At 66.8% G+C, this 44,040-nt stretch carries 37 protein-coding genes and 1 pseudogene (1 of these 38 running past the window's edge); 15 read left to right on the plus strand and 23 right to left on the minus strand.

The window, feature by feature from the left end:
- Positions 1-756 carry the beginning of a putative Ig domain-containing protein gene (locus ACCQ04_RS20385; protein ID WP_506191519.1) on the minus strand. Its footprint begins 2,601 nt before the window's first position, so only the first 756 of its 3,357 coding nucleotides appear in the window; its start codon is at positions 754-756; its stop codon lies off the left edge, out of view.
- Positions 753-3,627 (minus strand): annotated as a pseudogene (locus ACCQ04_RS20390) (beta strand repeat-containing protein); the annotation flags it as partial. The gene ACCQ04_RS20385 and the pseudogene ACCQ04_RS20390, both read right to left, overlap by 4 nt.
- A gap of 428 nt (positions 3,628-4,055) precedes the next feature.
- On the opposite strand from ACCQ04_RS20390, the gene ACCQ04_RS20395 reads away from it, so the two are divergent.
- The 4 genes from ACCQ04_RS20395 (at position 4,056) to ACCQ04_RS20410 (ending at position 6,359) form a co-directional block, all read left to right on the plus strand.
- Positions 4,056-4,601, plus strand: a complete 546-nt coding sequence (locus ACCQ04_RS20395; RefSeq protein ID WP_046345173.1) for a phage tail protein — start codon at positions 4,056-4,058, stop codon at positions 4,599-4,601.
- 71 nt (positions 4,602-4,672) lie between these two features.
- Positions 4,673-5,200 (plus strand): phage tail protein, encoded by a 528-nt coding sequence (locus ACCQ04_RS20400; protein WP_046345174.1) that lies wholly within the window; start codon positions 4,673-4,675, stop codon positions 5,198-5,200.
- A gap of 60 nt (positions 5,201-5,260) precedes the next feature.
- A complete protein-coding gene (locus tag ACCQ04_RS20405; RefSeq protein WP_054592473.1) occupies positions 5,261-5,797 on the plus strand; it encodes a phage tail protein in 537 nt (178 codons plus the stop codon).
- Between the two features lie 34 nt (positions 5,798-5,831).
- Complete coding sequence (locus ACCQ04_RS20410) at positions 5,832-6,359, plus strand: GNAT family N-acetyltransferase (RefSeq protein ID WP_226427972.1); 528 nt, start codon at positions 5,832-5,834, stop codon at positions 6,357-6,359.
- A 6-nt stretch (positions 6,360-6,365) separates the two neighbouring features.
- On the opposite strand, the gene ACCQ04_RS20415 is transcribed toward ACCQ04_RS20410, so the two are convergent.
- Positions 6,366-6,653 carry a DUF6916 family protein gene (locus ACCQ04_RS20415; protein WP_016902133.1) on the minus strand — a complete coding sequence of 96 codons (288 nt, stop codon included), beginning with the start codon at positions 6,651-6,653 and terminating at the stop codon, positions 6,366-6,368.
- Between the two features lie 235 nt (positions 6,654-6,888).
- Here ACCQ04_RS20415 and ACCQ04_RS20420 point away from each other — a divergent pair, with 235 nt between their 5' ends.
- The 6 genes from ACCQ04_RS20420 to ACCQ04_RS20445 are packed head-to-tail and all read left to right on the plus strand — an operon-like array spanning position 6,889 to position 10,997.
- Positions 6,889-7,683: an ABC transporter ATP-binding protein gene (locus ACCQ04_RS20420; protein WP_102257241.1), complete on the plus strand. Its 795-nt coding sequence runs from the start codon at positions 6,889-6,891 to the stop codon at positions 7,681-7,683.
- Positions 7,683-8,432, plus strand: coding sequence for an MlaE family lipid ABC transporter permease subunit (locus tag ACCQ04_RS20425; RefSeq protein WP_016902129.1), 750 nt, complete (start codon positions 7,683-7,685; stop codon positions 8,430-8,432). Before ACCQ04_RS20420 ends, ACCQ04_RS20425 begins: the two co-directional genes overlap by 1 nt.
- Before the next feature lie 11 nt (positions 8,433-8,443).
- Positions 8,444-8,989 (plus strand): outer membrane lipid asymmetry maintenance protein MlaD, encoded by a 546-nt coding sequence (mlaD, locus tag ACCQ04_RS20430; RefSeq protein ID WP_016902127.1) that lies wholly within the window; start codon positions 8,444-8,446, stop codon positions 8,987-8,989.
- A complete protein-coding gene (locus ACCQ04_RS20435) occupies positions 8,986-9,648 on the plus strand; it encodes an MlaC/ttg2D family ABC transporter substrate-binding protein (RefSeq protein WP_016902124.1) in 663 nt (220 codons plus the stop codon). Before mlaD ends, ACCQ04_RS20435 begins: the two co-directional genes overlap by 4 nt.
- Positions 9,638-9,937 carry an STAS domain-containing protein gene (locus ACCQ04_RS20440; RefSeq protein WP_016902122.1) on the plus strand — a complete coding sequence of 100 codons (300 nt, stop codon included), beginning with the start codon at positions 9,638-9,640 and terminating at the stop codon, positions 9,935-9,937. Before ACCQ04_RS20435 ends, ACCQ04_RS20440 begins: the two co-directional genes overlap by 11 nt.
- Positions 9,938-9,947: 10 nt before the next feature.
- Positions 9,948-10,997, plus strand: coding sequence for an MlaA family lipoprotein (locus tag ACCQ04_RS20445; protein WP_047129784.1), 1,050 nt, complete (start codon positions 9,948-9,950; stop codon positions 10,995-10,997).
- A gap of 247 nt (positions 10,998-11,244) precedes the next feature.
- On the opposite strand, the gene ACCQ04_RS20450 is transcribed toward ACCQ04_RS20445, so the two are convergent.
- The 3 genes from ACCQ04_RS20450 to ACCQ04_RS20460 all read right to left on the minus strand — a co-directional run bounded on the left by ACCQ04_RS20450 (position 11,245) and on the right by ACCQ04_RS20460 (position 14,103).
- On the minus strand, positions 11,245-11,790 hold the full coding sequence (locus tag ACCQ04_RS20450; protein ID WP_024939178.1) for a glutathione peroxidase: 546 nt from the start codon (positions 11,788-11,790) through the stop codon (positions 11,245-11,247).
- Positions 11,791-11,943: 153 nt separating this feature from the next.
- Positions 11,944-12,348 (minus strand): hypothetical protein, encoded by a 405-nt coding sequence (locus ACCQ04_RS20455; RefSeq protein ID WP_209272085.1) that lies wholly within the window; start codon positions 12,346-12,348, stop codon positions 11,944-11,946.
- 171 nt (positions 12,349-12,519) lie between these two features.
- Positions 12,520-14,103 (minus strand): DNA recombination protein RmuC, encoded by a 1,584-nt coding sequence (locus tag ACCQ04_RS20460; RefSeq protein ID WP_226427973.1) that lies wholly within the window; start codon positions 14,101-14,103, stop codon positions 12,520-12,522.
- A gap of 258 nt (positions 14,104-14,361) precedes the next feature.
- On the opposite strand from ACCQ04_RS20460, the gene ACCQ04_RS20465 reads away from it, so the two are divergent.
- Positions 14,362-14,742, plus strand: coding sequence for a hypothetical protein (locus tag ACCQ04_RS20465; protein WP_016902107.1), 381 nt, complete (start codon positions 14,362-14,364; stop codon positions 14,740-14,742).
- 181 nt (positions 14,743-14,923) lie between these two features.
- Positions 14,924-16,339: an amino acid permease gene (locus tag ACCQ04_RS20470; protein WP_039518183.1), complete on the plus strand. Its 1,416-nt coding sequence runs from the start codon at positions 14,924-14,926 to the stop codon at positions 16,337-16,339.
- Between the two features lie 457 nt (positions 16,340-16,796).
- On the opposite strand, the gene ACCQ04_RS20475 is transcribed toward ACCQ04_RS20470, so the two are convergent.
- The 10 genes from ACCQ04_RS20475 to ACCQ04_RS20520 all read right to left on the minus strand — a co-directional run bounded on the left by ACCQ04_RS20475 (position 16,797) and on the right by ACCQ04_RS20520 (position 29,966).
- Positions 16,797-19,274 carry a GH92 family glycosyl hydrolase gene (locus ACCQ04_RS20475; protein WP_226427974.1) on the minus strand — a complete coding sequence of 826 codons (2,478 nt, stop codon included), beginning with the start codon at positions 19,272-19,274 and terminating at the stop codon, positions 16,797-16,799.
- 120 nt (positions 19,275-19,394) lie between these two features.
- Positions 19,395-19,610 (minus strand): hypothetical protein, encoded by a 216-nt coding sequence (locus tag ACCQ04_RS20480; RefSeq protein ID WP_179464146.1) that lies wholly within the window; start codon positions 19,608-19,610, stop codon positions 19,395-19,397.
- Between the two features lie 627 nt (positions 19,611-20,237).
- A complete protein-coding gene (locus ACCQ04_RS20485; RefSeq protein ID WP_016902101.1) occupies positions 20,238-20,630 on the minus strand; it encodes a DUF2628 domain-containing protein in 393 nt (130 codons plus the stop codon).
- A 136-nt stretch (positions 20,631-20,766) separates the two neighbouring features.
- Positions 20,767-22,497 (minus strand): sensor domain-containing diguanylate cyclase, encoded by a 1,731-nt coding sequence (locus ACCQ04_RS20490; protein WP_372358619.1) that lies wholly within the window; start codon positions 22,495-22,497, stop codon positions 20,767-20,769.
- Between the two features lie 142 nt (positions 22,498-22,639).
- Positions 22,640-23,818, minus strand: coding sequence for a sugar diacid recognition domain-containing protein (locus ACCQ04_RS20495; RefSeq protein WP_226427976.1), 1,179 nt, complete (start codon positions 23,816-23,818; stop codon positions 22,640-22,642).
- 160 nt (positions 23,819-23,978) lie between these two features.
- Positions 23,979-25,148 carry a glycerate kinase gene (locus ACCQ04_RS20500; protein WP_226427977.1) on the minus strand — a complete coding sequence of 390 codons (1,170 nt, stop codon included), beginning with the start codon at positions 25,146-25,148 and terminating at the stop codon, positions 23,979-23,981.
- Positions 25,149-25,173: 25 nt separating this feature from the next.
- Positions 25,174-26,484, minus strand: a complete 1,311-nt coding sequence (locus tag ACCQ04_RS20505; RefSeq protein WP_226427978.1) for an MFS transporter — start codon at positions 26,482-26,484, stop codon at positions 25,174-25,176.
- 476 nt (positions 26,485-26,960) lie between these two features.
- Positions 26,961-28,214 (minus strand): dipeptidase, encoded by a 1,254-nt coding sequence (locus ACCQ04_RS20510; RefSeq protein WP_372358620.1) that lies wholly within the window; start codon positions 28,212-28,214, stop codon positions 26,961-26,963.
- Positions 28,215-28,450: 236 nt separating this feature from the next.
- Positions 28,451-28,768 (minus strand): hypothetical protein, encoded by a 318-nt coding sequence (locus tag ACCQ04_RS20515; protein ID WP_039518152.1) that lies wholly within the window; start codon positions 28,766-28,768, stop codon positions 28,451-28,453.
- 31 nt (positions 28,769-28,799) lie between these two features.
- Positions 28,800-29,966, minus strand: a complete 1,167-nt coding sequence (locus tag ACCQ04_RS20520; protein ID WP_226427980.1) for a class I SAM-dependent rRNA methyltransferase — start codon at positions 29,964-29,966, stop codon at positions 28,800-28,802.
- A 261-nt stretch (positions 29,967-30,227) separates the two neighbouring features.
- Between ACCQ04_RS20520 and ACCQ04_RS20525 the strand changes: the two genes are divergently transcribed.
- Both ACCQ04_RS20525 and ACCQ04_RS20530 read left to right on the plus strand, forming a co-directional pair.
- Positions 30,228-31,184 (plus strand): TerC family protein, encoded by a 957-nt coding sequence (locus ACCQ04_RS20525; protein ID WP_016901852.1) that lies wholly within the window; start codon positions 30,228-30,230, stop codon positions 31,182-31,184.
- 356 nt (positions 31,185-31,540) lie between these two features.
- Entirely contained in the window at positions 31,541-32,326 is a 786-nt protein-coding gene (locus ACCQ04_RS20530; protein WP_046346131.1) for a rhomboid family intramembrane serine protease, read from the plus strand.
- Between the two features lie 86 nt (positions 32,327-32,412).
- Here the strand turns inward: ACCQ04_RS20530 and ACCQ04_RS20535 are convergent, their stop codons facing one another.
- On the minus strand, positions 32,413-33,513 hold the full coding sequence (locus tag ACCQ04_RS20535) for a glycerophosphodiester phosphodiesterase (RefSeq protein WP_226427981.1): 1,101 nt from the start codon (positions 33,511-33,513) through the stop codon (positions 32,413-32,415).
- A gap of 247 nt (positions 33,514-33,760) precedes the next feature.
- Positions 33,761-36,061 carry a TonB-dependent receptor gene (locus ACCQ04_RS20540; protein ID WP_226427982.1) on the minus strand — a complete coding sequence of 767 codons (2,301 nt, stop codon included), beginning with the start codon at positions 36,059-36,061 and terminating at the stop codon, positions 33,761-33,763.
- Between the two features lie 195 nt (positions 36,062-36,256).
- Here ACCQ04_RS20540 and ACCQ04_RS20545 point away from each other — a divergent pair, with 195 nt between their 5' ends.
- Positions 36,257-37,117, plus strand: coding sequence for an acid phosphatase (locus tag ACCQ04_RS20545; protein ID WP_226427983.1), 861 nt, complete (start codon positions 36,257-36,259; stop codon positions 37,115-37,117).
- A gap of 161 nt (positions 37,118-37,278) precedes the next feature.
- Here ACCQ04_RS20545 and mnmE read toward each other — a convergent pair whose 3' ends face one another.
- The 5 genes from mnmE to rpmH form a co-directional block, all read right to left on the minus strand.
- Positions 37,279-38,619 carry a tRNA uridine-5-carboxymethylaminomethyl(34) synthesis GTPase MnmE gene (mnmE, locus tag ACCQ04_RS20550; RefSeq protein ID WP_046345192.1) on the minus strand — a complete coding sequence of 447 codons (1,341 nt, stop codon included), beginning with the start codon at positions 38,617-38,619 and terminating at the stop codon, positions 37,279-37,281.
- A 20-nt stretch (positions 38,620-38,639) separates the two neighbouring features.
- Positions 38,640-41,342 carry a polysaccharide deacetylase family protein gene (locus ACCQ04_RS20555; RefSeq protein ID WP_226427984.1) on the minus strand — a complete coding sequence of 901 codons (2,703 nt, stop codon included), beginning with the start codon at positions 41,340-41,342 and terminating at the stop codon, positions 38,640-38,642.
- A 93-nt stretch (positions 41,343-41,435) separates the two neighbouring features.
- Positions 41,436-43,157: a membrane protein insertase YidC gene (gene yidC / locus ACCQ04_RS20560; RefSeq protein WP_226427985.1), complete on the minus strand. Its 1,722-nt coding sequence runs from the start codon at positions 43,155-43,157 to the stop codon at positions 41,436-41,438.
- A gap of 15 nt (positions 43,158-43,172) precedes the next feature.
- Entirely contained in the window at positions 43,173-43,619 is a 447-nt protein-coding gene (gene rnpA, locus ACCQ04_RS20565; RefSeq protein ID WP_226427986.1) for a ribonuclease P protein component, read from the minus strand.
- 38 nt (positions 43,620-43,657) lie between these two features.
- Positions 43,658-43,798: a 50S ribosomal protein L34 gene (gene rpmH / locus ACCQ04_RS20570; RefSeq protein WP_002805908.1), complete on the minus strand. Its 141-nt coding sequence runs from the start codon at positions 43,796-43,798 to the stop codon at positions 43,658-43,660.
- Positions 43,799-44,040: the final 242 nt, after the last annotated feature.

The raw sequence follows: 44,040 nt of genomic DNA on the forward strand, positions 1-44,040 counted from the left end.
GGTCAGGGTGAAGCTGAACGTGCCCGCCACGGTCGGCGTGCCGCTGAGCGCGCCGGTGGCCGCGTCCACCACCACACCCGCCGGCAGAACACCGCCGGTCAATGCATAGCTGTAAGGCGCCGTGCCGCCGGTGGCCGAGGCGATCGTCGCCGCATACGCCTGCCCGGCCGTGCCTGCAGGCAAGGTGCTGGCCGGCAACGCCAGGTTCGGGCCGGCCACGGTCAGTGCATAGGCCTGCGTGGCGGTGAAGGTGTTCGCGTCGGTCGCGGTCACGGTGACGTTGAAGCTGCCTTCCACCGTGGCGGTGCCCGACAGCGTGCCGTTGCTGGCCAGCGTGATGCCGGCCGGCAGGCTGCCCGCGCTGACTGCATAGGTGTACGGCGCGGTGCCGCCGCTGGCGCTCAGGGTCTGGCTGTAGGCGGTACCGCGGGTGGCGGCCGGCAGCGTGGTGGGCGCGATCACGACCACAGGTGCCGCGATGGTCAGCGTGTAGCTGCGGCTGGCCTGCGCCGCCGGGCTGGGCGTGCTGTCGGACACGGTCAGGGTGAAGTTGAACGTGCCCGCCACGGTCGGCGTGCCGCTGAGCGCGCCGGTGGCCGCGTCCACCACCACACCCGCCGGCAGGACACCGCCGGTCAATGCATAGCTGTAAGGCGCCGTGCCGCCGGTGGCCGGGGTGATCGCCGCGGAGTACGCCTGCCCGGCCGTGCCTGCCGGCAGGGTGCTCGCCGGCAAGACCAGATTCGGGCCAGCCACGGTCAGGGTGTAGGCCTGGTTGCCGGTGAAGCTGCCCGCATCGGTCGCGGTCACGGTGAAGTTGAAGCTGCCTTCCACCGTGGCGGTGCCCGACAACGTGCCGTTGCTGGCCAGCGTGATGCCGGCCGGCAGGCTGCCCGCGCTGACTGCATAGGTGTACGGCGCGGTGCCGCCGCTGGCGCTCAGGGTCTGGCTGTAGGCGGTACCGCGGGTGGCGGCCGGCAGCGTGGTGGGCGCGATCACGACCACAGGTGCCGCGATGGTCAGCGTGTAGCTGCGGCTGGCCTGCGCCGCCGGGCTGGGCGTGCTGTCGGACACGGTCAGGGTGAAGTTGAACGTGCCCGCCACGGTCGGCGTGCCGCTGAGCGCGCCGGTGGCCGCGTCCACCACCACACCCGCCGGCAGGACACCGCCGGTCAATGCATAGCTGTAAGGCGCCGTGCCGCCGGTGGCCGGGGTGATCGCCGCGGAGTACGCCTGCCCGGCCGTGCCTGCCGGCAGGGTGCTCGCCGGCAAGACCAGATTCGGGCCAGCCACGGTCAGGGTGTAGGCCTGGTTGCCGGTGAAGCTGCCCGCATCGGTCGCGGTCACGGTGAAGTTGAAGCTGCCTTCCACCGTGGCGGTACCCGACAGCGTGCCGTTGCTGGCCAGGGTGATGCCTGCCGGCAACGTGCCGCTGGCGAGCGCGTAGGTATACGGCGCGGTACCGCCGCTGGCGCTCAGGGTCTGGCTGTAGGCGGTGCCGCGGGTGGCAGCCGGCAGCGTGGACGGCGCGACCACGATCGGCGGCGCGGCGATGGTCAAATTGTAGCCACGTGTGGCCTGCGACGGCGTGCCTGTGGTGCTGTCGGTGGCGGTTACGCTGAAGCTGAAGCTGCCCACGCTGCCGGGGGTGCCGGTCAGGGCGCCGCTGCTGCCGTCGAGCGTGATGCCCGCCGGCAAGGCACCGGCGGTGACGGCGTAGGTGTACGGCGCAACGCCGCCGGTCGCCGGATTGAGCGCACTCGAATAGGCCTGGCCGGCGGTGCCGGCCGGCAGGCTGGTCGCCGGGAAGGTGGTCGTGGCCACGGCCACGGTCAGCGTGTAAGCACGGGCGCCGCTGGTGGGGCTGCCGCCGCTGTCGGTGGCGGTCGCGGTGAAGTTGAAGCCGCCGCTGGCGGTGGGCGTGCCGGACAGCACGCCGCCAGCGCTCAGGCTCAACCCGGCCGGCAACGCACCGGCCGTGATGGCGAAGGTGTACGGCGCGGTGCCGCCGCTGGCGCTCAGGGTCTGGCTATAGGCGCTGCCCGCGGTCGCCGCCGGCAGCGATGCCGGCCCGACCACCACCACCACATCGTCGTTGACGATGGTGCCGGTACCGGTGGCGCGGGCGATGCTCGCGTTGCTGGCGCCGGACAGGCCGACGCTGAAGGTCTCGTTGGGTTCGACCGCGGTGTCGCCATTGACGGTGATCGCCACGCCCTGCGCGGTAACGCCCGGCGCGAAGGTCAGCGTGCCGGAGCGGGCGGCGTAGTCGCTGCCGGCGGTGGCGGTGCCATCGGCGGTGATGTAATTGACCGACACGGTCTGGCCGCTGGCCGCACTCAGGCTCACCGTGAAGGTGGCCGTGGTGGTGCCGCTGTTGCCTTCATTGACGCTGACGTCGTCGATCGACAGTGCAGGCAGCGCATCGTCGTTGACGATGGTGCCCTGGCCCTGGCCATCGCCCACGCTCGCCCCGGTGACGTTGCTGACGTTGACGAAGAAGGTCTCGTTCGGCTCGCTGAGCGTGTCGCCGTTGACCAGCACGGTGAAGGTGGCGCTGCTGCTGCCGGCGGGGATGGTCTGCCCGGTCAGGCTGGAGGCAACGTAGTCCACGCCGGCAGTGGCGGTGCCGTCGGCGGTGGCGATATCAAAGCTGACGCCGCCGGTGCCGGCCGGCTGGCTGAGCGAGACGGTGAAGGTGGCATTGGTGGTGCCGGCATTGCCCTCGTTCACCGACACGTCGTTGATCGACAGCGTCGGCTGGTCGTCGTTGAGGATGGTGCCGGTGGCGCTGTTGGGCGAACCCACGTTGTAGCCGGTGCCGCTGGCAAGGGTCAGCACCACGGTCTCGTCCGGTTCGATGGTGGAATCGGCGGTCGGATTGATGGTGATGGTGCCGGTGGTCTGGCCGGCGTTGATCACCAGCGGCGAACTAACGGCCGCATAGTCGGTGCCCGAGGTTGCCGTGCCGCCAACGCTGAAGGCGACCGACACCGCGTTCGGCGCGGCCTGGTCGAGCGTGACGGTGTAGATCAGGTTGGTCGCACCGTCCTCGGCCACGCTGGACGGAGCCACTGCGATCGATGCGTTCGGAAAGTCGTCGTTGACGATGGTGGCGGTGGCGCTGGATGGACTGCCGATGCCATAGCCGCTACCGCTGGCCACGCTGATCACCACCGTCTCGTCGGCCTCAACGGTGGTATCGGCAACCGGGGTGATGGCGAAGCTGGCCGAGGCGGTATTGGCGGGCACCACGATGCTGGCCACCGCGCCCGTGTAGTCGGTGCCGCTGGTGGCGGTGCCGCTGCGGGTAAGGTTGACCGTGGTGGCCGAGCTGCTGGTCTGGCTCAAGGTCACCGTGTAGGTGAACGATGTGCCGCTGTCTTCGTTGGCGCTGGACGGCGAGACCGCGATGCTGGCGCTGATCGCAGGGTTGATGGTGATGTTGAAGACGACCTGGTTGTTGTCCTCGTCCAACAGATAGAACGAGTCCGAGGTCGCACCATCACCGTTGTTGGTATAGGTCACCGTTTGGGTGCCAGGACCAGACTGACCGCTGAGGACGTAGCTGCCATGCGCAGGCGGCACGCCGTCGTCGGTCATACCGGTATTGGACGGACCGTCGCAGTCGCTGACATCGAATGTCACTGAACCGCCCGCGTTGATGGTGGCGCTTTTCGGGCTTGTGCAATAGGCCGCCAGGGCAACGTGAGAGGTCGCCAACAGCAACAGCGCCAATATCCAGCGCAACAGCGGACGCACGCCACCCACGGCGGTAAAAGTCGTAGACATCATGTTTTCCCCCAAAAACACGCCACCCCAATGGCGTCGGCAACGGTCCTGGTGCCTCGGATCAGCTCAACGCGATGCCTGCGCAGGCATACGGTTGGACTGCGGCGCCATTTAAACAGGAACTGACTGCCAGTTAAAGAATGAAAAATTAATACTTCATCCCAGTTTTGGACGCTGGTGGCTTGTGGTATGCAATCTCGGCAGGTATCAGTACGGCAGTCTCCGACAGTCGGTCGGTGACGTACCTACGTAGGGAGAGCTGCATGAGCGAGTTCTTCATCGGTCAGATCATGCTGACCGGTTTCGCATTTGCGCCGAAGTATTTTGCGCAGTGCAACGGGCAATTGCTGCCGATCAATCAGAACCAGGCCCTGTTCAGTCTGCTCAGCACGCGCTTCGGCGGCGACGGCAAAACCACGTTCGGCTTGCCGGACATGCGTGGGCGCACCCCGATGGGCTATGGGCCGTCGGCGGATCCGAACTGGCAGCCGACCGCCGCTCCCATGGGCCAGGCGGCAGGCGCGGAGACGGTGACGCTGGTGGTGGACAACCTGCCCCCGCACACCCACCTGATGGATTGCAGCAGCGCCAACGGCGACAACCGCACGCCGACCGGCCGCCTGTTCGCGAACAACAGCATGAATGCCGGGACCCCACACGCGTTGTACGGCGCGCCCGGCGCGATGGTGCCGCTGTCGCAGTCCACCGTCGCCAGCAGCGGCGGCAGCCAGGCGCATCCGAATCTGCAGCCGTACACCACGATCAATTTCTGCATCGCGCTGTCCGGCATCTTCCCTTCGCGCAGCTAGGCGCATCCGTATCCGGGGGCGCCGTCGTACGCAGCCTTGCGTACGACGCCCCATCGACCAGGAAGAATTTCATGGGTACTCCCTTCATCGGCGAAATCCGCATGTTCGGCTTCGGCCGCACACCACAGGGTTGGCAGGCGTGCGACGGCTCGCTGTTGCAGATCTCCGACTACGAACCGTTGTATGTCCTGCTCGGCACCGTCTACGGCGGCAATGGCACCAGCACCTTCGCCGTGCCGGATCTGCGCGGCCGCCTGCCGATCCATCAGGGTCAGGGACCGGGCCTGAGCAACTACGTGCTCTCCCAGCGCTCCGGCACCGAGACGGTGACATTGACCGAACCGCAGATGCCGGCGCACACGCACACCGCCCAGGCCACCACCGCGGCAGCGACCGCCACCGCACCAGCCGGTCTGCTGCCAGGCACGGTCAACGGCAGCCTGTTCTACGCAAGCGACACCACCGGCAGCACCACGCTGGCAATGTCCGCGCAGAGCACCTCGTTCGCCGGCGGCAACCAGCCACACGACAACCTCATGCCGACGCTGACGGTGCAGTACTGCATCGCCACCACCGGCATCTTCCCGCAACAGGCCTGATCCCATGCGCCGCGCCGACATGGCTGCGGCACGCATCCGCTGCATCGAAGGAATCCGCTCATGACCGAACCCTATATCGGCGAAATCCAGTTGTTCGGCTTCGACTACAACCCTTACGGCTGGGCCTTCTGCAACGGCGCCACGCTGCCGATCACGCAGAACACCACGCTGTACTCCCTGCTTGGCGTGGCCTATGGCGGCAACGGCAGCAGCACCTTCCAGTTGCCGAACTTTTCCGCACGCGCCGGTTGCCATCAGGGCGCAGGGCCCGGACTGACCCCGCACACGCTGGGCAGCAACTTCGGCTCCGCCTCGGAAAGCCTGCTGAGCACGCAGATCCCGATGCACCAACATGGCATCAACGCGTACTCGCAGTCGGACGCGACCAAGAAGACCGGCACGCCGGCCAACGGTGTGGCGCTGTCGTCGCTGAACGTCAACACAGAGCGTCCATTCCTGGCGGTTGCGCCGGACAAACAATTCTCCCCGACCATGTTGCTGCCCACCGGCACCGGCCAGGCGCACGAGAACCGGCAGCCCTATCTCGCAGTGAACTTCTGCATCGCGCTGCAGGGCAACTATCCGGCGTTCAACTGAGCTGCCGTCACCCGGGCGCGTTGCAGAGGCGGCGATGAAGATGCAGTTGGTAACGAGCGCTACCGCTAGTCGGGGCGCGGTGGATCTTGCGCTGCGCCCCGAGCAGCCAGCCGACATCGCGTGGCTGCAGGCGCTTTATGCCAGTACCCGCAGCGACGAGCTGGCACCGGTACCGTGGCCGGAGGCGAGCAAACGTGCCTTTCTTCAGCAGCAGTTTGCGCTGCAGCGCGCGCACTACCAGCAACATTTTGAAGGCGGCGACTTTCTGATCGTCCAGGCCAATGACCTGCGTATCGGGCGCCTGTATCTGCACCGCGCTGCCACGCAACTTACGCTGGTGGATATCAGCCTGCTGCCGGACTGGCGCGGCCAGGGCATCGGCTCGCAACTGCTCGCCTACGCGCAAGCGATTGCGCGAGAGGCGGGATGCGGACTGTCACTGCATGTGCTGCACTCAAACCCCGCCGCGCAGCGACTGTATGTCCGCCACGGTTTCGTCACGGGCATGAGCAACCAGACGCATCTGCAGATGCACTGGCATTTTCCCAAGCACCGCAGTTGAACGCGCTCAGTTGAAAACGGCCTGATACAGAAACCCGTCGCGCTCGCGCGCCACCGGCACCAGGAAGATGCCGATCTCGCCCAGCCGCGTGTGACGTAACCGATAGGTCTGCTGCGGAAACAGAAATGCCGAGCTGTTGCGGAACAGCAGCGAGAATGGCGCGCGATGCACCGCGTGCGTGGTGGGCAGCGCGCGCGCCTCGACCAGCACGAATGGAACCTCGCCTTCGTTCAATGCAGCCGAGAACGTGTCGTTGACGCTGCCTGCAAAGTGCTCCAGGGTCAGTAAGTCCATTTTGTGCTCATGGTCGGCTGGGAATCCGATCATCCACGTAGGGCATACCTGCCACAACACCTGCGCGTTCGAAGATTGCATTGCGTCATGCATGAGACGGCCTGTTGCATACGCGCCGGCGGTGACGCGTCTGCTGCAGTACAGGCGTCATGCGACAATACTGCACGCGCCGGTTCGGTTATGTTCAGCCGGATGACGGCTACTCTATCGCGTTGGAATTCTGTTAAAGGCTTCGATGACGGCGTCCGCATCCCCTGTCGTGCAGTTGTCCGGTGTCCGCATCGATCGCGGCGGTCGCACGATCCTGCGCGACGTCTCGCTCGATGTGCCGCGCGGCAGCATCACGGCCGTGCTCGGTCCTTCCGGTAGCGGCAAGTCCACCTTGCTGGCCGCACTGACCGGTGAGCTGCGTCCGGTCGCCGGCTCGGTCACCCTGTTCGGCAGCGCGATCCCGCACGGCAACCGTGCACTGCTGGAGATGCGTCGCAATGTCGGCGTGCTGCTGCAGGGCAATGGCCTGCTGACCGACCTGAGCGTGGCCGACAACGTCGCGCTGCCGCTGCGCACCCACACTCGCCTGCCAGCGCCGGTGCTGCAGCGCCTGGTGCAGATGAAGCTGCATGCGGTGGGCCTGCTGGCCGCCGCCGATGCCTGGCCGCGCGAACTGTCCGGCGGCATGGCGCGGCGTGTGGCGTTGGCGCGGGCGCTGGCACTGGACCCGCCGCTGATGATCTACGACGAACCGCTGACCGGGCTGGACCCAATCGCCTCGGGCGTGATCATGAGCCTGATCCAGCGCCTCAACGACAGCCTTGGCCTGACCAGCATCATCGTCAGTCACCACGTGCACGAAACCCTGCCGATCAGCGACCAGGCCGTGGTCATCGCCAATGGCGGCATCGTGTTCGCCGGCACGCCCGAGCAGTTGCAGGACAGCACCGACCCGCTGGTGCAGCAGTTCCTGCATGGCCAGCCGGATGGCCCGATCGCCTTCGATGCGGCGCCGCGGCGCGACCGGAGTGCTGCCTGATGGCCATGGTCGACTCGATCCGCGCCTTCGGCCGCGCCGGGCTGTTCTCGCTGACCGTGCTGCGTGGCTCGGTGCCCACGCGCGACTTCATCGCCGAACTGGTGCGCGAGATCTACAAGGTCGGTGCGCGCTCGCTGCCGATCATCGCCGTCGGCGGCGCCTTCGTCGGCCTGGTGCTGACCCTGCAGGGCTACCGCACGCTGACCACCTATGGTGCGTCGGATGCGCTGTCCACCTTGCTGGGGCTGTCGCTGTACCGCGAACTGGCACCGGTGCTGACCGCGCTGTTGTTCATCGGCCGGGCCGGCAGTTCGATCGCGGCCGAGCTTGGCCTGATGCGCGCCACCGACCAGATCAAGGCGCTGGAGCTGATGGCCATCGATCCGGTGGCCAAGGCGGTGGCACCGCGCTTCTGGGCGGCGGTGCTGACGGTGCCGTTGCTCACCGGCGTGTTCTGCTCGCTGGCCATCACCGGCGGCTACTTCGAGGCCGTACACGTGTTGGGCATCGACAACGGCACATTCTGGTCGGGGTTGAGCAACAGCGTGGACTTCTGGGACGACTTCGGCGTGGCGATGCTCAAGTCGGCGATCTTCGGCGGCACGGCCGCATTGGTCGCCGCCTACGTGGGCTTCCACGCCGAGCCGACCATCGAAGGCACCTCGATCGCCACCACCCGTGCGGTGGTGAACGCCTCGCTGCTGGTGCTGATGTTCAACTTCGTCCTTTCTGCAATGTTGTTTAGGTGAGTGGAATAACTATGGCCATGCGTGGACCACGACTCGAATTCGCCGTCGGCGCCTTTCTGCTGCTGACCCTGGCCTCGCTGCTGGTGCTGGCGGTGGCCTCGACCAACCAGCGCTGGGGCTTCGGCTCCAGCCAGTACACGCTGACCGCACGCTTCAGCCAGATCGGCCAGCTGCGGGCGCAGGCGCCGGTGAAGATCGGCGGCGTGACCATCGGCAAGGTGTCCGACATCAGCCTGGACCCGACCAAGTTCGACTCGGTGGTCACCCTGTCGCTGGACAACAAATACAAGGATCTGCCCGCCGACACCTCGGCCGGCATCTTCACCAGCGGTTTGCTGGGCGAGAGCTATATCGGGCTGCAGCCGGGCGGCGACCCGGAGACGCTCAAGCCGGGCGAAGAAATCGGCTTCACCCAGCCGGCGGTGGATCTGCTGCAGCTGGTCGGCAAGTACATGTTCAGTGGTGGCGGTGGTGGCAGCAATGCCCCGGCCGCCACCGATGGCCAGGCCCCGGCGCCGGCCCAGACCGCTTCTCCCTCTACGGAACCACACCAATGAAGACCACCCTGCTTTCCGCCATCCTGGCCTCGACCCTGCTGGTGTGCGCACCGGCCACCGTGCTGGCGCAGCCGGCTGCCGCCAGCGCGCCCGCGCAGGGCGCGGCGACCAAGACCGTCATCGACAGCAGCACCCGCATCCTGAGCACGCTGGATCAGCGCCGCGCCGAGTTCCGCAGCAACCCTGCCGCCCTGCGCCAGTACATCAATGGCGAATTGAACAAGGCCTTCGACCGCGACTACTCGGCCCGCCTGGTATTGGGCGTCAACGGCCGTGGCGCCTCCGATGCGGACGTCAAGCTGTTCGCCGATGCGCTGGCCGACAACCTGATGCAGCGTTACGGCACCGCGCTGCTGAACTTCGAAGGCAAGCCGACCTTCCGTGCCAAGTCCGAAAGCGCGCTGCCGGGCAACCGCGGCGTCAAGGTCTCCACCGACCTGATGCGCGCCGGCAACGACCCGACCCCGGTCGACTACATGATGCGTAACGTCGGTGGCCAGTGGAAGATCTTCGATGTGATGATCGAAGGCATCTCCTATGTGCAGACCTTCAAGACCCAGTTCGACGGCCCGCTGCGCGAGAAGGGCATCGCCAAGGTCGCCGCAGAGCTGCGTAGCGGCAATCTGCAGGTCGGTCCGGCACCGGCCAATGGCAAGTAACAGCTCCGTGCAACGCAATGGCGACACGCTGGTACTCACCGGCGTGCTCGACCGCGACGCGGTAACTGCGGCCTGGCCGCAGGCGATCGCGCAGCTGGACGGCATTCGCACGCTGGACCTGTCGGGTGTACAACGCCTGGACAGTGCCGGCGTGGCGATGCTGGCCGAACTGGCTGCGCGTGTGCGCAGCAGCGGTGCCGGTCCTGTCACGGTGGTGGGTGAAGCGTCCGGTCTGGACGAATTGCGTGCCGCCTACCGTTTGTCCCCTACTTTCGATTTCCAGGCCTGAGCGCCACCCCATGACCCAGCTTCGCCCCCTTTCCCTGTTGGCCTGCCTGCTGCTTGGCGCCTGTGCCAGCCATGCTCCAAAGCCCGCACCGCCTGCGGCCGCCGCCGCGCCCGCCCCGGATGCGACGCCCGCGCCGGCACGCGACGACGCCGGTGTGACCGCGCAGCCGGCCGCCGCCGGCTTTGCCGCCCCCGACGCCCTGCCGGCCACCGCGGCGGCGCCTGCCGAGCAGACCAGCGCCGATGCCGGCACGGCCGGTGCCCCTACCTCGGCCGAGGACGACTTCGCTGCGCTCTACGGCCCCACCACCCCGCAGGCCGGCGCCAACGGTGCACCGGCACAGCCCGGTGACGCGCCGTCCTACGATCCGTGGGAGCGCTACAACCGCGGCATGCACCGCTTCAACCTGGCGGTGGACCGCGGCGTGGCGCGTCCCTTGGCCACCGGCTATACCAAGGTGGTGCCGCGTCCGGCCCGCCTGGGCGTGACCAACTTCTTCGACAATCTCGGCACGCCGCTGACCATGGTCAATCAGCTGCTGCAGGGCCATCCGGTGTATGCGGTGCAGTCGCTGGGCCGCTTCGTGATGAATTCCACACTGGGCGTGGCCGGTCTGTTCGACCCGGCCTCCGCGGCCGGCATTCCGCGCCGCAGCGAAGACTTCGGCCAGACCCTGGGCGTGTGGGGCTGGCGCAATTCGCGCTACTTCGAGTTGCCGCTGTTCGGCCCGCGCACCGTGCGCGATACCTTCGGCCTGGGCGGCGACATTCCGCTGTCGCCGTTGCGCCAGGTCGACGACAGCGGTGCGCGCTTCGCCTTGCAGGGTCTGCAGCTGGTGGATACGCGCTCGCAACTGATGTCGCTGGATTCGCTGCGCGACCAGGCACCGGACGAGTACGCGCTGACCCGCGATGCGTGGATGCAGCGCCGCAACTACCAGATCGTGCGCGATCTGCGCAGCCATCGCGAGAAGGACAACGAGTTGCCCGACTACCTGCGCGAGGACAAGGACAGCACCGTGCCGGTGGATGCGATGCCGATCCCGCAGTGGATCCGTTGATCGGTTGAGCTTGCGGTTTGGATGAATACAAAGCCCGGGAGCGATCCCGGGCTTTTTTGTGCGCTGGTCTTTTACGGCCTTCCGGCTGACGGTGGCGGCTGGGGTAGCTGGAGCACCGTCCGGGCCGCGATCTCGCGTGGAGCGAACTCCGCCGGCAAGGCCTTCCCCTTAGATGGCGCGGATCACCGGCAATATAAACAGCGATCGCAGCGACGCGGATCAAATCACTTCGCCACCGCGCCAGGTGCTACGCCGCCAGCGCCGCATCCACCGCTGCACGCAGGCGCGCATCGTCTGCCGGCACGTCGGGGGCAAAGCGATCGATGACCTGGCCGTCGCGGCCGATCAGGAATTTCTCGAAGTTCCACAACACGCCCGGTGCCGGGTTGGGTGTAATGCCGTAGCCGGCCAGCTTTTCGCGCATCGGGCCGTCGCCGGTGGCCTGCGGGCGGGCATTGGTCAATGCCTGATACAGCGGATGGGTTTCGGCGCCGGTGACGGCGATCTTGGAAAACATCGGAAAGCTCACGTCGTAGGTGAGCTGGCAGAACTGCGCAATCTCCGCCTCGCTGCCGGGCTCCTGTCCGTTGAAGTCGTTGGCCGGAAAGCCCAGCACCTCCAGCCCCTGTGCCTGCTTGTCGCGATACAGCGCCTGCAGGCCTTCGTACTGCGGGGTCAGCCCGCACTTGGAGGCGACGTTGACCACCAGCAACACCTTGCCGCGATAGTCGGCCAGGGTGGCGGGCTCACCGTCGATGCGGGCCACAGGGATGTCGTACAGCGTCTGGCTCATCGGTGCGTCCTGGACAGGTGGAGCCGAGAGCATAAACCGCCAGGGTGGAGCGAGCGATGCCGCTGGCTCATGGCGCTTGCAGTTATCTGACGCGACGCGCACGGGCCGATCGACTGATCGGCCTGTGCGCGCGCTTGACCCTGTTCGCAGCCATCAATCGATGCACAACGCGGCCTGGCCCATGCCGCCAATCACTTCCTGGCGGCAACCGAAGCGGTCGCTGTCGCGCTGACAGGTGCCGGAGGTCGCGGTGCCGGTCGGCACGATGCTGGTGGCCAGGCAATCGCCGCTGCAGTCGGAGTTGTCACTGCAGGTCTTGCCGGCATCGGCGTACGGCACCACGCAACGCACCGTCTGCATGCGGCCGACCGGACGCAGCTGCCCGCCCTTTGCCGTGCAGTCGGCAGCGTCGGCGGAAACGGCGCGCGGAGGCTGCGGGGCGTCCGCCGCAGCGCCCGACCTGGTCGCCGGGGTATTGCTGCATGCGGTCAACAGCAGCGCGCAGAGCACTGCGTGGATCCATCGGCTTGCCATGTTGAAACTCTCGTCTTGAACCAGGTGGGTACCAGCATCGCGGTGGCGATGTCTGCGCGGCGTGCTGGCTATCGGCGCAGGAGGCCTGCGTTGGTAGGAGCGCACCCGGGCGCGATGAGGCGTTATCGGTAATGCCTGGTCGCGCCCGGGTGCGCTCCTACGTCATGGCGTGTGGCATCGCCGTCTGCGGCCGGATTACTCCTGCTCGTCGTTGCTGTCGTCGTCGCTGCTGCTTCCGGTGTCGTCGCTGCCGGGATCGTCCAGCAGCGCCTGGGACTGTTCGCTGGCCAGGGTTTCCACGCCGCGCAGGCGGCGTTCGATGGTGCGGGTCTTGCGGCTGGCTTCACCCAGGCTCTTCCCGACCGTGTTGATCTGCCGCTCGGCCTTTTCGAGAATGCCGGCGAACTTGCCGAACTCGCTCTTCACCGCGCCAAGCACCTGCCAGACCTCGCTGGAGCGCTTCTCGATCGCCAGCGTGCGGAAACCCATCTGCAGGCTGTTGAGCAGGGCGGTGAACGTGGTCGGGCCGGCCAGCACCACGCGATGTTCGCGCTGCAGCAGGTCGACCAGGCCGGCGCGACGGATCACTTCGGCGTACAGGCCTTCGGTCGGCAGGAACATCACCGCAAAATCGGTGGTCTGCGGCGGGCAGACGTACTTGTCGCTGATCGACTTGGCCTGGATGCGGATGGCGCGTTCCAGCTGGGCAGTCGAATTCTTGATCGCATCCAGGTCGCCCTTTTCCTGCGCATCGATCAGGCGTTCGTAGTCCTCGCGCGGGAACTTGGCATCGACCGGCAGCCACACCACGGTGTCGTCGCCACGCCCCGGCAGGCGGATCGCAAAATCCACCGCTTCGGCGCTGTCGGGCCTGACCCGCACGCTGCGCGCGTACTGCTCCATCGTCAGCGTCTGCTCGAGGATGTTCTCCAGCTGCACCTCGCCCCAGCCGCCGCGGTCCTTGACGTTGGTCAGCACGCGCTTGAGATCGCCCACGCCGGTGGCCAGCTGCTGCATTTCGCCCAGGCCGCGCTGCACCTGCTCCAGGCGTTCGGAGACGAGCTTGAAGGAGGCATCCAGGCGTGTGTTGAGCGTGGTCTGCAGTTTTTCGTCGACGGTGGCGCGCATCAGTTCGAGCTTGCTGGCGTTGTCGTTCTGCAGGTTGGCCAGCTGTTGTTCCAGCGTGGCGCGCATTTCGCCGATGCGCAGTTCGTTGCGCTGGGTGAGTTCGGTCAGACGTTGGCCCAAGGCCTCGGTGAAGCGCTGCTGCGACTCGCCGGCCTCTTGCCGGCCCTTGCGGGAGTCTTCGGCCAGCGCGTCGCGCAGGGCGGCCATGTGGGTGTCGGTGCGTGCGATCAGCTCGGTCAGTTGCTGGCCGAACACCTGGATGCGAGTTTCCTGCTGCTGGCCGAAGCCGTCGAGCTGGGTGCGCAATTCGGTCAGCCGCAGCGTCAGCAGTTCGCCGGTGCGTTGTTGCGCCAGGGCACTTTCTTCGCGGGCCTTGCGGGCATCTTCGCCGAGCGCGTCGCGCAGCAGGTCCAGGCGCTGGTCGGTGCGCGTGGACAGTTCGGTGAGATTGCGCGCGAAGGTTTCCAGGCGGCCGTCCTGCTGCCGCGCCAGGCCTTCGAGTTGCTCGCGCAATTCGCCGCGGCCGTCGCGCTGCTCGGCGCGCAGCGCCAGCTCCAGGCCGCTGGTGGAAGGACGTCGCAGCAGCGCGATCAGCTGCAACACCAGGACTGCGACGAGCAGTCCGAGAAGGATCAGGGATTCGGATGACATGTGCGCAGTGTAGCCGGGCCGGTCGCAGGGGCTGCGTCAGCGGCTTGCCGGCCGGCGGCGGCTGCCGGGCGCAGTTGGGTGACGCGCACTGCGCCAACGCAGCACGTCGGGGGCCACTTCGCGCAGATGCCTGCAACCGCTGCGCAAAGCGGGCCAGACACCGCCGCGGTGATGGAGTTGCAGGCTGCTCGCAGCGCATTGACCTCAACGTGACCTGCGCATGGCTAGGGTGGGGCTTCGTTCCTGCCAGGCCAGCTGATGACCACTGCCACCAACCAAACCCGTCTGTTCGCGCTGGGCCTGTTCGCGTTTCTCGGCAGCTTTGCGGCAATCGTGTGGTACCTGATGCGGCCATACGGCACGGCGTATTTCTTCCCGGTGCACTTCTTGATCGGTGCGGCGTTGCCGTTCGGGTTCTATGCGATCGGCGGCACGCGGCTGTGGTTCTGGATCGGGATCGGGGTTACCGCATTGGTGCTGCTGTGGTTCAACTTCTGGGGGCATGATGCCAACGGGGCGGCGCCACGCCTGCTCGACTGGACCCACTTTGCCGCCGGTGCGGTGGGTCTGGTGGGCGCATGGGCGGTGCAGTTGGTCTATCGCAATGTGCGTCCACCGCATCGCCCGTCGGTTGAGTGAGCGGGGATTGTGCGGGGCGGTCGCGTTTGACCAGGGAACGGCGAGGTGTGGCGCGGGCTCACAGAAGGCGGTGGGCGTGCCTGCGCTGCCATGCCTGCGCCGACGCATGACCTTGGACCGATAGCTTTGCTGCGGCGCGTTGGGCGACACTCGGGAATTCTTTGATTCCCGCGAGGTCCGCATGTCGTCTTGGCTCAGGCGCAAATCCATCGATCAGGTCACCGTGCACGAGGCCGGTCGGCAACTGGTCCGCAGCCTGAGTTGGCCGCATCTGATCGCGCTGGGTATCGGCGCGATCGTCGGCACCGGCATCTATACGTTGATCGGGGTGGGCGCGGACAAGGCCGGCCCGGCGGTGCTGCTGTCGTTTGTGGCCGCCGGCATCGTGTGCGCCTGCGCGGCGCTGGCGTATGCGGAGATGGCCACGATGATGCCGGCCGCCGGCAGCGCCTACACCTACAGCTACACCGCGCTCGGCGAGAGCATCGCCTGGGTGGTGGGCTGGAGCCTGGTGCTGGAGTACTCGCTGGTGGTGAGCACGGTGGCGGTGGGCTGGTCGGGCTATTTCGTCGGCTTCCTGCAGTGGTTGGGTGTCAACCTGCCGCATGCCCTGGTTGCCGGGCCGCACGCCGGCGGCATCGTCAACCTGCCGGCGGTGGTGATCACCTTCCTGGTGGCCGGCATGCTGATGGCCGGCACCAAGGAAAGCGCCACGCTCAATGCGGTGCTGGTGGTGCTGAAGATCGTGGCGCTGGGCGTGTTTGTGGCGATCGCGTTGCCGGCCTTCGACAGTGCCAACCTGCAGCCGTTCATGCCGTATGGCTTCCCCAAGACCGCAGGCCCGGATGGCGTGGAGCGCGGGGTGATGGCGGCGGCGGCGATCATCTTCTTCGCGTTCTATGGCTTCGATGCGATCTCCACCGCGGCTGAGGAGACCAAGAACCCGGGCCGCGATCTGTCGATCGGCATCGTCGGTTCGATGATCGGCTGCACGCTGATCTATGTGCTGGTGGCGTTGTCGGCGGTGGGCGCGATGAGCTTCACCGTGTTCGGCAAGAGCCCCGAGCCCTTGGCGCTGATCATGCGCGAACTCGGCCACGGCAAGGCGGCGTTGGTGATCGGCGCGGTGGCGATCATCGCGCTGCCGACGGTGTTGCTGGCGTTTCTGTACGGGCAGAGCCGCATCTTCTTCGTGATGTCGCGCGATGGCCTGTTGCCGCGCGGCCTGTCCAAGGTCAACGCGCGCACCGGCACGCCGGTGGCGATCACCCTGTTCACGGCGGTGCTGGTGGCCGCGTTGGCCGGTGTGGCACGCCTGGATGAAATTGCCGCATTGGCCAACGCCGGCACCCTGGCTGCGTTCACCGCAGTGGCGGCGTGCCTGCTGGTGCTGCGCGTGCGCGAGCCGACGCGTGCGCGGGCTTTCCGCACGCCGCTAGCGTGGGTGGTGGGGCCGGTGGCGATCCTGGGCTGCCTGTACCTGTTCTGGAGCCTGCCCAGCACCACGCAGGGCTGGTTCCTGGTGTGGAACGTGCTGGGTGTGGTGGTGTATGTGGCGTATGGGCGGCGGAATAGCCGCTTGGCGAAGGTTGGGTAGTTCCATCTCCCATCGGGAGAAGGTAGCCAGAAGGGCCGGATGAGGGGCGCCCCGGATATCTTTCAGTGCCATGCCTGACGGACGCGTCGCCACGCGCCTTCAAGCTTGAATCGTCGATGGGAAAGTCCTGGCGGTTGTAGTCCCGTGCTGCACGACTGCTTGCGGATGCACGCTGACCACTCCCCTCTCCCATCGGGAGAAGGTGGCCCGAGGGGCTGGATGAGGGGACGGGCGACGCCTGGTGTTATCCAACCTGGTCAGGGGCTCCGCTCCCTACCCTCACCCCACCCCCGCGCCGCGCCCCGGCCCACGCATGAGGCGCGGGCGCTCCCAGGCACGCGCGCCAGTAGCGCGCAAGCTGTGCCTTATCGCCCCGCAGGAGAGGGGCTTTAGCTCATGCTCCGGCAACGTCAGGGCTTTCCCTCGCATTCCCCGCAACCCCGGGAGGAGCGTTGGCTCAAGGCGTGGCTGCAGGGGTGGCGCAGAACGAGGTTGGGAGTGCATCCGCCTGCGTGCCCCAGCCCTGGGTCGGGGGCTGCCTGGTCAGCGCGAACGACAGCGTGCCGCCCTGCTGCAGCTGGGCCCAGTCCAGGAACACCCGGGGCTGCGGTGCGCCGTTGAAACGCACGCTGTCCACGTATTGCAGCGCGCGGCCGTCGGCGCCGGGGGCGTCGATGCGCAGGCGCTTGCCGTTGCCCAGGTCCAGCGTGGCCCGCTTGAAGCGTGGGGCATGCAGCAGGAACTGCCCGCTGCCCGGCACCGCCGGATACAGGCCCAGCGCGCTGAACAGGTACCAGGCCGACATCGTGCCGAGGTCGTCGTTGCCGGTGACGCCGTTGGGCGCGTTGGTGAACAGCTGCTGGGCGGCGCGCACCACGGTGGCGGTCTTCCATGGCTGGCCGATCAACGTGTACATCCACGGCGCATGCAGGTCCGGTTCGTTGTTGGGGTTGTAGCGGTACTGGTTGTAGTAGCTGTACGGGCCGACCACCCAGTGCGTACGCGCGGCATTGAGCGGGTCCTTCAGCAGGTCGTCGTAGGCGAAGAAGGCATCCAGGCGTTGGCCGGCCTGCTCGCTGCCATGCATGGCCTGCAGCATGCCGGGGATGTCCTGCTGCACCAGCCACTGGTATTGCCAGGCGGTGCCTTCGTGGAAGCCGTGCTGCGAGCGCGGGCTGTAGCGATCGTCCGAGGGGGCGTACCAGCTGCCGTCTTCCAGCCGGGGCCGTGGAAAGCCGCCGAAGCCGGTGTCGGCATCGCGCACGCCGGCGTCCCAGACGTTGTGCCAGTTGCCGCCGCGTTTGCGCAGCAGCGCGCTGTCGTCGGGGTGGCCGAGCGCCTGCGCCATCTGCGCCAGCGCGCAGTCGGCCAGCGCGTATTCCAGCGTGGCCGAACCGCCGTGGTGCGGGTCCACGTCCATGCCCTTGGACGGAAACGCGCGGTCGTACTGCACGAAGCCGTTGGCCAGGTAGCTGGCGTTGCCGGAGCGGCCGGCGTGGCGCGAGTTGATTGGCGGTTGTTCGAAGGCGTTCTGGCGCAGCGCTGCGTACGCCTGCGCCTGGTTGTCCTGCAGCGCGCCGAAGCGCCACAGGTCGACCAGGAACGGGGTCACCGGGTCGCCGGTCATGATGTTGGTATCGAAGTTGGCATAGCCCCAGCGCGGCAGCCAGCCGCCTTGCTGATGGATCGCCAGCAGCGAGCGGCCGATGTCGCGCGCGCGCGCCGGCTGCAGCAAGGCGAGCAGCTGGTTCTGCGAGCGATAGGTGTCCCACAGCGAGAAGTACTCGTAGTAGGTCCAGCCATCGGCGCGGTGGATCGCATCGTCGAAGCCGCGATAGCGGCCATCGGCATCGCTGCCGGTCAGCGGCTGCAGCAGGGCGTGATACAGCGCGGTGTAGGCCACGCTGCGATCGTCGTTGCTGGCGCCATCCAGTTGCAGGCTGGCCAGTTGCTTGCGCCAGGCCTGTTGCGCGCGCTGGCGCATCTGCTCCAGGCCCAGCAGCTTGCCGCCGAGCATGCCGTCGGCGCGCAGGTTGTTGCGGGCACCTTCGGCATCCACGTGCGAGATGGCGCTGACCACGGTCACTGCGCGCGCGTTCTTGTCGTTGCCCAGCGGGAAACTGAGCCAGGCACCATTGGGCTTGAGTTCGCCGCCCATGCCGTGGCGCGCGTCGGGCACGCCGCCGTCTTCGCCCCACACCCCGTGCGCGGTGAACGGGCGGTCGAATTCCAGCCGGAACCAGGTGGTGTATTCGTGGCCGCCGCAGAAACTTTGCGTGGTCAGTTTGCCTTCGACCACGCGGTCGCCGACCACCTGCAGCTGGCTGCCAATCACCACGTGGCGGTCGTTGGCCTGGCCCAGGTTGACCAGCACATGGCCGGTGTCGGCGCCGGGGGCAAAGGTGTAGCGCTCGGCGGCGGCGCGGGTGAGCGCAGTGGCTTCGGCGTCGATGCCGCCGTAGTCGGTCAGCCGCACCTTGTAGTAGCCGGCCTGGCCGACTTCGCCGTCATGGGTGTAGCGGGCGGCGTAGCGTTTCTGGTCGAAGGCCTTGGCGTCGCCGGTGTCGAAGTCGCCGCCTGGGCCGATGCGGCCGGTGACCGGCAGCACCGAGACCTGCCCGCCCTGCTCCCAGCAACCGGCCCCGGACAGGAACGAATGGCCGAAGCCGCGGATGCTGGGGTCGTCGTAGCGCCAGCCGGCGTAGTGCGCGCCGATCGGGCTGACCTGGACCAGGCCGAACGGCGCCGAGGCACCAGGGAAGGTATTGCCGTCGTCCTTGCTGCCGATGAAGGTGTTGACCTGCGCCGGGTCCTGCGCGGCCAGCGGCGCGCATACCGCCATGCCGAGCAGGCACAGGCCGGCGGCGGCGCGGCGCCACCGCGGCGTTGATGGGAAATGCGACGAAGAGCGATCGGATGCAACGGCGAAGGGCATGCAGGACACCTCGGGGGAGAGAGCGGGCGAGGCCGCAGGTGGATGACGCGTGCCGACGGCCCGGACGCGGCGATCGGTCGATACCCGCCTGACGGCGGCTTGCGACGGGTTGGCAGTGGCTCAGAAATCGAACACGTATTCTGCCGCGATCTCGCGTCCGACCGGGCTGAACAGGCGGCTGCGGATCTCCTCGGACCCGATGATCTGCACCGGCGCCGGTCCTTCGGCCTGGACGCGCTTGATGCGCGAACCGGTCACGGTGACGGCATCGAGTTGTTGCGGGGCACCGGCCTGCTGTGCCAGGTCGGACAGGGGCGACAGCAATGCGAGCAGCACGGCACGGGCAGCTGCTGCGGGCGACAACGGCGGTAATCGGTCATTGAAGCGTCTCGTCGAGGGCGGTGGTACGACGGAAAGACTTTCTCTTTTTCAAACACTTGCGGGGGAATGGCGTACTTGGATCGATCTAAATCCGGTACCGGTTTGTGTCATCGATTGGCAAAGATTAAGCATTCCCGACCCGCGGCTGCACACCGCGGCGCAGCAAAGTGTGCGGGGTTTGGCAGTGTTTCGGTGGTTTAGGCGTTTTGAATCAGGCTGTTGCGCGTGACGGGGTGCTGCAGTTTTGAAACGTGTCAGTTGTGCTGACGGATGAGCTTGCTTGGAGGTGATTTGGCTGCGTTGCGCGCGGTTGGTTGAGAGAGGTGCGCCTGGGCGTGTCGCGTATCAGGGGGCCGGACCCTCACCTCATTCCCCCGCTCTGCGCCCCGGCCCGCGCTGGCAGCGCGGGCGCTCCCAAGCGCGCGCGCCAGTGGCGCGCACGCTGTGCCTTATCGCCACGGGGGGAAGAGGGGCTTGGTCCGCGGGGGCTTGGTTGGCCCATAAAAAAAGCCCGGTCAGTGACCGGGCTTGGCGACGCTGGCGTGGCGGCGGGAGGGGCCGACGCGCCGGTGACGCAGTTGCTCAGATCCAGCGCATGCCTTCGAACGGGTTCCAGCTGGTGCTGCCCTTCACCTTGTCCAGGTAATAGGCGTAGTTGGCGATCATGCCGGTCAACAACGACAGCGGCAGCCACAGCACATTCTGAAACGCGGCCGGCAGGAACGAGGCCACGATGCTCACCACGACGCTGATGCCGATCAGGCTCAACGCCTTGCGCCACAGGCCAATGATGAAAAAGTAGATGACGCCGAAGAAGAAGGCATAGAAGTTCATGCCGACCTTGACCTTCTCACCAAAGCTCAAGGTCTTCAGTGCGTTCTTGTAACTGGGGTCCTTGGGGCCACCGTGCCGGTCGAAGAAATCGAAACGGAACTGCCACTTGGGGCTGAGCTGGGTGCGATCGAAGGTGTCCATTCCAAACCATGTAGTTGAAAACGGTTACATGATAGGCGATCGCGTATTCACCGGACACGTTTGCAGGCGCCGGACAGAAGACGGGTCAGCCGCCGATCAGCTTCGGCAGTGGCCGCTTGCAGCGGTGCAGCGCGCGTTATTCACGCTGGTCGCTGAGGCCGGTGCCGCGGCGCGCCCGGCGTAGCGCGTACAGCGAACGGTCGGCGCGGTCGACCACCGCCGCCAGCGCCTCGCCGTCGTTGCGCAGGGCGGTGCCCAGGGTGAACCGGATTGGCGCCTCGTCGATGGCGGCCATGTAGTCGCGCACCAGGGCCGCCAGCTGCGGCTGGGTGGGTTGATGCAGCAGCACCAGGAATTCGTCGCCGCCCAGGCGGACCAGGCGGTCCTGGGTGCGCAGCGGCTGGTTGAGGAACCAGGCCATCTGCACCAGCACCTCGTCGCCGCGCTGGTGGCCATGGGTGTCGTTGACCAGCTTGAACTTGTCCAGATCCACCACGATGCAGCCCCAGCGCACGCTGGGATCGCGCTTGTCGAGCTCGTCCAGGAAGCGGCGGTTGTAGCAGTTGGTGAGCGGGTCGGTGAACGACCATTCCAGCAGCTGCTTCTCCTGATGGTACTGGTTGGTGATGTCCTGGGCGTGCGCCAGCACGATGGTGGCGTCGGCCTCCACGTCCAGCACGTTGCGGTACTGCCAGTGGCGCAGGCTGCCATCGCTGGCGACCAGTTCGATCACGCCGGCGTCCTGGCCGTCGAGCACCATCCGCGACAGATAGCCGTGCAGGGCGGCATGCAGCTCGGGGCGGACGAATTCCAGCAACGAGCGGCCTTCCATGCCCTCCACGCTGCGGCCCAGCGAGCGCGCGGCGGCCGGATTGACGCTGATCAGGCGGCCATCCATGTCGTGGGTGCAGATCAGGCCCAGGCTGTACTGGAACATGTTGCGGAACTTGCGTTCGCTGGCGGCCAGCGCATCCACCGCGCGATGGCGGTCGGTGACGTCCTGGATCGCGCCGATCAGGCGGGTGCGTCCGTCCACATGCTCCATCGAGCCGGTGCTGTGCACCCACAGCTGCCGGCCGGTGGCGCTGACCAGCGGCAGTTCCAGATCCCAGGGCGTGCCATCGCGCACGCAGGCCTCGACCGCCTCGGTGATCACCGCGCGCGCATCGAGCGGGTAGAAGCCGATCCCCTCGGCCAGGGTCGGCCGGTAGCCGGCCGGCAGATCGTGCAGCCGGCAGGTCTGGTCCGACCAGGTCAGGGTGCCGCTGGCCACGTCCACTTCCCAGCCGCCGACGCCGGCAACCCGGCCGGTACGCTCCAGGAACGCCTCGCTCTCGCGCAGGCGTTGCTGCAGCTGTTCGTTGGCGGCCTGGCGTTCCAGCATCAGCCGGCGCTGCTCCAGGCCTTCGGCGGCAACCCGGGCCAGCTGCTGCAAGGCGGCCAGTTGCGCCGGTTCCAGCGCGCGCGGGCGCTGGTCGATCACGCACACCGTGCCCATGCGCAAGCCGTCGGACAACACGATCGGCGCACCGGCGTAGTAACGGATCCCCGGCGCATCGGTGACCAGCGTATTGTCGCGAAAGCGCGGATCGGCCGGCGCATCGCGTACTTCCATCACCGCATCGTCCTGGATGGTGTAGGCGCAGAACGCGAGTTCGCGTGGGGTTTCGCTGGCATCGGGCAGGCCGATATTGGCCTTCCACCATTGGCGATGTTCGTCCACCAGCGACACCAGCGCGATCGGCGTGCCGGCGATCGCCTGCGCGGCGGCGGCCAGCGCATCGAAGAACGGCTCGGCATCGGTATCGACGACCTGCAACAGCGCCAGACGCGACAGCCGCTCGGCCTCGCGGGAGGTGGATGACACGACGGCGTCGCAGTGGCTCAATGAAATGCTCGCTTGGTCCCCCGGGCAATCCGCTCAGTCTAGCGGACCGAACATACCTGCTAACGCAGCGTTGCGTGCGCCATCGCACAGAAGATGCCTTGTGCGCAGCCCACACGCTCCGTCACTGGATGGGCTCGGTCCCGCTTGCCGCAGTGTCATCGCGCATCTGCAAGGCCAGATACAGGCGCACGCAGTCGTCGGTATTGCGCAGGTCCACGCCGCAGAGTTCTGCGATGCGCTGCATGCGGTAATCCAGCGTATTGCGGTGGATGGCCAGTGCCTTGGCGGTGGGCGCCATGCGCATGCCGGCGTCGAACCACACCGACAGGGTCTGCACCAGGTCGCCGCGACGATCCTGTGCCAGCAGCGCCTGCAGCGGCTTGCGCAGTTCGTCGGCCTGCCAGGCCTGGCGCAGGTCGTCCACCAGCACCGGCAGGCGATGGTCGTCGTAGAAGAACGCATCGGCCTGCGGCGCGCGCGCCTTGCCGATACGCATGGTGGTGCGCGCGATCTGGTGCGACAGCGCCAGCCCGCCGGGCTGCGGGAAATACTGCCAAAGCGCGAGGCGGATCCGCAGCGGGCTGCTGGCGCGCATGCGCTCGAGCAAGGTGTGGGCGCGACGGCGTTGTTGGTCCACATCCCAGTGGCCGCGGCGGTCCAGTGCGGGCTTGAGCACCACCAGTTCGTTGAGCGCGGTGGCGGCGATCAGGTTGCCGCGTTCGGGCGTGGACAGCAGCGTGTGCAGGCGCTGCAGTTCCACCAGCATCGCGTCCAGGTCGAGGGTGTCGCTTTCCACTTCGATCACCGCTGCCACGCGCGGCAGGTCGAGCGCGATGCCGAGGCGTTCGGCCCAGCCGGCCAGTGCCGGGGTCGGCCCGTCGGCGCGGATCAGGCCGAGCGTGACTTCCTCGCGCAGGCGCGCATCGCGGGCCAGCAGGCGCAGCAGGCCGGCCTGTTCCAGCATCGCTTCGGCGGCCATGCGCACCAGTTCGGCCTGTTGCCCGATCCGCTGCGGGTCGCCGGTCAACCCGACGCAGCCGACGATGCGGCCATCGGCGATCAGCGGCAGGTTGACGCCCGGGCGAACCGCATCCAGCTGCTGGGCCAGCGCCGCATCGATCTCCACCCGGCCCTGCCTGGACAGCACCAGCAGCGCACCCTCGTGCAGCTGACCGATGCGCGCCGGCTCGCCGCTGGCGATGATGACGCCGGTGTGGTCCATCACATTGACGTTGCCGTCGATGATGGTCATCGCGCGGTCGACGATGGACTGCGCCAGGGTGCGGTCGAGCGTGAGCATGGGGTCTGTTGGCGCGATCGCGGGAGGACACGGTGGCATGTTCGGTGCTGCATGGCGGTGCCCCGTCCTGTGCGCGCATGCATCAGGCAGGCAGGCAGCGCCAGTGGATCACGTGGCGACCGCGTGGCACAGCCTGCGCACGGCATCCCGCGCGCTGCCGTCAGCGCGTGGCTGCACGCGCAGGCAACTGCGCCAAGGCCTGGCCCAGCTGCAGCGCCGCGGCCACATTGCGTGCGGCGATGCGCACGTTGCTGGCGGCTTCGGCCAGCGCCTGCTCCACCGTGCAGGCGCGATGCACCACCGCAAACATCGCGTCGATGCCGTGCCCATGCAGCAGCGCGGCGCCGTTGCCCAGGCAACCGGCGATGGCGATCACTGGCTTGCCGTGGCGCTGCGCCAGCCGCGCCACGCCCACCGGGGTCTTGCCGTGCAGGCTCTGGCTGTCCAGGCGGCCTTCGCCGGTGATGACCAGATCGGCCTGGGCGACCAGGGCATCCAGCCCGAGCGCCTGCGCCACGATCTCCACGCCGGGCCGCAACTGCGCACCCAGATACGCCACCAGCGCCGCGCCCAGGCCGCCGGCCGCACCGCCGCCGGGCAGGTCGTGCAGGCGCAGTCCCAGGTCGCGTTGCAGCACATCGGCGTAGCGCTGCAGGTTGCTGTCGAGCTGGCGCACCATGCTGGGGGTGGCACCCTTCTGCGGGCCGAATACCGCCGAAGCGCCGGTCGGGCCGATCAGCGGGTTGTCCACATCGCAGGCCACTTCGAACTGGCAGTCCTGCAGCCGCCGGTCCAGGTCCTGGGTATCGATCCGCGCCAGCGTCGCCAGCGCGCCGCCACCGGGGCCGATCGACTCGCCCTGCGCATCCAGCAGCCGCACGCCCAGCGCCTGCGCCAGGCCGGCGCCGCCGTCGTTGGTGGCGCTGCCGCCGATGCCGATGATGAAGCGGCGCGCGCCGGCATCCAGCGCGGCCAGGATCAACTCGCCCACGCCCGCGGTGCTGGTGCGCAGCGGCGCGCGCTCGGCCGGCGGCACCAGTGCCAGGCCGCTGGCGGCGGCCATTTCGATCACCGCGGTGCGGCCGTCGCCGGTCAGGCCGAAGAACGCCTGCACCGGGGTGCCGAGCGGGCCGCTGACCGTGCAGTCGATCACCCGCCCGCCGGTGGCGGCCACCAGCGCATCGACAGTGCCTTCGCCGCCATCGGCCACCGGCACCTTGCGGTACTGCCAGTCGGGGAACACCTCGCGGAAGCCGGCCTCGATCTGGGTGGCCACCTCCAGCGCGGACAGGCTTTCCTTGTAGGAATCGGGGGCGATGACGATCTTCATGGGCACACTCGCTGGGACGGACGCATCACTGGTTCACCGCGCGTGCCGGCACCCGCAGCACCAGCGCGGCGCCCAGCAGCATGGCCCCGGCCAGCACATACAGCGCCAGCTCGGTGCTGTGGGTGGCGTCCTTGATCCAGCCCACCAGGTACGGGCTGACGAAGCCGGCGACCTGGCCGGTGGAGTTGATCAGCGCCAGCCCACCAGCCGCGGCGGCGGCGGTGAGAAAGCCGTTGGTCAGCGGCCAGAACAGCGGCAAGCCACTGACCGCGCCCATCGTGGCCAGGGTCATGCCGAATAGGGCCAGAGCCAGGTTGTCGGTGACGCTGGCGGCGATGCATAGCCCGGCCGCCCCCATCAGCAACGGGATCACCAGGTGCCAGCGGCGCTCGCGGCGGCGGTCGGCCGAACGGCCCATCAGCAGCATGAACACCGCTGCGGCCAGGTACGGAATGGCGCTCATCAGGCCGATCCGGGTCGGGTCGGTGACGCCGCTGCCCTGGATGATCGAAGGCAGCCAGAAGTTGATCGCATACACCCCGCTCTGGATGCAGAAGTACACCGTGCCCAGCATCCACACCGCCGGATTGCGCAGCACCGCGCCCAGCGAGCTGGAGGCGCCGGCCGGCTTGCCGGCTTCGTCTGCGGCCAGCGCGCGGATCAGTGCCTGCTTTTCCTGCGGGTCCAGCCAGGTGGCCTGCTGCACGCCATCGCTGAGCAGGAACCACACCCCGATGCCCAGCAGCACGGTCGGCAGGCCCTGCAGCAGGAACATCCATTGCCAGCCGGCCAGGCCACCCTGCCCGGCCGAGAAATGGCCGAGGATCCAGCCCGACAACGGCCCGCCCAGCACGCCGGAGATCGGGATGGCCGACATGAAGACGGTCATGACCCGGCCATGCTGGGCGCGCGGAAACCAGCGCGTCAGGTACAGCACGATGCCTGGGAAGAAGCCGGCCTCGGCCGCGCCGGTGAGCAGGCGCAGGGTGTAGAAGCCGGCCGGCGTGCGCACGAACATCAGGCAGGTCGACAGCAGGCCCCAGCTGACCATCATGATCGCCACCCAGCGGCGCGCACCGATGCGCTGCAGGATCAGATTGCTCGGCACCCCGCAGGCCAGGTAGCCGATGAAGAAGATGCCCGCGCCCAGCCCGTACACGGTCTCGCTCATGCCCAGATCGCCGAGCATCTGCAGCTTGGCGAAGCCCACGTTGACCCGGTCCAGGTAGTTGAACAGGTAGCAGACGAACAGGAACGGGATCAGCCGCCACAGGATCTTGCGGTAGGTCGGGGCCATGCCATCGGTGGGCGGCAGTGGCCGGGTGGCTTGGGTCATTGCACGCTCCAGCAGTCGGTGGGCCTACCGGCGCGCAGTGCTGGCACCGGCACCACACAGGGGTCGGCGCATTCTAGTTGGAGCTTTTTCCCGGAAGCATCGTCAGCCTGCTGCCTGTCTACGAGCAGGCAGACGCGGGTTTTTGTGCAAATGCCCAAATCCACATCAGGTGTCCCGAGCGTGTGCAAGGCTCGGAACGCTGCAGCAACCATGCTGTTGGTACAAGGCTGACCATCCCGATGCTGCTACGGCGACCCGCCACCCGACCACCTGGCGGACAACCAGCGCCGGCGCACTCCGCGCGCGCTCCAATCAGCCCATCGGGCGAAGAAGCCCACGGCAGCAACGCGCCCTACCCCAGCCCTGCACTCACAACCAAGCCGGCGCCCCACCGCCAAGCCCGACACAGCACCCAGCCCGCACGACAGACCGCCTCGGCCTTGCGAATCCCGAATCCCGACTCCCCAATCCCAGCACTACCTCCCCACTCCCGATTCCCGATTCCCCACCGCATACGCCTGCGCCTGCCCCATCACCCGCAGCAGGTTGCCGCCCCAGATGCCGGCGATCTGCTGCTCGGTGTAGCCCTTGCGCAGCAGCCAGGCGGTGATGCGCGGCAGGTCGGAGACGTCTTCCAGGCCGACCACGCCACCGCCGCCGTCCCAGTCCATGCCGATGCCCACGTGCTCGGGCCCGACCACCTTGAGCACATGCTCCAGATGGGCGAAGAAATCCTCCTCGGTGGCGCGCTTGATCGGGTAGCGCGCATCCAGCTCCTTGAGCGCGGCGCTCAGGGCCGTGCCGTCGGCGATCTTGATGTGCTCCCAGCCGCCGTATTGCTCGGTCAGCGCCTTCTCGGCTGCCTTGCGCTCGGGGCTGGCGCCGCTATCGACCAGATAGCCGCCGTAGGAATTCACCTGGATCACCCCGCCGTGCTCGGCCAGCACCTTCAGCCGCGCGTCGTCGATATTGCGCGGATGGTTAAACACCGCACGCGCGCCGCTGTGCGAGAGCACGATCGGCACCGGCGACAGTGCGATCAACTGGTCGAACACCGCATCGGAGGCATGCGATTGATCGATCACGATGCCCAGCGCCTGCGCCTGTTGCACCAATTGCTTGCCGGCCGGGCTCAGGCCCTTCCACTCCGGCCCCTTGGGGTCGGTGGCCGAGTCGGCGAACTCGTTGTTGAGAAAATGCACGGTACTCATCAGGCGCAGGCCCTGCGCGTAATAGAAGCGCAGCAGTGTGGGGTCGGCCACCAGCGGGCTGGCGTTTTCCATGCTGATGTACACCACGCGCTTGCGATCGGCCTTGATGCGCGCGGCATCGGCGGGCGTGGTGGCGAAGGCGAAGCGCTGCGGTTGCGCGGCCAGCAGCGTGTGGATCTTCAACAGCCGCTGCAGACCGGCATCGCGATCGTCCAGATGCGCGGCCGCACTGCGATTGCCCTGCGCGGTATAGACCGCCCAGAAGCCGCCATCCAGCGCGCCTTCGACCATGCGCGGGTAATCCACCTGCGACAGCCGGTTGCCGGCATGCGCCTGCAACACGTCGAAGTCGGGGCGCTCCAGGTTGGCCGGCGTGTCCAGATGCGAATCCAGCGTGACCAGGCGTTTTTGCAGCGCCGTGGCGCGCGCCAGTTCGGCCTTGGAAAACTCCAGCGCGTGGGCAGGCAGCGCGGTGGCGAGCAACAGCGAGACAGACAGAGACAGCGTGTGCAGGTGCATGCGATCTCACAGCCAGGTGGGGGTCACCGGATCATAACGGCTTGCGGCACGCGTACTGCACGCGCCACGGCGCAGGCGATGCGCACATTGCGGCTCTGAAAAAATACACACGGAACCACATTGCGCGCAGTGCCAACGTCTGTACGCCGCGCCCAGCTTGCAGCCGCACGCAGGGATCCATGCGTGGCCCACCGTGACCGCTCGCCTGGCGATGGCGTGCGGGGCCAGGTGTGGGTTCAATCGCCCAGTTCGGCCAGGCGCGCGCGCACGCTCTCGACATCGACGTGCTCGCGCACGTGCAGCCACTGCCGCGCCCATACCGAGCGCAACACGATCCAGGCACCGAGCACGCCCAGGCAGGTCGAGCCCAGCGCCAGCAGCAACGGATGCAATGGCGAACCGTTGCCGGTCTGGAACAGGTACATGAAGGCGCCGGCGAACAGCAGCCACACCCCGAACACCGGCCAGTTGCTGGCCAGCAGACTGGCATGGGGCCGCTCGATCTCGCGCAGCAACCGGCTCAGCGCCTTGCGTTCCTCATCGTCCGCTGTCATCGACTGGCCGCTCCAGGGGTTGATCGCCGCGCTAGATCACGCGGCAGAAAACAGCCTTCAGATAGCGCGATTCCTGCACGTGCGCCATGAACGGGTGGTCCGGACCGGCACCGGCCACCTTCAGGATCTGGATGGTGCGCCCGGAGAAATACGAGGCGCGCCGCAGCATGTCCAGGAATTCCTGCTCGGCCACCAGCCCGGTGCACGAGAAGGTGGCGAACAGGCCACCGGGCTTGACCACGCCCAGCGCCAGCTTGTTCATGTCCAGGTACTTCTTCAGCGCCGGAATCACCTGCTCGCGGTCGCGGGTCATCTTGGCCGGGTCCAGGATCACCACATCGAACTGCTCGCCGCGGTTGGAGGCATCGCGCAGCCAGGGGAAGATGTCGGCCTGCACGAACTTCGGCCGCACGTTGTTGAGCTTGGCGTTGCCCTTGGCGATGGCGATCACGTCCTCGTCGATATCCACGCCCAGCACCTCGGACGCGCCGCGCGCAGCCGCATACACCGCAAAGCCGCCGGTGTTGCAGCACAGGTCCAGCACGCTCTTGCCTTCGACCTGCTCGCTCAGCCACTGGCGGTTTTCGCGCTGATCGGCGAAGAAGCCGGTCTTGTGCGCACCGGCCGGGTCGGCGCGGAACTTGATGCCGTACTCGGTGATCACCGCCGCTTCGGTGGTGGTGTTGCCGTGGAAATCGAAGCTTTCCTGCTTCTGCACGTGTTCGTCGGCGAAGCTGTGGAAGCGGCAGCTCGGGAACTGCTCGCGCAGCGCCTCGTAGATCCATTCGCGGTGGCGGAACATGCCGGCGGCGAAGAACTCCACCACCACCAGGTCGCCATAACGGTCCACCACCAGGCCGGACAGGCCGTCGCCTTCGCTGTGCACCACGCGCCAGGCATCGGACACCGCGTCGAGCTTGAGCCAGTCACGGCGCAGGCTCACTGCCGCGGCGATCTTGCGCGAGAACCAGCCCGCATCCACCGGCACCGCCTGGTCGGTCTCCAGGATGCGCACGGCGATGCGCGAGTGGCCGTTGTAGAAGCCGCGGCCGACCCACTCCCCGTCCACGCCGACCACATCGACGATGGTGCCGGGTTTGGGCTTGGCGGCGGGCTTTTCCACCAGCTTCTGGAAGATCCACGGGTGGCTGGAGCGCCACGCATTCTTGAGTCGGACGACGGGGACAGGAGTATTCATCCGCCCATTGTATCCGGCTGGATTGACGTGCCTGCCCCGGGCACGCAGAATCGGGCGTAGAAGGGGAGTAGCTCCCAGCGTTGTCGCCGTCATGACGAGCCCTGCCATCAGGCGCTCCGGTGCAACGGCAACCGGCCCGGCCGGTTGTGAGCGAGACCTTCGCCGCGCAGGCGAAGGTCCGTCACCCGGAATCCACGATTTCCGTGTCACAAGGCCTCAGCCCACCGGCTGTCCAGGTCGTTTCACTTTCGGGATTCTTGTATGCAAACCATTGGCAATGTCTGGTTATGGGGTGGCTTCGCGATCGTGGTGATCGTGGCGCTGTTGGTCGATCTGGTGCTGATGCGCCACGGCGGTGCCCACAAGGTCACCTTCAAGGAAGCCACCTGGTGGAGCATCGGCTGGGTGCTGCTGGCGCTGGCCTTCAACGCCGGGCTGTGGTGGTACCTGCAGGGCAGCATGGGCGATGCGGCGGCCGACCGCATCGGGCTGGAGTTCCTGACCGGCTACCTGGTCGAGAAATCGCTGGCGGTCGACAACATCTTCGTGTTCCTGATGGTGATGACCTACTTCGGCGTGCCCGAGGAGCAGCGCCAGCGCGTGCTGATCATCGGCGTGCTGGGCGCGATCGTGCTGCGCGCGATCATGATCTTCGCCGGTTCGGTGCTGCTGACCAAGTTCCATTGGCTGCTGTACGTGTTCGGCGCATTCCTGCTGCTGACCGGCATCAAGATGTGGTTCTCCGCCGGCAAGGAGCCGGATCTGGAAGCCAACCCGGTGCTGCGCTGGATGCGCGGCCATCTGCGCCTGAGCCCGCAATACCACGGCCATGCGCTGAGCGTGATCAAGGACGGCAAGCGCTGGTTCACCCCGCTGTTCGTGGTGCTGATCCTGATTGCGGTGATCGATGTGATCTTCGCGGTGGACAGCATCCCGGCGATCTTCGCGATCACCACCGACCCGTTCATCGTGCTGACCTCCAACGTGTTCGCGGTGCTGGGCCTGCGCGCGATGTTCTTCCTGCTGGCCGGCATGGCCGACCGCTTCCATCTGCTGCCGTACGGGCTGGCGGTGATCCTGGTGTTCATCGGCACCAAGATGATGATCATCGATCTGTACAAGATCCCGGTGCTGGTCTCGCTGGCGGTGGTGATCGTGATCCTGGTCTTCACCATCGTGCTGAGCCTGCTGCGGCCGCCCAAGCCGGCTCGGCACTGAGGGGCTGGGAGTCGGGAATCGGGATTAGGGAATCGGGAACGGCAGCGCCGCGTGCGCTGCTCGCATCCAAGCGCACCGACCAATTCGACGAGTCCTTGCCTGCTCACCGTCGCGGGACCTTACGCGGCATGGATGCCGCGTAAGCGCCTACAGGGACGTACTTGCGGCGTGGCCCGCGAGGGTGGGCGGGCAAGGGCCCTGCGGCCAATCGGTGTCGCGCCTCAGCGACCTGAGTGATGCCACGCGAGCCGCTGCGCCAATCACCGGTGGCGGAGCTGGATTATCCCGTCGTCGGGCCTGCTTATCCCGCGCCGGACAGGCTTGTAAAACATCCGCGCGACGCCATCCGTGAAGGCATGACACCGCATCCTGTTGCCGCCGACGCCACCTCGCAAGATCGCCTGGATCGTTCCCGGGTCTTGCGTGCCTTCAACTTCAGCCTGGCTGCCGTGTTGCTGCTGGTGGCGGTATTCACCGCCCAGGGCATGTTCGACTGGCGCGCCTGGGCGGTGGCACCGCTGCAGGCCGACGGCCTGCTCGGCATCCTCACCGCGCCGCTGCTGCACGGCTCGCTCGCGCATCTGGGCGCCAACGCCGCCGCACTGCTGATCCTGGGCACACTGGCCGGCAGCGTATATCCGCGTGCCACCGCCCTGGCGCTGCCGTTGCTGTGGCTGGGTTCGGGGCTGGGCGCGTGGTTGCTGGGCGAGCCCGGCAGCCGGCATCTGGGCGCCAGCGGCGTGACCCACGGGCTGATGTTCCTGGTGTTCGTGCTGGGCCTGCTGCGCCGCGACCGCCCGGCGATTGCCACCAGCATGATCGCCTTCCTGTTCTACGGCGGCATGTTGCTGACCATCCTGCCGCACGAGGCCGGCGTATCCTGGCAATCGCATCTGGGCGGCGCAGTGGCCGGCCTGATCGCTGCACTGCTGCTGCGCCTGCGCGACCCGCAACAGGCCAGGCCGCGCTACAGCTGGGAAGACGAGGACGAGGACGCTGCCTGGGAGATCAGCAACGCCGAACGCGACGTGCTGGAACCGCCGCCGCCACGCCAGGTGCCAGTGCTGTGGCAGCGCCAGGAAGACGGCTCGCAGAACGTGGTGCTGCACTTCCCGCCACGCGAACGGCCACCTGGGACGTAGGAGCGCGCTTGCGCGCGATGGAGCGTTATCGGGAACGCTTCATCGCGCGCCAGCGCGCTCCTACAGACCGCATATGCGTCCAACGTTTAACGCGTCGCACGCTCGCTCAACGCACGCCGCGCCAAGCCGGGATCATCGGCAAAGAATGCATCGATACCGGCATCCAGATACGCCTTCAACTCGGCCAATGCGCCGGCCTCGTTACGTTCGGTCACCGCAGCACTGCTGCGGTTGTTGGCGGCCAGGAAATAATTCTCCGGGCGGAAGGTATACGGCTGCACCTGCAATCCTGCCGCGTGCGCGTCGTGCACCAGGCTGGTCGGCGTGCCCAGGCGTTGCTGCGCATCCAGCGGAATGATGCTGCGGATGTCCGGGCCGATCGCATCGGCATAGCTGGCGACCTGTTTCAGCCCCTCGGGCGTGATCATCTGCGCGTAGGTGCGCGGTGCGCTGCCTACGCCCGCATCGGGCAGCGCCATCTGCGCGCCGCCCAGCAACTGCAGCAAGCGAATAGTGCTGTTGCGCCCGATCTTGCCGCGCAAGTAACGCAGGTTGCCGGTCTCGAACGACTGGATCACCACCGGCGCGGTCTGCGTGTAGGCATGCGCACGCAGGCTCGCCAGCACCTTGTCTTCCATCGCCAGATTCAGCGCACTGAAATAGCTCGGGTGCTTGATCTCCGGAATCAGCCCGATCGTGCGCCCGGTCGCTGCCGATTCGGCTGCGACGAAATCGATGATCTCATCGAAGGTGACGATCTGAAACTGCCCGTCCCAACGCGTGCCGCGCAACTGCGGCAACCGCTCGCGCGCGCGCAAGGTCTTCAATTCGGCAAGAGTGAAGTCTTCGGTGAACCAGCCTTCCATCGCCTGGCCATCGATGGTCTTGCGGGTCTTGCGCGCGGCGAACTCCGGGTGGCTGGCCACGTCGGTGGTGCCGCCGATCTCGTTCTCATGCCGGGCCACCAGCACACCATCCTTGCTGGACACCAGATCCGGCTCGACAAAATCGGCGCCATCGACAATCGCCTTGGCACACGAGGCCAAGGTGTGTTCCGGGCGCAACGCGCTGGCGCCACGGTGCGCAAAGATCTGCACCGTCTTCGCCAACGGCGCCTCTGCCAACGCGGGCCCGCTCATGCCGACCATCATCGCTCCCAACACCAACGCACGGTGGAACTGCATCATGCCTTTCTCCAACAAAAAAGCAGCCATCAACACCACGGCACGACCGCCAGACGAGCGCGGCCGATGAGCGAGGCGGGATGCACGACCTTGCATCCCGCACCTCCGCATCGTCGCATCCGCCCGACAATCACTCGGCAGGTCTTGCCAGCCACTCTAAAACCATCCACGTCGATCACCACCGGAAATCAGTCAGCAGCCATAAGACCCGCTGTTACCAATCCCCAATCCCGACTCCCCAATCCCTAACTCAGAACTTGGCATCCAAGGTCAAAAACACCTGCCGCGGCGCACTGGCATGGAATGCCAGCTGACGGCCATTCGGATCGCTGTTGGCGAACGCGGTGAGGTTGGACGCATAGCGCTTGTCGGTGAGGTTGGTCACGTTGAGCGATAGCTTGAGCCCCTGCAGCACGCCGGCCTGGCCGAAGTCGTACCCGGCGCCCGCATCGAACGAGGTGTAACCGCCGAAGCCCTGGTCGTTGGTGTAGGTGTAATAACGCTGGCCGGTGTACTTGCCGCGCAGGTTGATGTTCCAGTTGGCGTAGTTGAAGGCGATTTCGCTGGCGAACATGCGCTTGGGCGTATCCACCGTGGTCTTGCCGGCAGTCGGAATGATCACGCCGTTCTGCACGTAGTTGTCGTCGTAGGCCGAATGGTTGATCGAAGCCGAGTTGTACCACTGCAGGTAGCTGGTCGGCTTCCAGATCACGGTCAGTTCGCCGCCGCGGCTGCTCACCGAGCCCACGTTGAAGAAGCGCGTGGTGCAGGCCGGCGTGGTGCCCTGCTGGATGCTGGCGCAGGGATTGAGCGAGAGCAGGCGGTTGTCGAAGGTCACGTCGTAACCCACCAGCGAGGCTTCGAAGCGGTCACGCACGAAGCGATAACCGGCTTCCACGGTGCGCGACTTCTCCGGCTCCAGTGCGCCGACGCTGGCATCGAAGGAGGCCTGCGTCACCAGCAACGGACCACCGGCGCCGCCGCCCTGGAACGCGGCGATGTTTTCCGCGTACGAGGCGAACACTTCCTGCCCGTCTGCGATGCGATAGCCCAGACCGACCTGCGGCAGCACCGACTCGCTGGCCTTGATCGAACCGGTCGCCACCGGCGCTTCCACCGCCAGCCCCGGCGTTTCGCGCGCGGTCATTTCGGTGCTCGGGCTCTTGATGCCCAGATCCAGGCTCAGGCGCTCGTCGAGGAACTTGAAGTTGCCCTGCACATAGAACTGCCGCGTGGTGATGATGTAGTTCTGCGAGAACAGCCGGCGGTCGGGATCCTGCAGGAACTTGTCATCGCTGACCGGCCCGTCGATCCAGTAGAAATTGCGCTCCACATCGTGGTGATTGCGCTCGTACCACAGCCCGGCTTCGAGATGATGCGGGCCCAGGTTCCAGCCGAGCGAGGCGATGCCGCCGGTGCGGTTGATCCAGTAATTGGTGCTGCGGATGGAGATCGGCAATGCCTGCGGCGTGCCCGGGTTGGACGCCTGGCCCGGCGACCACCAGTGGCCCTGACCCTTGTTTTCGTGGTGGTAGACCTGGGTGTGCAGGCTGATGGCATCGTTGGGCTGGAAGTCGCCGGCCACATAGAACAGATCGTCGTCGCGCAACGCGCGGCTCTGGTAGTACGCATCGTCGATGTTGTCCACGCCGCCGCTGAAGCCGCAGCGCGCCGCATTGCGCGTGGCCGGTGCGCAGTACGCCGCGGCCAACGCCCGGTTCCAGTCCGGTGCGTACAGGTTCCAGTCCCAGCCCAGGCCACGCGCCATGCCGCTCTTGGACAGATACGAATAGTCGGCCTGCGAGGTCCGCGAGGTGTCGGCGAACGCGGTCAGCTTGCCGCCGTCGAACTGGTACACGCCCTTGGCATTGAACTGCCGCGTGGTGGTCGGCGACTCCGGGCGCGCCCACATGTCGGCTTCGGCATTGATGCCGGACAGATACGCCGAAAACCCGTTGTAGTCGCCGGTGTCCACGCGCAGGAAGGTGCGCCGGTTGGCATCGGAGCCCACCGTCTGCGACAGCTGCCCGCCGAACACGCTGGACGGATCGGCCGAGTAGTACTGGATGGTGCCGCCCAGGTTGCTGGTGGACGCGGTGCCCAGTGCGCCGATGCCCGAGGCCAGCTCCACGCCGCCGAAGTTTTCCGCAATCAGGGCGCGGCTGATATTGAGGCCGTTGTAGTTGCCGTAGGCGTTGTCGCCCAGCGGCAGGCCGTCGAGCGTATAGCCCAGGCGCGTGCCGTTGAAGCCGCGCAGGCTGATCGTCTGCGACTCCTCGTTGGCACCGAAGGCATCGTTGGATTGCACATTGACGCCCGGCATGCGGTTGAGCAGCTTCTGGATGCTGGTGCCCGGCGGCAACACCGGAATGTCCTGCTGGGTGATGCGCTGCACCTGACGCGTTTCGCCCTGGCCGATCACCGAGACCGCGTCGAGTTGCTGCACGGTCGTGCCGGTATCGGCAGTCACCTCGGGATCGGCGGCGTAGGCGGCCGGCGACAGCACGAGCGCGGTAAGGACGGCGGCACTTAACAGATGGGTCTTGGGCATGAGCGGCAGGGGGGACGAGTCAAAAGATGACGGCAAGCGTGCGACAGCTGTCTTGCGTCGATGCGACCGGGACATGACAGTGCTGCGACAGCCGCTGCGCATTCCGCGCCGCAGTTGCGTTGCGCTGGCATGCAGATGTCATCTGCGCGTCGTAATCTGCGCACTCATCCATCTATGTTGTCCGAGGGTTGCTGCATGTCCGATCGCATTGCTCGCGCTTGTTTCCGGACGCTGACCAGCGTCGTCATCGCGGTGTTGGCAGTGGGATGCGGCAGTGCGAGCGCGCGCGACAAGGTGGCCTCGACGGGCTCGGTGATCGCCACCGATGCACATGGCTACCTGGAAAAAGCACAGGTGCCCGACAGCCTGCGCCTGGTACCGCCGCCGCCGCAGGACGGCAGCGCCGCGCTCGCCAACGATCAGGCCATCGCCACATCCATGCTTGCCCTGCGCGGCACACCGCGTTGGGACCTGGCCACGCAGGACGCTGCGCTGAGTTTCCCGGCGGCCGCCAATCACTTCAGTTGCGCGCTCGGCATCCAGATCGACCAGGCGCACACCCCGCACCTGCTGCGCCTGCTCGAACGCAGCATGCGCGACGCCAGCACCAGCACCAGCGCAGCCAAGGCCCGTTACCAGCGGCCACGCCCGTTCATGCGCAACGACCAGCCGATGTGCACGCCCGACGACGACGCGGCGCTGCGCAAGAACGGCTCCTACCCCTCCGGCCACACCGCGATCGGCTGGAGCTGGGGCCTGATCCTGGCCGAGCTGGCCCCCGCACAACGCGACGCCCTGCTCGCCCGCGGCCGCGCCTTCGGCGACAGCCGCCTGGTCTGCAACGTGCACTGGCAGAGCGATGTCCTGCAGGGCCGCATCATGGGCGCCGCCACCGTCGCCGCCCTGCACTACAACCCCGAGTTCCAGAAGGATCTAGCCGCTGCGCGCCGCGAGATCGACAAAGCACGTGCAAAGCAACCTGCCACCGCCGCGGCATCGCCAGCCTGCGATGCCGAGAACGCGGCATTGCAGACGGTGCTGCCGGGTGTGATGTGACGCGTTTTGCAGCGCAGTTGCGGGCGCTCGCTTCGAGTTTCGGTATCGGCATGTGACCCGCTGTACAAGCGTTGCGCTTGTCGCCGTCCCTGATCCTTGATGCAGAACACCAATAGCCAGCGTCTGCATCGGCTCGTCATGCGTCGCGGCAGGTAAGCGGTTTACTTGCCGATGCAAAAACTCGAAAAGATCTTGCCCAGCAATTCGTCGGCGCTCAGCTTGCCGGTGATCTCGCCGAGTGCTTCCTGTGCCAGGCGCAATTCTTCGGCGGCCAGTTCGAGCTGTTCGAAGCCCAGCTCCAGATCCGCTGCGTCTGCATGCTGTTCGGCGCGGCGCAATGCCTCGACATGCCGCGTGCGTGCGGAGAATTCGCCTTCCACGCTGTCCACTCCGTCGCCCAGCGCAAGCTCGCGCAACCGGGCGTGCAACTGCTCCAGTCCCTGCCCGGTCACCGCCGAGACCGCGACCGCGTCGCGATCGAGCGCTGTGGCTTCGGCCAGCAGATCGCATTTGTTGTGGATCCACAGCTGACGCGGCACAGTATCGATGGCATCACCGATCGCATCGCGCGCGGCTTGCGGGTCGCGTGCATCCAGTACCACCAGCGCCAGGTCTGCGCGCTGCAGTTCGGCACGCGCGCGACGCATGCCCTCGCGTTCGATCGCATCACCGCCCTCGCGCAGGCCGGCGGTGTCGACCAACACGAGTTCGAAACCATCGAGCTGGATGGCTTCCTGCAAGGTATCGCGGGTGGTCCCGGCGACATCGGTGACGATGGCGCGCTCGCTACCGGCCAATGCATTGAGCAAGGAACTCTTGCCGGCATTGGGCGGGCCGATCAGCACCGCGTGCAGGCCGTCGCGCAACTTGCGCCCGCGCTCGGCATCGCGCAGCAGTTGTGCCAGTAAGGCGCGCGCCTGCTGTAGCCCGTCGCGCACCTGCGCCCCGCCCAGGGTGTCGAGCGGCTCGTCGGCAAAGTCGATCGCCGCTTCCACATGGATGCGCAGCCGGGTGAGGCTGTCGCTGAGCGCATCGACACGTTGCGAAAACACACCGTCCAGCGATCTGCGCGCAGCGCGTGCCGCGCGCAGATCGCCGGCGGCGATCAGGTCGGCGATGGCTTCGGCCTGCGCCAGATCGAGTTTGCCATTGAGAAAGGCGCGCTCGCTGAACTCGCCCGCGCGTGCCTGCCGCGCGCCCAGCGCAATGCAACGCGCCACCAGCTGCCGCAACAGCACCGGGCTGCCGTGTCCCTGCAGTTCCACCACCGCCTCACCGGTGAAGCTGTGCGGCGCCGGAAACCACAAGGCGATGCCATCGTCGATCACCTCGCCCTGCGCATCGCGAAAGCGCGCGTAGCGTGCCTGCCGTGGCTGCAGATTCGGGACACCCAGCTCGGCGGCGATCTGCGCCGCCTGCGGCCCGGACAGGCGCACGATGCCAATGCCTCCGGTTCCGGCGGCGCTGGCGATGGCAACAATGGTCGATGGCGAAGAAGACATAGGCAGACAGGATGCGCGGATCAGAGACGTTGCAGTTGCGTGCGTGCCTGCTCGGCGCCGGCGCCTTGCGGCTGCAGTTCCAGATAGGTGGCGTAGGCCTTGCGTGCCTTGTCACGGTCGCCGGCTTTTGCGTAGGCATCGCCGAGATTGAGATAGGCCACCGCACGCGACGGATCGATTTTCAGGGTATTTTCCAGCCAGCGCGCCGATTCGGCAAAGCGTTCCTGGCGGTAGTACACAAAGCCCAGGTTGTTGGCGGCCAAGGCGAAATCCGGACGCAGCTTCAAGGCTTCGGCAAACTGCTCGGCCGCTTCGGCGTAGCGTTTTTCCTTGTACAACTGCAGGCCGCGCTCGTTGGCCAGCTGCGCACGTTGGCGGTCGCTGCTCTTCACCGCGGTCGGCAAGACCAGCCTGGCTTCGCCGCCTTGCAGCGTCTTGACCGTCACCGGCGCCGCAGCTGTTGCAGCACCGCTAGTGGTGGCGGCAGGACGCGCCGCATCCACGCGGCCGTTGAGTGCGATCGCATCGGCGGACAACTGCGCGGTACCGGCGGTCAGGAACTCTTCGCCGCTCGGTACCTGGAACACGAACTCGCCGCCCTGCGAGCCGGGCAGGCTGCCGAATGCCGGGGTCTGCGCCGACACTGCCGACACCGCCGGTGCGACATAGGCCGCCAGTTCGGTACCGGTGATCAGGCCATCGCCATTGAGATCGCCCTTGCCCGCCAGCGCCTGCAGCAGCACCCAGGTAAATACCGAATGCCCGTTCGGGCCGCTGTCGGCCACCTGCTGATCGGCACCGCCGGCAGTGAGCATCTGGCGGGCGATGCGTCGTGCGTTCTCGCGCAGGTAGGCGCCGGACGTCGGCCCGCCGCGCGTCAGCCCCAATCCGCTATAGCAGGCATCCATCACGAACAGCACATGCTTGGCCTGCAGGCTTTCGGCGATGTTCTGCAGGTCGCTCATGGCGATCGCATCGCTGGCCAGTTGCTGCGGATCCGAGTCGACCGGAATGATGTAGCCCAGGTCGCGCCCGGATGCCAGCCGGCGCGTGGCGCCATGCCCGGCGAAGAACACGAACACGCGGTCGTTGGTCTGCGCGCGTCCCTCGCCGAGACGGTCGTGGAATGCCGCAAGAATATTGTTGCGCGTGGCCTGCCCGTTCTTGAGCACGATCACCTGCGAGGACGGAAACCCCAACGGGCCGGTCAGGGTGCTGGCGATGGCCTGCGCGTCGTTGGCGGCATACTCGAGCTTGGGCCAGTGCGCGTAGTCGTCGATCCCGATCACGATCGCCCAGGAGTTGGCGTAGCCGGTGGTCACGGTTGCCTCGGCCGCCGCACTGGGCGCGTGCGCCACCGAAAACTCGCGGCCATTCCAGCCGGCGAACTGGTAGCCATCGGCGATCAGGCGATCCAGGATCTGCGGCAGCGCCTTCACTGCACGGTCGTGGATGTCATGGAACAACACGATGCCGCGCTGCTCCTTGTTCACCTGGTCGAGCACGCGCTGCACGATCGACTCGGGTACCGGGTCGGCCCAGTCCATCGAGTCGATGTTCCACATGATCGACTTCAGGCCTGCCTCGCCCAGCAGCTGCAAGCCTTCGGCATTGCGCGCCCCATACGGAAACCGGAACAACGGCGCACGCTTGTCGTCCACCGCGCGCAACAACGTGTCGGTGTCCAGCACCTGGCTGCGCAACGCATCGCCGGTGGTCTTGGACAACTGCGCATGGGTCAGGCTGTGGTTGCCCACCGCATAACCTTCTTCCATCAGCGCGTGACTGATCTTGGATAGCGGCGCGAGTGTCGGCTTGCCCTGCGCGTCCAGGCTGCCCAGGTTGCGGCCCACTTCGAAGAACACGCCCGGCACGTCGTAGCGTTTGAGGATGGCCACGATCTCTTCGGTATAGGCTTTGTGCGGGCCATCGTCGAAGGTCAGCACCACCGTCTTGGGCGGCAGGTCGCGGCCGAAGATCTCGCTGTCGCTATCGCGCGCGGAGAACGGGTACGGCTCCACCACGCCATGATCGCGCAGGATCTTTTCGCGCGTGTACAGGCTGCGCAGATGCGCAACGTAGTCGTCCCACTTCTCGCGCTTGGGCACGATCGCGCGGCTGCGATCGAAGCGGCTGAATATCTGCGTCAGTTCCTTGTTGTAGCTGCGCTCGATCTCGTCCAACGCTTCCAGATCCTCGCCGATGCGCTGATGCAGCTTCACTGCCGGCAGTGCCGAATCGCGGCCAATGCGTGCGTGCAGGTCGCGCAACACTTCGGCAAACGCCAGGCGGTCGGCATCGTAGAGATCCGGTGCCGATTCGATCTCGTCCAGCACCGTGGCGATCGTTGCGAAGCGAAGCGCTGCGTTCGACGTCAGCACCGTCTCGAATCGCGCAGCGATGCGTTCGCGCTGTTGGAGGTTTTCATGGAACAGCTGCTGCCCCACGCTGCTGGAGGTGGCGCGATCGCGTGGCGTCTGGGCATCCGCGTCGGCCAGCAACACAATGATGCGGCGATGCCGGTCCAGTTGCTCGCGCAGCTGCGCGATCAGTGCGCGTGCGTCGTCGCTGTCGGCTTCGGCTGGCGCACCAGTGGCGGCCGGCGCAGCGGTGCTGGCAGCAGACGCTGCCTCGCCGGCGGTCTGCTTGCCGCAGCCGGCTATCGCCAGCATTCCGGCGCAACCGGCGCACAGCAACAGGCGATACAGCGGCGATGACATCACGACGGCGTCCTTGGCGATGAAGACAACAGGGCAGACAGCAACTGCGGCGACACGCAGAAAGCCCGCCTTGCGGCGGGCTCTGTGCAACTGCGCTTACTTGGCGTTGGCCTGGATGATCTTGCTCGGCTTCTCGCCGTGCTGGCGGATCATCCACCACTGGATCAGCAGACCCAGGCCGCCGTTGACCACCCAGTACAGCACCAGGCCGGCCGGCATGAAGGCCATCATGACGCCGAACACCAGCGGCATGAACTGCATCATCTTGGCCTGCATCGGGTCCATGCCCGGGGTCGGGGTCAGCTTCTGCGTGGCCCACATGATGGCGATGTTGAGCACCGGCAGGATGAAGTACGGATCGCGCGCGGTCAGATCCTGGATCCAGCCCAGCCACGGCGCCTGGCGCAGTTCCACCGATTCCACCAGCACCCAGTACAGCGCGAAGAAGATCGGCATCTGGATCAGCAGCGGCAGGCAGCCGCCCATCGGGTTGATCTTTTCCTTCTTGAACAGCTCCATCGTCGCCTGCTGGTACTTGACGCGATCGTCGCCGTAACGCTCCTTCAACTGCGCCAGGCGCGGCTGGAAGCGGCGCATCTTGGCACCGGACTTGTACTGCGCAGCCGACAGCGGATACAGCGCCAGACGCAGCAGCACCACCAGGCCGATGATGGACCAGCCCCAGTTGTGCAGGAAGCTGTGCAGATGGCTCAGCACCCAGAACAGGCCCTGGCCGATGATGGCCATGATCGAGAAGCGGCTGTAATCGACCACGCGGTCGAGCCCCTTGACGTCTTCCTTGGCGATCAGGCTGACCAGCTTCGGGCCAACCCACAGGCGCGCTTCGGTGGTCGCGGTCTGGCCCGGCGCCACGGTGAAGGCCGGGCCACGCAGTTCGGCCACGTCACGCGGGCCGTCCTGGTTCAGCACGTACAGCGAGGCCTGGTCCTTCTGCGGAATCCACGCAGTGAAGAAGTGGTGCTGCAGCAACGCCACCCAGCCACCGGTGATCTGGCGATTGAGGCCACCGTCGTCCATGTAGTCCTTGAACGCGCGACGCTCGTAGCCTTCCTGCGGGCTGTACCAGGTCGCCCCGTTGAAGCTGAAGGAATCCGGGTTGGTCATGCCGCGGCTGAGGATGGTCGGCACCCGGCTCAGCTTGCGGAACACGTAGCCGTTCCACGGCGCGCCACTCTTGTTGATCACCTCGTCCTTGATCGTGATCGCGTAGCGACCGCGCTCCAGGGTGAAGGTGCGGCGGATCGATACGCCGTTGGGGGCATTCCACACGAACGGCACCACCAGGGTGTTCTGGCCCTTGGCCAGTTCGAACGCGGTGCCCGGCTGTTCGGCGCGGAAGCCGCCCACGCCCGGTACCGGCGAATGCTCGCTGGCCCAACCGCTGGTGGCGTTATAGGGATGCGCGGCATCTTCGGTCAGCAGGCTGACCGGCGCGGTGCCGTCCTTGGTCTGCGGAAACTGCAGCAGTTCGGCATCGAGCACGCTGCGGCCGTCCAGCTTCAGGCGCAGCACGTCCGAGGTCAGGGTGATCACCGGCGCAGCACCGGCAGCAGCCGGCGTCGCGGCGGTCGTGCTGGTCGCCGGTACGGCGCCCGGCACACCCGCCTGCGGAATGGCCTGGGCCGCCGGCACATTGGCCGACGGTGCCGCAGCGTCAAGATCGCGCGCAGCCGGCACCGACTGCGTCGCCGCAACCACCGGCGCATTGGCGGCGGCCTTGTCCTTGCCCCACTCCATCCACAGCAGCGCCGCGACCATCAGCCAGGCAAAAATCAGGAAAACACGGGTCTGGTTCATCGGGCAGCAACTCGCTCAGTCGGAACTGGGTTCCGGCTCTGTCGGGGAAAGGGAGGATGGGTGCATCGTCCTGGCGGGCGGCATTGTGCCGGGCGCAGCAGGCAGGGGCAATGCGCCGGCACGGCGCAGCAGACGCAGGAAAGCGTCGCGAATCTGTGGATTGGTCGCTTTTGCGGCTGCGGAGCGCGCCACAATCACGTAATCGCCGCCGGCAAGCTCGGGCAGCAGATGCCGCATGGCATCGCGCAATACGCGTTTGATCCGGTTACGTCCCACCGCACGCGTATCGACCTTGCGCGACACCGCCATGCCCAGGCGCGGCGGCGTATCGCCGGTCCGCCAGTGCAGGCTGAGCAACGGGTCCGAGGTACGACGTGCAGTATCGAAAACGACCGTATATTGCGCACGCGTACGAACCCGCGCAGAGCGAGGAAATCGCCTGCACGGGTTCGATACGTTCACGTTAGGGACTGCCTCGGCCGCAGGGAGCGGCGCGGCAATCAAGCGCTCAGGCGCTTGCGGCCCTTGGCGCGGCGGCGAGCCAGGATCTTGCGGCCGTCGGCAGTTGCCATACGTGCGCGGAAGCCATGGTCGCGTGCTCGCTTGAGGTTGCTGGGTTGGAAAGTACGCTTGGTGGCCATGGGGCCCTCTGCATGAATGGAGACGAATAGAACCGGCAATTCTATAGGGCCATCAGCGGCCCGGTCAACTCCCCGCAGGCGTCAGCGGAGGTGATGGCGGTCAAGCCCTGTGGATGGACCTGTGAATAAGTCTGGGAAAACCCTGTCCTCGGTGCTAGTCTGGCGCATCCTCTTTTCACTACCGGGCTGCGAGCACGGCGCTTTTCTGCGCGCCGCAGCCAGCAACAGATGATCATACTTTG

It is taken from the genome of Xanthomonas sp. NCPPB 2866 (assembly GCF_041475745.2).
Taxonomy (GTDB): Bacteria; Pseudomonadota; Gammaproteobacteria; order Xanthomonadales; family Xanthomonadaceae; genus Xanthomonas; species Xanthomonas arboricola.

Excerpts from the sequence above, each read along its gene's own strand:
- ACCQ04_RS20485 (WP_016902101.1), bottom strand. The coding sequence starts at position 20,630 with ATGGACACCTTCGATCGCACCCAGCTCAGCCCCAAGTGGCAGTTCCGT.
- ACCQ04_RS20505 (WP_226427978.1), bottom strand. The coding sequence starts at position 26,484 with ATGACCCAAGCCACCCGGCCACTGCCGCCCACCGATGGCATGGCCCCG.
- ACCQ04_RS20475 (WP_226427974.1), bottom strand. The coding sequence starts at position 19,274 with ATGCCCTTCGCCGTTGCATCCGATCGCTCTTCGTCGCATTTCCCATCA.
- ACCQ04_RS20460 (WP_226427973.1), bottom strand. The coding sequence starts at position 14,103 with ATGTCATCCGAATCCCTGATCCTTCTCGGACTGCTCGTCGCAGTCCTG.
- ACCQ04_RS20470 (WP_039518183.1), top strand. The coding sequence starts at position 14,924 with ATGTCGTCTTGGCTCAGGCGCAAATCCATCGATCAGGTCACCGTGCAC.
- ACCQ04_RS20540 (WP_226427982.1), bottom strand. The coding sequence starts at position 36,061 with ATGCCCAAGACCCATCTGTTAAGTGCCGCCGTCCTTACCGCGCTCGTG.
- ACCQ04_RS20495 (WP_226427976.1), bottom strand. The coding sequence starts at position 23,818 with ATGCTCACGCTCGACCGCACCCTGGCGCAGTCCATCGTCGACCGCGCG.
- ACCQ04_RS20410 (WP_226427972.1), top strand. The coding sequence starts at position 5,832 with ATGAAGATGCAGTTGGTAACGAGCGCTACCGCTAGTCGGGGCGCGGTG.
- ACCQ04_RS20545 (WP_226427983.1), top strand. The coding sequence starts at position 36,257 with ATGTCCGATCGCATTGCTCGCGCTTGTTTCCGGACGCTGACCAGCGTC.
- ACCQ04_RS20395 (WP_046345173.1), top strand. The coding sequence starts at position 4,056 with ATGAGCGAGTTCTTCATCGGTCAGATCATGCTGACCGGTTTCGCATTT.
- ACCQ04_RS20465 (WP_016902107.1), top strand. The coding sequence starts at position 14,362 with ATGACCACTGCCACCAACCAAACCCGTCTGTTCGCGCTGGGCCTGTTC.
- ACCQ04_RS20500 (WP_226427977.1), bottom strand. The coding sequence starts at position 25,148 with ATGAAGATCGTCATCGCCCCCGATTCCTACAAGGAAAGCCTGTCCGCG.
- yidC (WP_226427985.1), bottom strand. The coding sequence starts at position 43,157 with ATGAACCAGACCCGTGTTTTCCTGATTTTTGCCTGGCTGATGGTCGCG.
- rpmH (WP_002805908.1), bottom strand. The coding sequence starts at position 43,798 with ATGGCCACCAAGCGTACTTTCCAACCCAGCAACCTCAAGCGAGCACGC.
- ACCQ04_RS20530 (WP_046346131.1), top strand. The coding sequence starts at position 31,541 with ATGACACCGCATCCTGTTGCCGCCGACGCCACCTCGCAAGATCGCCTG.
- ACCQ04_RS20435 (WP_016902124.1), top strand. The coding sequence starts at position 8,986 with ATGAAGACCACCCTGCTTTCCGCCATCCTGGCCTCGACCCTGCTGGTG.
- ACCQ04_RS20510 (WP_372358620.1), bottom strand. The coding sequence starts at position 28,214 with ATGCACCTGCACACGCTGTCTCTGTCTGTCTCGCTGTTGCTCGCCACC.
- ACCQ04_RS20520 (WP_226427980.1), bottom strand. The coding sequence starts at position 29,966 with ATGAATACTCCTGTCCCCGTCGTCCGACTCAAGAATGCGTGGCGCTCC.
- ACCQ04_RS20515 (WP_039518152.1), bottom strand. The coding sequence starts at position 28,768 with ATGACAGCGGACGATGAGGAACGCAAGGCGCTGAGCCGGTTGCTGCGC.
- ACCQ04_RS20440 (WP_016902122.1), top strand. The coding sequence starts at position 9,638 with ATGGCAAGTAACAGCTCCGTGCAACGCAATGGCGACACGCTGGTACTC.
- mlaD (WP_016902127.1), top strand. The coding sequence starts at position 8,444 with ATGGCCATGCGTGGACCACGACTCGAATTCGCCGTCGGCGCCTTTCTG.
- ACCQ04_RS20415 (WP_016902133.1), bottom strand. The coding sequence starts at position 6,653 with ATGGACTTACTGACCCTGGAGCACTTTGCAGGCAGCGTCAACGACACG.
- ACCQ04_RS20400 (WP_046345174.1), top strand. The coding sequence starts at position 4,673 with ATGGGTACTCCCTTCATCGGCGAAATCCGCATGTTCGGCTTCGGCCGC.
- ACCQ04_RS20450 (WP_024939178.1), bottom strand. The coding sequence starts at position 11,790 with ATGAGCCAGACGCTGTACGACATCCCTGTGGCCCGCATCGACGGTGAG.
- ACCQ04_RS20420 (WP_102257241.1), top strand. The coding sequence starts at position 6,889 with ATGACGGCGTCCGCATCCCCTGTCGTGCAGTTGTCCGGTGTCCGCATC.
- ACCQ04_RS20525 (WP_016901852.1), top strand. The coding sequence starts at position 30,228 with ATGCAAACCATTGGCAATGTCTGGTTATGGGGTGGCTTCGCGATCGTG.
- ACCQ04_RS20425 (WP_016902129.1), top strand. The coding sequence starts at position 7,683 with ATGGCCATGGTCGACTCGATCCGCGCCTTCGGCCGCGCCGGGCTGTTC.
- ACCQ04_RS20405 (WP_054592473.1), top strand. The coding sequence starts at position 5,261 with ATGACCGAACCCTATATCGGCGAAATCCAGTTGTTCGGCTTCGACTAC.
- ACCQ04_RS20445 (WP_047129784.1), top strand. The coding sequence starts at position 9,948 with ATGACCCAGCTTCGCCCCCTTTCCCTGTTGGCCTGCCTGCTGCTTGGC.
- mnmE (WP_046345192.1), bottom strand. The coding sequence starts at position 38,619 with ATGTCTTCTTCGCCATCGACCATTGTTGCCATCGCCAGCGCCGCCGGA.
- ACCQ04_RS20535 (WP_226427981.1), bottom strand. The coding sequence starts at position 33,513 with ATGATGCAGTTCCACCGTGCGTTGGTGTTGGGAGCGATGATGGTCGGC.